Here is a 55,969-nt window from a genome sequence, read left to right on the forward strand (position 1 = left end):
GGCTTTTGCGGCGATTCAGGTACCGATTGATTACGCGCATGACGCGTTTTCCCCGCGCATATTTCCGAAGCACCAGTCAGGGTGAACTGGTTTCGATGGTCACATCCGAGGCGGAGCCGATGGGTGGGTTGATGGGGGACGCGGTCGCACAGCCAGTTTTCCAGGCAGGACAAATGTTGATCATCGTGGTGTTTCTTTTTGCCCAAAGCATCTGGTTTGGTCTTGCCGGTGTCGCCCTGATCCCGCTGCAGGCCTATATCATTCCGATCCTGCAGCGTCAGATCAACCAGTTGAACAAAAAACGTATCGTTGAAGTGCGGCGGTTTTCATCCGAGATTGGTGAAACGGCTGCCGGTATTGGCGACTTGCGTACAAATGGTGGTCTGCGTTTCCGACTGGCCGGTTTTACGGATCGTCTCGGGCGTCTTTTCGAAATACGTTTTCAGATTTACCAGAAAAAGTTCTTCATGAAGTTTCTAAACAACTTCATCACACAACTCACGCCGTTCTTTTTCTACTCGGCAGGGGGGTATCTGGCAATCAAGGGCGAAATCACTGTTGGGGCGCTTGTTGCGGCGCTGGCCGCTTACAAAGATCTGAGCTCTCCCTGGAAAGAGCTATTGGCTTACTACAACCAGGTGCAAGACATGTCGCTGCGCTGGGAGATCGTAACCGAGCGTTTTGCGCCCAAAGGCATGATTGATGAAAAACTGATGGAAGGTCAGCCGGATGAGATACCCCATCTGGAAGGCGCGATTTCGATCAAGAACGTGACCGTGCGCAATTCTGACGGGAACGCCGTTATTGAGAATATCAACCTGGAAATACCGGCTGGCGCGCGCGTTGCCATTCAGGCCGGTAGTCAGATTGAACGTACCGCACTGGCCGAAGTTCTGACGCGGGAGGTCATGCCCGCACGCGGCAGTGTCACGATCGCAGGGCGTGATCTGGCGGAATTGCATCAGTCGGTGATCGCTGCACGCATCGGATATGCTCATTCCAGACCCTATCTTTTTGACGGCACGTTGGGAGACAACCTCCTGATGCCACTAAAAACGAGCCCGAAAACAGTTTTGTGGGACCCAAATAAAAAGGATAGAAAAACCATCGAGGCCGAACGGTCCGGCAACAGTCATGACAGCATGCAGGCCGACTGGATTGACCCCGGATTGGCGGGGTTGAATACTGCCGAAGAAATCCGCGGCTGGTGGTTCCAATTGGTTGAAGCCATGGGACTTGATGAGTTCATGTTTCGCCGGATGCTCACAACACGGATAGACCCGGAAATACATGGCAAGCTTGCCGCCTCTGTGGTTGCGTTGCGCGAGGAAGTCTATGAAAAGCTTGTTGGGCGCGACCTTGACGGCTATGTGAACCGGTTCAACCCGGAGGAATTCAACCCTTCCATCCCGCTTGGCGGGAACTTGATGTTTGCCTCGCCTAAACGGGATATCTCCCAACGCGGCCTTGCGGCGGAACGCAGTTTTCTGGCGTTGATTTCCGAGCTTGGTCTTGCTGAACAAGGCATCGCTATTTCGCAAACACTGATCGAAACACTGCACCAGACTTTTGGCATGGACGGGACTAACCACCCGCTTTTCACGGCGCTTGGTATCGAAGAAGACCTTTATGAAAGGCTGGTGGATATTGCTACGCGCCGTCATGAAAAGGGCGATCAGGCCCTGACTGAGGAAGAATTCTCGCTCTTGCTTACCGTGCCCTTTGCCTTCACCGCTGAGCAGATCGGACCGGGTTTTCCGGAAAGCTTCAAACAGGAAATCCTGGAGATACGCCGGTCAAAAAGCAAGGAAATGCGCGAAGGAATGAAAGGGTTGTTTGTGCCTGTCGCCATGGAAAACTACCTGCCGCGTCTCACCTTGATGGAAAATGCGCTTTACGGTCGGATTTCGGCGATTGCTGGCGTACAGGGTGAATTGATCGAAGACTTAGTTGCAGAAGTGCTGGCAGAACACGATCTGAAGCGTCAGGTTTCAGAAACCATCCTTGACATCAGAACAGGTCTGGGCGGCACGAATTTGGCAAGTGTATTTCAGGAACGAGCCGCGTTCAGCCGCGCGGGTATCAAACGTCCGGATGTTCTTATACTGGATACGGTTTTGGCCAGTCATGATGCGAATAACCGAAAACAAACACGAGCCAAATTGCGAGATCTGCTGCCCAAAGCCACCATGGTTTTCCTCGAAGACAAATTTGAGAACCCAACAGCTTATGATATGTTCGTCGAGATCAAAAACGGTCGAATAGATGGTGTTGAACAGCCAGAATCGCACGATAACGAAGACAGCGGATCAGATGATCTGCGCCGCAAGATCAGGGTAATTTCACGTACAGATCTGTTTGCCAACCTGGATTCACGCAGTCAGCGACTACTGGCATTCTCGGCACAGTGGTACAAAGTCGAGAAAGACAAGCGGATCTTCAGCCGCGGAGAGCGTGCAGATGCCGCATATCTTTGTCTGTCTGGTTCCGCATTGATGGGGTATCACGATGAAGATGGCACATGGCATGACATAGGCACCGTTGAACCGGGTCGCCTGATAGGCGATTTGTCCATCATCCTTGAGGAGACCCGCCAACTCGATTTGGTCGCGCTGGAGGAAAGCAAGTTCTTGCGGATTGGAGCCGAAGAATTCAGGTCTGTTATCGAGACCGACCCGGCCGTTCTCATGCACCTCTTGCGCACTGTCGCGGGACATTTGACCGGTGCGGCAGAACTCTTGAGAGATGCGCGTGTGAGTGTGCCTCTGGAGAACCAGACCGATGCAAAGTCGGACGCGTAAGGGGAGCGGCCGATGTTTTCGCGCGACGCATACCGCCCGCATGAGCAGTTGCTGAACCCGGTCCGGGAAACCGCGCAGGTCTGGCGATTGATCATAGGTCTGATCATCGCATCAGGGGTTTACCTGATCTGCAACCAGACGATGTTTCGCACGCTTTACACGTGGCAGGGCAACAACGCGCCGGCCTTTTCGGAGGTTTTGGTCGCGGGTTCAACGCCCCTTGCCATGTTTATTTTGCTGGCAAGTTTTGGGTTCATGATACTCGGTGTGGCGATTGCTCTGAGGGTTGCGCACAAACGCGGATTTGCGGATGTCTTTGGTGATCGGGCAACCTGTTTTGCACAAATGCGGGCGGTGCTCGCCATTCTGCTGTTGATCAATCTCGTGGTTTGGATCCTGCCGCCCTGGGATATGGGTGCCCCGCTTGTATCCAATATGAACTTGGGCACATGGCTGATACTATTGCCGATCTCTTTGACTGCGGTGCTCATTCAAGTCAGCGCAGAGGAAGTTCTGTTTCGGGGCTACATTCAGCAGCAATTGGCGGCGCGGTTCAGTTCCCCGCTGATCTGGATGCTGGTGCCAGCGGTTTTGTTTGGGTTTGGCCACTATATGCCGGAAGAGGCCGGCCCGAATGCCACGGCAATTGCGATTTGGGCGGTTGTATTTGGGATTTTGATGGCGGATCTAACGGCGCGCGCCGGAACGCTCGGTCCTGCAATCATTGTGCATTTTATCAACAATGTTGTCGCGATTCTGATCATATCAATGCCTGACAATCTGTCGGGCCTCGCCCTCTATCTAAGTCCGTTTTCCATGGGTGACAGTGACGCAGTGCGCGCATGGTTACCTGTTGACTTCGGGTTCATGATCGTCAGCTGGCTCGCTGCGCGCCTGGCAATTCGGCGTTGATTGCACTTTGCCTGCGTCGGGACTAATTAGAGCGTAAGGGACCCCAAAGGATAGCCACATGAATTGGATCACCAACTACGTCCGGCCAAGGATCAATTCGATCTTCTCGCGTCGCGAGACGCCAGACAACCTTTGGACCAAATGCCCCGAATGTGGCACCATGCTGTTTCACCGCGAAGTGTCGGATAATCTTAATGTGTGCACCAATTGCAATCACCATATGCACATCACGGCGCGCGATCGCTTTATCGCGCTTTTTGATGGTGGCATTTTTACCGACGTCACAGTGGAAGCACCCAAACCCGACCCGTTGAACTTCCGGGATCAAAAGCGATATCCGGATCGATTGAAAGCGGCGCAAAAACAAACGGCCGAAGCTGAAGCGATGTTGGTCGTGACAGGCGAAATCGGACGAACGCCCATCGTTGCAGCAGCGCAGGATTTCGATTTCATGGCCGGGTCCATGGGGATGTATGTGGGCAATGCGATCATTGCGGCGGCACAGGAAGCCGTGAAACTGAAACGCCCGCTGATCCTGTTCTCCGCGGCTGGTGGTGCGCGCATGCAGGAAGGTATTTTGAGCCTGATGCAGATGCCACGTACAACCGTGGCCATTCAGATGCTGAAAGAGGCCGGGTTGCCCTATATCGTTGTGCTGACACATCCAACGACGGGGGGCGTGACCGCAAGCTATGCGATGTTGGGGGATGTGCACATTGCTGAACCTAATGCGTTGATCTGTTTTGCCGGGCCGCGGGTGATTGAACAAACGATCCGCGAAAAGCTGCCCGAAGGCTTTCAGCGTGCGGAGTATCTTCTGGACCATGGCATGCTGGACCGCGTGACCCCGCGCGGAAAGATGCGTGACGAGCTGATTTCCATCACCCGCATGTTGTTGGGTCTGCCGCCCGCGGTGCGGGGCGATCTGCCACCTCCGGCACCTGCGGAAGTATCGCCAGTCCCATCCAAAAGCAGCGCGCCGTCCGCCACCGACTCTGACCCAAAATGAGCGTCACGACATCGGACGTTATCTTGGAACGGATGATGGCTCTGCACCCAAAGATCATAGATCTTACTTTGGACCGTATGTGGCGTTTGCTGGATGCTCTGGGCAATCCGCAAGACGATTTGCCACCGGTGATCCATATCGCTGGAACCAATGGTAAGGGGTCGACCCAAGCCATGATCCGTGCAGGTTTGGAGACGGCAGGGCATAGTGTCCATGCTTACACCAGCCCGCATCTTGCCCGGTTTCATGAACGCATTCGGGTCGCGGGTAAATTGATCTCGGAGGCTGATCTAACGGCAGTGCTGGATGAGTGTTATGCCGCCAATGGTGGCGAGGATATTACCTACTTTGAGATTACAACCTGCGCTGCCTTGCTGGCGTTCTCGCGCGTGCCGGCGGATTTCACGCTGCTGGAAGTGGGCCTTGGCGGGCGGCTGGATGCAACCAATGTGATCGCGCGCCCAAAGATCACGGCCATCACACCGGTTTCCATCGACCACCAACAATTTCTGGGCGACACCATCGACAAAATCGCCTTTGAAAAGGCAGGCATTATCAAGCGTGGCGTGCCGTGTGTGGTGGCGCGACAGGAGGAGGAAGGTCTTGCTGTCATTGAAGACGTTGCGGAGCGGGCATCGGCACCTTTGGTGGCTTATGGTCAGCACTGGCATGTTGGACCGGATCGCGACCGCATGACCTATCAGGATGACACTGGCTTACTTGACCTGTCGCGCCCGAACCTGCCGGGGGAGCACCAGATGATGAATGCGGGAACAGCTATCGCCGTCCTGCGCCATTTGGGTTTTGGATCCGAAGTTTCCGAAGCGGCGGTGAGCAGGGCAGAGTGGCCCGCGCGCATGCAGCGGCTCGGAACCGGGTTCTGCACAAAAGCCGCGCCGCGGGCTGAAATCTGGCTCGATGGGGGACACAACCCTGCGGCGGGTCAGGCTCTTGCGGCGCATCTGCGTAGCCTGCCCAAACGTCCGACCTACCTGATTTGCGGGATGCTCAACACAAAGGACATAGACGGATATTTGCGACCAATGGCGGAGATATCCGATGGTCTGATCGCGATCTCCATTCCGGATGAGGTCAACACATTACCTGCCAATTTGACTGCAGAGGCCGCCCGCCGCGCGGGCTTTGACGCCCACACCGCATCGAACGTGCAAAACGCCTTATCCGACATTGCGACCCACACGCCAGAGGCGCGTATCCTGATTTGCGGATCGCTTTACCTTGCGGGGTCCGTTCTGCGCGCAGATTAGAGGCCCCAACCTTCAGATTGCATTTCGCGCAGGCGCGAGGCTGTGCGTTCAAATTCAAAGGTACCTTCGCCCTCCAGATAGAGCATCTCCGGCTTTGCTGCCGCGGAACAGATCAGCCGCACTTTGGCTTCATAGAGGGCATCAATCAAAGTCACAAAACGTTTTGCTTCATTGAAGTTATCGCGCGAAAGCGCCGGGATACCGTCGATCATCAAGACTTTGACCGCCTCAGCCACCGCCAGAAAATCTGCGGGACCCAGCGACTTGCCACAAAGGTCGTGAAACCCTGCCCGAGCCACGCTGTTTCGAAAGGCGGGCAGTTCAACCTCGCGCCCCTTTACCTTGAGTATCAAGGGCGTGCCCGGCCCACCCGCAAGATCGTCCCATACAGTATTCATGGCCACACGGGCTTCACCATTGATGGGCGTAAAATAGACCTGCTGTCCCTTCAGCCGGTCTTGCCGGTAATCTTTCGGGCTGGCCAGTTCGACCACATTCATTTTCTCTTTGATCAGTGCGATGAACGGCAAAAACAGATCACGGTTCAGCCCGTTTTTGTAGAGTTCGTCTGGCACACGGTTGGAGGTGGTGACCACAACGACGCCATCCGCAAACAACGCCTGGAACAGCCTGCCCACGATCATTGCGTCGGTGATGTCACTGATCTGCATTTCATCAAAGGCCAAAAGTCGCACGGAGGCAGCGACATCGGCTGCGACCGGCGCAATCGCGTCCTCGACACCGGTTTTACGGACCTCATGCATCGCTGAGTGGATTTCCTGCATGAAAGCGTGGAAATGCACGCGCCGGGCGGGGACGTTTCCAAGGTGCTCCACAAAAAAATCCATCAGCATGGATTTGCCACGCCCGACACCACCCCATAGATAAAGCCCCTGAGGCGGCTCAGGCGCTTTGCGAAAAAGCCCTTTTTTGACAGGCGCATTTAGAGCTGCACGGATGCGCTCGAATTCCGGTAAAACAGTCAGTTGCGCATCATCAGCGTGCAACGTGTCTGCCTCAACAAGGCTTTGATATATGTCGCCGAGCGTTTCCATGACCTTTCAATAGCTTGCAGATGGGGGCGGGGAAAGCCTGTAGATCCATCGGAATTGGTGACGTCGACATCACAACTGTTGGATTGACGCGCTCTGACCCCCGGTTAGTGTTGCCAAACCGGAGGATCGCAAATGCAAACCCGAACGCCCCTTATGACACCCGTGCTCATCGTCGGCTGCGTCATCATTGTTGTCAGTTTTGCGATCCGGTCAACGTTCGGGGTCTTTCAGATCCCGATTGCCGAGGAGTTTGGTTGGCTGCGCGCTGAGTTTTCGTTGGCGATTGCCATTCAGAATCTGGCCTGGGGTGTCGGCCAGCCGTTGTTTGGTGCTCTCGCAGAGAAAATCGGGGATCGAAAATCCATCGTACTAGGTGCCATCATATACGCCTTGGGGCTTATGCTGTCGGCGCAAGCGAGTACTCCGGTGGAACACCAGCTTTACGCTTGGCTGATCGGGTTTGGCATCGCGGGCACCGGTTTTGGCGTGATTCTGGCCGTTGTGGGGCGCGCGGCTTCCGATGAAAATCGTTCCATGTCGCTGGCAATCGTTTCTGCGGCAGGCAGTGGCGGACAGATATTCGGACCGCCGACCGCGGAATGGTTGCTGGGGTTCATGACATGGCAAAGCACATTTATGGTTTTCGCTGCTGCAATTATTCTGGTCTTGTTGACCTTGCCGATGATGCGCGCGCCGGCGATGGCAAGCAAATCGGAACTGGATGAAAGCCTCGGGCAGATTCTGGTAAAGGCGTTCCGCGACCCGTCCTATACGTTGATATACCTGGGGTTTTTCTCATGTGGGTATCAGATCGCGTTCATCACGGCGCATTTTCCGGCCTTTGTGACCGAGCTATGCGGTCCGATCACGCCGGGTGGCACCTTGGACAATATGGGAATCAGCACAACCTCCGCCCTCGGTGCGGTGTCGATTTCGCTGATCGGAATTGCCAACATCGCGGGGACCCTGCTGGCTGGTTGGGCGGGAAAACACTATTCAAAAAAATATCTGCTGGCGGGGATCTATACAGGCCGCACCATCATTGCGGCGCTGTTTATCATCTTCCCGATCACCCCGATGAGCGTCATTCTGTTTTCTTTCTCTATGGGCGCTTTGTGGCTCGCAACGATCCCGCTCACATCCGGACTTGTGGCGCATATTTATGGGCTGCGATATATGGGGACGCTTTATGGCATTGTCTTTCTGAGCCACCAGCTCGGTAGCTTTCTTGGTGTTTGGCTTGGCGGACGGATGTATGATGTCTATGGCGACTATACGTTTGTCTGGTGGGTGGGCGTAGGTGTTGGTGCTTTCAGCGCGATCATCCACCTGCCCATTCGTGAACGCAGATTGGAAGGGTTACGAACCGCTTAACCGTTCTGGTGCACGACACGGTCGATGTGTTCCAATACCTCGATCGTATGTGAATACGGCAGGCCGTGACCTGCACCCGCGATCACTTCGTTCTGAGCCCTTTCGTTCCATTCCTTAAGCGCGTCCGAGCACGTCAGAGGAATTATACTATCCTCTGCGCCCCATATCGCGAGCAGGGGGACGGCTTCCGTTTTCAGGGTGATCTGATCCTTTGACAGATCCTCGGACAATACACCCTTCAGACTTGACCTGACGGCGGAGATAAACCCACGTCTGTGCAGCTCTGCTTCCTGCATTGCGCTTATACCCTCAACGCTGGACGGCCCGCCTTGTTCTGCTGCAATCCCTTTTCGCAGAATAGACGGATAACGTTGCAGCATCAGCCATGCGCCGATGACAGGTGTAAGCGCAGCATATCCGGCGATGCCCTTGCCCAGTGGTTTCATGCCCGCCGGAGCCAGCAAAATAAGGTGGCGGATCCGGTCAGGCTGGCTGGCGGCAAATATGGCGGCAATGGCACCTCCCATCGAGTATCCGATAAGGGTGATGTTATCCTCAAGGTCCTGATCTGCGAGCAGATCTGCAAGTTGCTGCATGAAGAACGCGCGGTCCTGAACGCCGCGCACCCGATCAGAATACCCCCGCCCATAAAGGTCATAGACCAAAACGCGGTAGCCCATCAGGGCCAGACCATTGGCGAGCCCGCGCCACACAAAGCTCGGTGTAGTCAGGCCGTGTATACAAACCGCCACGGGCCCGTCCATTGGGCCGTACCATTGATAATGTGTGACGCCCTGAGACAATTTTGCAAAGCTGCCCGGTGCATCTGCGCGCGCCTTTTGATTCATCGGTTTGCGAATGGCTTCCTGCACCAACGGTTTTGCGATGATCGCGGCAACAATCAGGTAAAACCAGATCATGGCTTCGCGTTCCATTGATTCAGGATGTAACGGCTGGTCATCAGGTCGAGATGGGCACCACCGCCATTCTTGAACAGGGTGATTTCGTCATCGCCACCACGCTTGAAATCCTCAGGCGTGTAGTATTCTGCAACGATATCTGTCGCCTTGATCACGCCCGTTTCAATCGGGATCTTGATCTCACCGATGTGACCAACCGTCGTATCCAGACTATCCACAAAGACCCGTGCGCGCGTCATTGCGGTATTATCGACCTCGCGCATGTCAGGGCGATATGCTCCGATCAGATCAATGTGTTGCCCGGGTTGCAGCCAGTCTCCCCGGATCAAAGGCTGGGTTGACATGGTTGCACAGATGATGATGTCCGCATCGCGCACGGCGGTTTCAAGATCATCCATTGCCCGCAAGTTCGGGACCTTCGCGGCCAATGCCTGTGCGGTCCGGCCGGTCCTGTTCCAGATTGTGAAACTGGCCTGCGGAAAGGCGGCGCTATAGGCTGAGTGTAAACCCTGCGCCTGTGTTCCGGCCCCGACAATCAGGATGTTCTTGCTATCAGGGCGCGCAAGTCTTCTGGCGGCGAGCAGGCTGTCGCCTGCGGTCTTCCATTTGGTCACAAGATGGAAATCAATGATCGCCTGCAACGTGCCGTCATCGTCGGAAAAGAGCATGACGCCGCCGTTGATGGACGGGGTCGCAGTGCCGGTATTGCCCGGAAAAATCGTGGCGGTTTTCACCGCTGACCCCAGTCCGTTTATCCAGGCCGCGCGGTTCAACAAGGTATCTGGATCGCGGTAGAGAAACGTATCTGCAATCTCTGCCTTGGGCAGGAGATGCCCCGCCGCCAAAGCCTCTGTCAGGGCCAGCCAGTCGAGCTGGGCTTCGCCAGCCTCAAAGGGAATAACGGTGACGCTCATTGTGCTTCCTCGCGCAAAAGCAAGCCTGCATCGACAAGCCGGTCTGCCCAACCCTGCGGATCCGAAAAAAGATGCGTCTGCCAACCGTGCGATTTGGCCATATCGATGTTATCTGCGCGGTCATCTGCAAAAATCAGATCGCTCCCACTGAGGCCACATGTGGCTTCGACCTGACGGTAGATTTCCGGGTTGGGTTTGATCAATTGCATGTGGCCAGATATGAAATCACGGTCAAATTCTCGCAAGAACGGATAATGTGTCGCCGCGAAATCATGGCTGTCGATCCCAAAATTGGTCAGCGAAAATACCGGCACGCCCTTGGCTTTTAGCGCTTTCATCAAACGCACGGAATGTTCGATCACCGGGGTTGCCATTTCGATCCATCGATCATGCCACATGCGGATTTCATTACACCAATCAGGCGTTTTATCCGCCTGCGCATAAATGGTTTGCTTGAAGGGATGACCCAGATCGACCAGTTCATTCATGGCGTTCAAGTCCACCTCGCCAAACATCGCGCGGCGACGGGTCTCGCCGATCACGGCATCATAGAACCGCTCGGGTTGCCATTCGATCAGCACGTTACCGATGTCAAAAATGACCGCTTTGGGTCTCATTATGATCTCACTCAATGCATCAGGTTTTTGACTTGGCAGCGCGCAGGGACCGCTCTAATGCGTCCAGAAAACGGGAGCGGTCGGCCTTTGTAAAGCCTTTGCCGCCACCTTGTCGAAACGGATCAGCCGCGCGCAGATCGGACATCAGATCGCGCGTGGCCAGCACATTGCCGATGTTGGCCGACGTCAAAGGTTCGCCGTTGTGTTTGAGCACCTGCGCCCCAGCCTCCACGCATTTTGCGGCCAACGGAATATCCCCCGTTACCACCACATCGCCGGGTCCACAGCGCTCTGCGATCCACATGTCCGCTACATCTGGCCCATCCGGTACGATCACGGTTTCCACCAGCGGGTTTTGCGACGGGCGTAATCCTCCGTTTGAGACCACAAACATTTTGACGCGGTGTCGTGTGGCGACTTTTTCGGCCTCGGCTTTGACCGGGCAGGCGTCGGCATCAATGTAAAGCGCGCTCATGCGTAAAGCGCATCCGCGTGAAAGGCGACGTGCTCTTCCATGAAGGTCGACACAAAGAAATAGCTGTGATCATACCCGGGTTGCAAACGCAGCGTGGCTTGTTGACGGCGCGTGGCTATGGCCTCGGCCAGGGCTTCGGGTTTCAGCAGGTCGATGAATTGATCATTGGTCCCGGTATCAACGAGGATCGGTCCCTCAAAGCCTTTTTCCTGCATCAGGAGGGTCGCATCGTGACCGACCCATTTCGTTTCATCCGTGCCCAGATAAGCCGTCAGTTGTTTGCGACCCCAATCGCTGGCGGTGGGGTTGGAGATCGGCGCAAAAGCAGAGACCGACCGAAAGCGACCCGGCAAGGCCATGGCCATGGTGAGCGCGCCGTGCCCGCCCATGGAATGGCCCGTGATCGCCTGACGCGACATGTCGAGCGCGAAGTTGCGTTCCAGCAATGTGGGCAGTTCGGTGGTGACATAGTCCCACATCTGAAAGTGCGGAGCCCACGGGCTTTCGGTCGCGTTGATGTAAAAACCAGCGCCTTGTCCCAGATCATAAGCCTCGTCATCCGCAACGCCTTCGCCGCGCGGGGACGTATCGGGAAAGACCAGCGCGATGCCCTGTTCCGCCGCCCAGGCCTGCGCGCCCGCTTTGGACATCGCGTTCTCGTGGGTGCAGGTCAGGCCGGAGAGATACCACAGCAGGGGAACCGGGCCGTCATTGGCCTCTTGGGGCAGGAAAAGCCCGAAGGTCATATCGCAGGCGCAGCTTGTGGAGGGATGCGTGTAGACGCCCTGAGTCCCTGCAAAACAGGCATTTTCCGAAATGGTTTTCACGGCAGTCTCCTTGTGGTTGTTCCCTGATGGCTAACCTGTGTGACCCCGTGCGGCAAGCCCTTGTGGTTTATGTCGGTGCGAGCAATGCGATGATTCCACTGACTGTCAGGATGCTGACGGCTGTGGACACAAGGATTGCAGCCGAGACGCGGTGGGGGGCCACCCCGTAGTGCTGCGCCAGAATATAGACATTGCCCGCCACGGGCAGTGCCGCAGCAGCAATGATAACGGCAGCGAAATAGGGGTCTGCCGGAAAAAGATAGAGCACCCCAATGGCGACGAAAAGCGGGTGCAACCCGAGTTTGCAAAAGGTCAGCCAGCCCGCGATATGCAGGCGTTCTGCGGATTTTGTGGCAAGCGACGCGCCAATGGCAAAGAGCGCGCCGGGGGTGGCGGCGGCCCCCAAAATCGCTAGAAATTCATTGGCCGGTGCGGGGATGGGAATGTCGAAAAAGGACCATGTGAGGCCTGCAACAATGGCCATGATCATTGGGTTTTTGATTAGGCCAAGCCCAACCGTGCGTAGGATGCCCAGTTGCAATCGCCCATCGCGCGAGCCGGTGATGAGGATGACGATGAGGCTGGAAAAGACAATCAGATCAACGGCGAGCGCCATCATTACGGGCCCGATCGCGGCTTCGCCGAGCAGCAGGGTCAACATCGGCACACCCAGAAAACCGACATTGCCGATGGCTGCGCATTGAGCCTCAACGGCTGTGGTGGCAACATCCAGTTTGCGCAGATACCCCACCAGCGTGGCAATCAGATAGACCGCCATGGTGCCCGCCAGATAGCCCGCCACAAGGTTCGGATCCCAGACATCTGCAAGGGACAGGTTCGCGGAGAAGCGAAACAGCATCGCCGTGAGGGCGAAGTAAAACACGAACTTGGTGAGGTAAGCGGTGGCTTCTTCCGTGAAAAACCTTGTGTACCCTGCCCAATATCCCAAACCGATCAGGGCGAAAAAGGGAACAGTCTTGAAGAAGATTTCAATCATGCAGGGGTGTTAGAGCGAACCGCCCAGAGGCGCAAGTTACCCCGAACCGATCAGGACACCAGCCGCGAATACAAGAGCGCCGCCAACCACCACCTGCAACGTTGCACGCCAGAACGGCGTGTTCATGAAGCGGTTCTGGATCCATGCGATGGCCCAAAGCTCTACGAAGACGACGGCTATGGCGATGAGCGTGGCGGTCCAGAAATCAGTGATCAGATAGGGCAAAGCATGGCCAAGTCCGCCCACCGTTGTCATGATCCCAGAGGCAAAGCCGCGCTTGATCGGAGAGCCGCGCCCTGAGAGCTGCCCGTCATCCGAGGCGGCCTCCGTGAAGCCCATGGAAATGCCCGCGCCCACGGACGCGGCAAGCCCCACCAGGAACGTGGTCCATGTGTCCTGCGTGGCGAAAGCCACGGCAAAGATAGGCGCCAGTGTGGAGACCGACCCATCCATCAATCCGGCCAGCCCCGGTTGCACCCATGTCAGCAGGAATTGCCTGTGCGCGGCCTCTTCTTCGGTCTGGCGGGTGTCTGCATCAAGGTGTTCGGCCTCCAGATCGCCCGCCGTAACCTGATGCCCGGCCTCGGCTGCGGCGAGATCGCCAAGCAGTTTGCGCGTGGCGGCATCTGTGGCGTGGGCGGCAGCGTTGACATAGAAACGTTCGGCTTCCCGTTCCATGGCTTCGGCCTCAGCGCGGATGCGTTCCAGCCCAAGGTTTTCGATCAACCACACGGGGCGGCGCTGGTAATACCCTGCCACATGTTCGCGTCGGATCAAGGGAATGACATCGCCAAAACGCGCGCGGTGCATGTCAATCAAACGCTGGCGATGCTGGTCTTCTTCCTCCGCCATACCTTCGAAAACATGCGCTGAATCTGGATATTCAGCGCGCAGGGTCTCCGCGTAACCGCGATAAATGCGGGCATCATCTTCCTCGGAAGATATTGCCAGGGCCAGAACTTCTTGCTCGCTCAAATCGCGGAACCGCTTGCGGGAAAAGGAAAATCTCATAGATCACACCAATAACTTAGAATGGTTCTAATACAACTCACGTGATCGGGCAACCGCGTTTGTACACGTACCCCTGACAATTCGCTTGGAACTGAACGGTTCAGTTTATAGTGTGTTCGCGTACAGCCGGGGGCGCTATGACATCCACTGCCGAAATGATCCGCAAAGGGCGCAAGTTCGATCAGGTGCTGGAAGGCGCGCGGCGGGTTTTCATGGTCGATGGGTTTGAGGGCGCCAGTGTGGATGAGATCGCCCGCGCGGCCAGCGTATCCAAAGCGACGCTTTATAGCTACTTTCCCGATAAGCGGTTGTTGTTCATGGAAGTGGCGACGACGGAATGCCAGAAGCAGTCCCGTGACGCGCTCGACAGCATTGATATGGAGGCGGAACCGCGCGTGGTTCTGGTGCAGACAGGCAAGCATTTCCTGCGCTTTATCACCTCCAAATTCGGGCAACAGATTTTCCGGATGTGTGTGGCGGAATCCGATCGTTTTCCGGAGCTGGGACAGAAGTTTTATAACTCGGGTCCGGCTGTTTTTCGCGCCGAAATGGCTGCCTACTTCGAGCGGGCGGAGGCGCGCGGGCAACTGCGCATTGAGGACCGTATTCTGGCGGCGGATCAGTTTGGCGAGCTGTGCAAAGCAGACATCTGGCCGCGTTTGATTTTTGGGATGACCAAGAACGTCACGGCGGCTGAAATCGACCGCGTGGTGGCGAGTGCGGTGGAAACCTTCATGGCGCGTTACGGGGTCTAGCAACAGGACTCGACTCGCGACGATGCGCGTTCTATTTATTAGAACAAATAGTGAACAAACCTGCCCCTGCTTTATGAAAAATCGCCGTATTCTCTCGCTTTGGTTCCCGCATTTAGGGGCTGACCGGCTTTTGCGCCGGGAACCTCAGCTTGACGATGTGCCTTTAGGCGTGGTGCAGGAACAAAGTAACACGCAGGTGTTAACGTCTCTGAACCCCTGCGCGCTGGGCTTTGGGCTGCGGGTGGGCCAGCCTGTGCGCGACGCCCATGCCATGTGCGAAGGGCTGATCACGCGGACAAGATCGGTGCAGGGTGAGGCCGCTTTTCTGGCGTCAATCCAGCGCTGGGCGGGTAAATTCAGCCCCTGGGTCGCGGTTGAGGCGGAGGACGGTCTGGTGGTCGATCTGACGGGGTGTGCCCACCTGTTTGGTGGTGAGGAACCCCTGCTCGGCGTGGTGCAGCAGGACTGCAACGATCTGGGGCTTGCCGTGCGCATGGGTCTGGCGGATACGCGCGGGGCGGCCTGGGCGTTGGCGCGGTTTGCAGGGCAGGTGGCGGGCTCGCACCGCTCAGGCGATGCCATTGATCAGGAGGCCCGCGCCACAAGATCGCGCGCGGGCAAACGCCGCCATTGGACACGCGGTGGCACCGCGCCCGTGATCACAGTGGGCCGCGCGGAGGAAGCCCATCGCATCGCCGCCCCGGGACAGATGTATGGCGCGCTTGGTCCGCTGCCGGTGGCGGCGCTGCGGCTGGATGCGGAGCTGGTGGCGCAATTATCGCGGCTGGGTTTGCGCCGGATCAGTGACCTTCTGGGCCAGCCGCGCGCGGGTCTGGCGCGCCGGTTCGGACGGGGTCTGGTGATGCGCATGGATCAGGCGATGGGCTCTGCGCCCGAACCGGTTTCCCCGGCCAAACCGCCGGATCATTTCGCCGTGCGCCTGACCTTGCCGGACCCGATCGGGCTGGAAGAAGACATCCTCGCCGGATTGGATCGCCTGCTGCCGCGCCTGTGCGAAAGTCTTGAAAACAAGGGGCGTGGCGCGCGTCGTGTCCGGCTTCAGGCGTTTCGCAGCGACCACGGCATCGAAAGCATCGAGGTCGGTCTGGCGCGCCCATCGCGTGATCCGGACCGCATCCGCCCGCTGCTGGCGCTCAAGCTGGGCGAGATGGACGCGGGCTTTGGCATCGACATGCTGCGCCTTGAGGCGGTGCAATCCGAACCCATCCACACGCGCCGCGTCGTGGGGCATCTGGAGGCAGGTGCTGCGGTCAACAAACGCCTGACGCAGGACACCGCCCTTGAGGATCTGATCGGGCGCATCGGCGCGCGTGTCGGGCTGGAGGTGATCACACGGTATCACCCGGCCGCGAGCCACATCCCGGAAAAAACCAGCAAGGTTCTGGCCGCGGCATGGTCCGCCCCGCATGAGGGGGACTGGCCCGCCCCGAGCAACCCGCGCCCGCTGCTGATGTGGCACCCCGAACCGGTTGGCGCGCCCGATACACCCCGCATGCCGCAGACGTTTCGCTGGCGGGGTCAGACGCTGGAACGGGTGCGCGCGATTGGCCCCGAACGCCTTGCCCCGGAGTGGTGGCTGGAGGATCCAAACTGGCGCAGCGGCACGCGCGATTACTGGGTGACGGATACCACGGACGGCCAGCGGCTCTGGCTGTTTTATGCGCATGGCGGGGGGATGTCCTCTGGCTGGTTCTGTCAGGGGGCTTTCGCCTGAAGGTTAACGCCGCGCTCCCTGATGGGTACGAATCCTGGGTTAACGCCTGTGAAACAAGGGCTCTGAGCGCGGCACAACCCGTACACAACCTGTACACAAGCTGTACACCGAGTGTGCGCCGAAACCCCGATGAACAAGGCGCACGGTAAGGAGTATGACGCAGGGGTTAATGGCGGGAATGCGGGACTATGCGCCATTTAGCTGCAGCTGCGTCAATGACTGATACCAGCCCAAAGCAGACCCATGGTCTTAGACGCGAATTTACGATAGCCGACCTTCGCTGCGCACGCGTCAGGTGTCTCCCATTCAGATAAAGCCGCCTGTTGCCGATGCAGCTTTCGCTCACATAGAAAGCGTTCGCAGTTACAGCCGGGCAATCGCTTCGTCTTAGCCGCTTTCTCCAGAGCTGTCGTTCAACATGGTGATGAGACGTAAAACTCAAATTGCACCGTCACTATGCGGTACTAGAACAGTCGAGAGGTAGATATGGAAGACCTCAGAGAGACAGATTACACAATCTCGTTACAATAATCAACCGGATCAAGAAGAACATGAACACCTTTCATTTGTCTTCCGCGTGTCTGATAACTTGTATCAGATTAGACCTGAGAAGGTGTGTAGCTCCTGATTCCAAGTCCCTCAATAGGGTAAAATCGCCCACAGATCCGAAAATAAAATACTTCATGCTGTCATAGCTAGGATCATCCTTAACGCTCAGAACGTACAATCTTTGCTGCCCTCTACTTCTGCTCCAGTGGCTGAATTTTTCATTCCAACCGGCGTCAGACGCTACTGGAGTAACCGCAACTGACTTGAAAAATACAAAGATGGCACCCAAAACTGGAAGAGAAAGAAAGAACAGTATTTTTGGGGGAATGCTCCATATTGCCTTGTCCCAAAAAATGCGAAATTCTAGCTCAGCCAATTCGATGTTGCCCCTCGCTTCGCTTTCCTTGCTTGCGCGATACAAATTTCTAGCGTCCAGTGCTTCCCCATAGGTAAGAGCAGCAATAATAATAGACGAAAACAACATGCCAATAGACGCTGAACCAGAAATAATCATATCGCTCGGAGTAGCCAAGCTTAGATAATTATATCCTGAGAGATAAAACAGCATTGAGCTGTAAGCTACCCCCATAAATGTCAAATAAAACGTTAGCAAAGATACGCACACAAAGATCGCCTTAGTCGGATCAGCGAGTTCTTTTTTCAATGACTCCAACATGCATCAGTCTCCAATCCAATAAGTGGCCGAAAAATTGCGTTGTTGACGTGTCCGTAGAAGAGCACGCTGTAGCGTTTAATACCATGTTTAGCACATGTGGCAGCAGGATTTTGACGCTTCCACACTGCGCTCGCGCTCGGCTTTCGTCGAACGCTACACGAATGGCCGCTGTCGGGAAACGGGCCAAATTTTGCAAAGGTCGCTTTCTGCGCTGACTGCCGTCGATATAGCTGAAAACTATGGAACCTATGTGGCCATCCACGCCTATACCGACAGGTCGTATCAACAAGCGATTGATGCCGGTGTGCGCAGTTTTGAACACGGTTTTCTGGTGAGCGAAGACAGCGTGAAGCAACTGGCCGCCAAAGGCGAAGACGTCGTCTGGAGCTTCCAGTGCTATATGAGCGTCAATTCATTCGGTTCTTATGAAACCATGCCCGACTTCTTTACACATGAGCAAAAACTGAAAGGTGTTGCCGTTGGTGAAGGTGCGCGCAAAGCCGCGACGATGATGAGGGAGAACGGAGTTTTCATCATAGGCGGTGCTGATATGTTCGGCCAGGGCATTCAGGAAAAGGCCAAGGAAGATCTGGTCTGTCAAGTAGAGCAAGCTGGCTTCACGCCGGCAGAAGCATTGAAGCATTACACCGGAAATGCCGGCAAAGTGCTGAAATGGCACGGGCCGCTTGACCCTTATCCAACCTATGCTCTGGGCACCATCGCGCCAGACAGCTATGCCGACATCCTGTTGTGGGATGCCAATCCGCTGGAAGATATCCGCGTGATACTGGATGAGGACAATCTGCAACTGATTATGAAAGACGGTCGCGCGTTCAAAAACACGCTGGTCGATGCGGATAGCATTATGTATCGGCCTGTGCCTCGTAATCCGACAATCAATTCGTACCAGTGATCTAGGTGCAAACCTTTGCCACCGCGCAACACATTTGCGGTGGCAAAGGTTGATATCAAAGCAAATTCCGACGTGGTTCCTTTGATGCATTCGCCGCGCTTCGGATCCATGGCTGGTTTCAGATTGCCCGCCATTCGCTGTGACAGCCGCCAACTGGAAAGGTGCCGAGTTTGCCGACCTTCGTTTTCCGTCTTCGCCGATGCAGCGTGCATGTCACCGTGACACGCCCTGACGCGCGAAAGCAGTTATTGCGGAATGGTATTGGCGACACCGCTGTTTGACGCCGCCTGCGTTACATGGGCCTCAAGCTGGCTCTCCCTTATGGGCGCAACCTCTCGTCAGTGCCGATTAGATCTGTGCACAACGCCTGGTTTTGCCGACCCATGTTAAAGGCTGACGAGACGTCTGATGGCGCGCGCGCCTTGAACGGTTGGCGTAACGCCAGATGCCGCGGTGTTATACTTTGCCAGAGGGTGCGGTCTGGCAAAACAGCGCTTGCGCAAGCGCCTTTATGAGAAGGTCGACCCTGTGGTGTGGGACAACGCGCGAGGATCGACCGGTCTCAGGTTAAAAACTCATAACCGTTGTATTTGCGCCGACAATAGCCGCGCCCATCGCGTCAGGTGCCGCCGCAGTGACACCGTCGATAAGCGCAGTACCGTCCGTGGCTTTGCCTGGCAGATAGATGGCACAGACCTGAACTTTGAGACCCTTCTGCGCCATCAGCATTTTCATCAACCCCTGAGGGCTGGCGTCTTTGGGCGGCTGTCCCGCCGTCGCGGACACCGGCGCATCATTCAGCGCAATGTCACCTGCCGGACCACAAAGCAGGACTTCGGCTTCGGCTCCCGCACTCATCGCGTTCGCCGTCAGAACCATCGCCATCAATTGCGTCTGTGGCTCGGCTGAGGTCAATATGGTGATCAGCTTGTTTGGGTCCTCAGCCTGAGCAGCATTTGCGATGCCAAATGTAAGCGTGACGGCGGTGATTAGTTTCGAGATACACATATTTTTCTCCATTTCTGTGTTTGTAATCAGCTGTGAATGGCCAGCCGTATGGCGTAGGCAACGACCCCGAGCGCGGTGACGCTGATGATCCAGATTGCGATGAACCATCCAATTCTGTGCAAGGTGCTGGACCGCATCAGTGATACCCCTCTGCGGGATCAATTTTACCCCTGAACACCCAATAGGCATAAGCGGTGTAGGCAAGGATCATCGGCACCAGCACGACCGTGCCAACAAGTGCAAAGCGCAGGCTCTCGTCCGGCGCCGCAGCCTCAACAATGGTCAGGCTGGGTGGAACTATGTTGGGGTAAAAGCTGATACCGATCCCGACAAAGCACAGCACAAAGAGGGCGAGTGCAGCAAGAAAAGGTTGGCCGTCCTTACCCGCATTCAGCCCGGCAAACAGCGCCCAGGCTGCTGCCAAAACCGCACCCGGCAGGATGACACTGAAAACACTGCCCGGCAGAGTCAGCCAGCGTTGGAAATACTCAGGATCCTGAAACGGTGTCATGAGACTGACAACCGCGATGAACGTCAATGTGCCTGCTCCGAGATACCAAGCGTAAGCCTGCATCCGGCGTTGGAGCGCGTCCTCGGTCTTGAGAATAATCCAGGTCGCCCCCAGCAGTGCATAACCGACAACCACGGCGACACCGGTGAGGAGCGAGAACACACTCAGCCAGTCCCACCAGCCACCCGCATAGGCACGGTCTGCGACTTCGACGCCCTGAACCAATGCGCCGAGCGCGATGCCTTGCATGAATGCCGCAACGATAGAACCGCCAAAGAAGGCTGCGTCCCAAACTGGTTTCCAGCGTTCCGTCCGCCAGCGGTATTCAAAGGCCACGCCACGAAAAATCAGCGCCAGCAGCATCAGGATGATCGGAATATAAAGCGCGGGCATGATGACCGCGTAGGCCAGCGGGAATACCGCGAACAGACCCCCGCCGCCCAAGACCAACCATGTCTCATTCCCGTCCCAGATCGGCGCGATGGAGTTCATCATGGTCGCTTTTTCCCGCTCACCATCGGCGAAGGGAAACAGGATGCCCACACCAAGGTCGAACCCGTCGAGGATCACATAGGTCAGCACCGCAAAAGCGATGATGCTCGCCCAGATAAAGGATAGTTCAAACATCGAAGATACTCCTATGCGCCGGGGATTGCGTCTGGGTTGGTTTGGGCAACCGGTGTGATACCGGCGGTGCGAATGGGTCCGTCCTTGAGGCCCAGATGCGGTGTCGCGGCGGGATTGTTCATCATGCGCAGCAGGTAAAAAGTGCCCGCCCCGAAGACGAAGAAATAGACCAGGATGAAGGCGATCAGGGAGGCTGCGACCGCAGGGGCCGCGACGGGTGCCAGGCTGTCACTGGTGCGCAGAAGGCCATAGACGGTGAAAGGCTGACGACCGACTTCCGTGGTGATCCAGCCTGCAAGGACCGCAACAAATCCCATGGGTCCCATCACGATTGCTGCGCGGTGCAATAGGCGATCCTCGAACAGCCGCCCCCGCAATCGCCGCCACAGGCTCCATGCGCCCAACCCGAGCATTGCGAACCCAAGGCCCACCATGACACGGAAGCTCCAGAACACGATGGCGACGGGGGGTTCCGCATCATCAGGAATGGTGTCCAATCCGTCTAAGGGCGCATCCCATTGATGCTTCAAGATCAGGCTGGATAGGTGGGGAATTTGGACGGCATAATCCATGCGCTTTTCTTCCGCATTCGGGATACCAAACAGAATGAGAGGTGCGCCGTGGGGGTGACTGTCGTAATGCCCTTCCATCGCCATGACTTTGGCAGGCTGATGTTCCAGCGTGTTGATGCCATGCATGTCACCAGCAAGGATTTGTAGCGGCGCGACGACAACAAGCATCCACATCGCCATGGAGAACATGCGCCGCGCGGGCCTGTCTTCGCGGTTGCGCAGCAGATGCAATCCGCCGACACCGCCAACAACCAGGGCCGTCGTCAGATAGGCCGCAAGAACCATGTGGGTCAGGCGGTAGGGGAACGACGGATTAAACACGATTTGCCACCAGTCTTCGGGAACAAACTGTCCAAGTTCGTTGACGCTGTAGCCTGCTGGCGTTTGCATCCATGAGTTCACTGAGAGGATCCAGGTCGCGGACATCAGTGTGCCAAAGGCAACCATGGCCGTCGCGAACATATGGAGCTTGTCCCCCACACGCGCGCGTCCAAACAGCATGATGCCAAGAAAACCCGCCTCAAGGAAAAAGGCCGAGAGCACCTCATAGGCCATAAGCGGCCCCAGGATCGGCCCGGTTTTATCCGAGAACACCGACCAGTTCGTGCCAAACTGGTAGGACATGACAATGCCTGACACGACACCCATTCCGAACGCCACTGCAAAGATCTTCTTCCAGTAGGTGAACAGCGTCAGATACGTTTCATCCCGCGTTTTCAGCCACAGCCCGTTCAGCACCGCAAGGTAGCTGGCAAGGCCGATGGAAAAGGCGGGAAAGATGATGTGGAAGGAAACGGTGAACGCAAATTGTATGCGGGCCAGTGTCTCTGCGGTCATATCGTCGAACATGAGTTTTGCCTTTGTGGAAGTGCCGGGTGCCCTCGCAACACGCGAGGAACCCCAGAGTATCTTTAGTCTGTGCGCCGATCAAAACAGGCGGCTGTGAGTGCACTGTCTTCGTTATGGTCAACCAGTGTGATCCCTGTTTTGGACCGCTCAAGAAACGCCTCTTTTGAGACCTCGCCATCATTGAGGCCGAGGGTCAGGCTTTCTTGCATACGCCCTCCGCCTTTGCGCTGGCCCCGCGCGTCGTTTTCCATGTCAGCGGCGCGCGTTTCATCGAACAGCACATACTCTTGCGCGTCCGAAAGGTCGCTTGGGTTCCTGATCGAACAGAGTGAAAACATCACTGCGACGCTCGATGATCTTGGTAAACCTTACACTGCCCTTTTGATCCGGATCCCAGTTCTCGATGAAATGAGATCCGGGCGTGTTTTCAGCAAATGCCGCAAGGACGGTTACTGTGATCATTTTGGTTCCAGTCCGAGTTCGGGTTGATTAAATTCTGACGGTGCGCAGGTACGGACGAATTGTGTCAAACCCCTGTGGGAACGCATTGGTCGCATCCGTATCTGAGACGGACGGTGGAATGATCACTTTTTGACCCGGAACCCAGTCAGCAGGCGTCGCAACTTTGTATTTGTCACCCGTTTGAAGGGCGTCGATCACACGTAAGATTTCATCAAAGTTGCGCCCGACGCTCATGGGATACGTCATTGTAAGACGAATTTTCTTACTCGGATCAATGATGAAGACCGAACGTACTGCGGCGGTCTCGCTCTCGCTTGGGTGGATCATGTCGTATTGCTTGGCGATGGTCAGATCGGCATCGGCAACAATCGGAAATTGCAGATCAGTGTTTTGCGTGTCGTTAACATCATCAATCCATTTGATGTGCTCGCTCACCGTATCTGTAGAGAGGCCAATGGGCTTCACGCCGCGTTTGGTGAACTGAGCAGATAGCTGAGACGTGCGGCCCATTTCCGTCGTGCAAACAGGCGTGAAGTCAGCCGGGTGGCTAAAGAAGAACGCCCAATCATCCCCAAGCCAGTCATGAAAACGGATCGGGCCTGTTGTCGTATCTGCTGCAAAATCGGGGGCAGTGTCGCCAATTCTGAGTGTCATCGCGTATTTCCTATATTTGAAATAGTTCTTTTATACGATCTAACGCATGCTCTTTACAAAAGCAATACTTTGAATGTATCTTTTAGGTGCGACAACAGGATGCATCCATGAAACTGACCAGTTACACGAACTACGCCATGCGCTCTTTGCAGCTTGCGGCCCTCAAAGCACCGGAGCTTGTGCGGATTGATGACGTGGCAAAAATCCACAATCTGTCCCGCCCCCACATCATGAAAATCGTGCATGAACTGGGCAAGGCTGGATACCTGGAGACCGTTCGGGGTCGCAGCGGTGGGTTCCGCCTCGCCCGTCCCCCCGCGGAAATAAGTGTTGGGGATGTCGTGCGGATCACCGAAGGCCCGCTTGATGTGGTCGAGTGTTTCAATCCAGAGAAAAACACCTGCCCGCTGATGGGCATCTGCATCCTGTCCAAAAAGATCCAAGAAGCGACAGCTGCGTTCATGGCCGTGCTTGATGATTTGACGATTGCCGATATCGCGGCCAATCGCGGTCAGTTGATGGACCGCATCGCCCCGCTTGAAATCCCCCGTATCAAGAAAGCTGCGTCATGAGCGACACATCAGAATGGGTCGAACGTTTCCCTGGCTTGTCGCGTTTGGATCAGGCGACGAAACATCTGCTTGTGTCACAAAGCGGGGTTGTTACCGTTCCAAAAGGAGCCACGATCTTTGGTCCGGGAAATTCGCCGGAAAACATGCTGTTTCTTCTGGAGGGTACAGTACGTGTCAGTCAAATGTCCGACACAGGCCACGAGATTGTCCTTTACCGGATCGAGGCAGGTCAAAGCTGCGTCCTGACCACCGCCTGTTTGTTATCCTATGAGGATTACTCTGCCACGGGAATCTCCGAGACAGCTGTGCGTGCCGCCGCTGTACCCCGCGCTGTGTTTGATGATTTGGTGTCTCAGTCGAAACCGTTTCGCGACTTCGTTTTTGCCGCTTTTTCGAAACGTATCACAGACTTGTTCCTCATGATCGATGAAGTCGCTTTTCAACGGCTTGATGTTCGGCTCGCGGATAAGCTGATCAAGTTATCAGGTGGCGAAGATAGCGTTGCAACGACCCACCAGAGGCTGTCTGTCGAGTTAGGTACTGCCCGCGAAGTCGTCTCGCGTCAGCTACAGGAATTCCAGCGACGTGGATGGATTGAGCAGGCCCGTGGAAGCGTCAGCATCTTGAATCGCGTGCAGCTTCAACAGCTGGCGCAACACAACACGTAAAGAAAAATTAATACTTGGTGACATTGTCACCAAGAGTCCGGGGCCCAAAGGGCTATTCAGAATGTAGCTTTAGGAGGAGATAAAGAAATGACTGCGAATCTTGGCAATGTAGATCGAATTTTTCGCCTTGTTTTGGGGCTTGTCCTGCTGGCAGCCCCGTTCATCAGTGGGCTGGCGTTGTTCAATAGCAGTGCTGCCACCATCATCAGCATCATTGCTGGATTGGTCATGGTGGGCACATCGGCCATGAAGTTCTGCCCGCTTTACCGCATCTTCGGCATTCGGACCTGTAAACTGTGATGGAAACCGCATTTACACCTTTCCAGTCGCTCGGGGGTGGGGCCTTGATTGGTCTTGCCGCCGTGTTGCTGATGGCCACGTTGGGCCGGATCATGGGTGCGACAGGTATTTTGGCGGGCCTTTTACAGCCGACCAATATGTCAGACTGGTCATGGCGCGCAGCCGTCTTGGTCGGCATGATCTCTGGGCCTCTTGCTGTGATGGCGGTCACCGGCCAACTGCCCACAGTGCAGGTTCCCATCTCGACGCCAATGCTTGCGATCGGTGGCTTTATCGTTGGGATCGGCGTCACATTCGGCGCCGGGTGCACATCAGGCCACGGTGTCTGTGGCATGGCACGTGTGTCCCCACGATCTATCGTCGCTACGCTGACCTTCATGTTGACCACCGCGATCACTGTTTACGTGATCCGCCACGTTATCGGAGCCTGAACCCATGCGTCTGATCCTTTCCTACGTTGTTGGCCTGATTTTTGGTGTGGGTATTTCGATCTCCGGCATGGCAAACCCAGCCAAAGTTCTGAACTTCTTTGATATTGCAGGTACTTGGGATCCAAGCCTTGCGTTTGTCATGGGCGGTGCGTTGGCTGTTACCGCATTGGGCTACCATTTCATCTTGCAACGACCTGCACCGATTTTGGCCAATGGTTTCCACCTCCCAACGCGGCGCGACCTCGATCTGCCCTTGATCGGTGGTTCAGCTGTTTTCGGTGTTGGATGGGGTATCGCAGGTTTTTGCCCTGGCGGCGCTTTGCCAGCGATTGGCACTGGGCGAAGCGAAGTCCTGATCTTTGTCGCAGCCCTTATCGCAGGCATATTTGCGGCGAAGTTCATCCAGTCTCATCGCCCTGCGAGACGGACTGCATGATGGCCATCTTACGGCGAAATCCCAGCCGTGTTGCGCTGATGGCGATTGTCGCACTGACGGTTGGCGTCGGGGGCGCGTACTTTGCAATGCCCATGCATCACAGTGATACTGTCGCGCATAGGCACGGTGCCCATGGCGGTGGCCATGACGAAATCAATATGCCAGGCCTGCGCGGTGAAAACGCAAGCCCTGCGGAAAGCGAAGAGATCGCTGTGCTGTTTCGCGGTTTTGACACAATCACCCGCGAGGTTACGAATTTGCCGAATGGTATTCGGACACTCACCGCATCGACAGACCAAACCGTCATGGATGCATTGGTGAACCACTCGGTCGGTATGATTGATCGTGTAAGCCAGTTGAATGACCCCAAAATCATCATCCAAAGCCCGACCTTGGATATCTTTTTTCTGCGCGGCGATGGCATCTCCTCAAATGTGGAAATGACAGATGCAGGCCTTTTGGTGGTGCAGACATCCGATGATCCGGAATTGGTGGCTGCGCTACAAACCCACGCCGCCGAAGTAACCGCGATGGCTGATAAAGGCATGCAAGCTGTCCACGAAATGATGATCGCGCGCGCAGAGAGCCAATAGGCGCAAACTGCCCGTCCTGAACGAACGGAGAATGAAAATGACCTACCCTGTAAATATGTCCGTCAAGCCAGATGTTTCCGCCCATTTTGATCAGCAAACCAATACGATTACCTACATCGTCAAAGACCCGAACAGCGACCATTGCGCGATCATCGACAGCGTCATGGACATCGATTATGCCGCTGGCCGGATCACGTATGAGGCCGCTGATCGTCTGATCGCCGAGATCAAGGAACGCGGCCTTACGGTCGATTGGATCATCGAGACCCACGTCCATGCTGACCACCTGAGCGCGGCGCCTTATCTTCAGGACAAGCTGGGCGGCAAAATCGGCGTCGGCGAAAAAATCATGGTGATCCAAGAAACATTCGGCAAGGTTTTCAACGAAGGCACTGAATTCCAACGTGATGGATCGCAGTTTGACGCGCTGTTCAAAGATGGCGACACCTATATGGTTGGCGGTATGCAGGCGTTTGCCATGTACACCCCCGGTCACACGCCAGCCTGCATGGTCCATGTGTTTGGCAACGCTGCATTCGCAGGGGATACGCTGTTTATGCCTGATGGCGGCTCCGCGCGCTGTGATTTCCCCGGTGGCTCTGCGAGTGAGCTTTACGACAGCATCATGAAGGTTCTGTCCCTGCCCGATGAAACCCGTTTGTTCATGTGCCACGACTACGGCCCGAACGGGCGCGCAATACAGTGGGAAACGACAGTGGCCGAACAAAAGGCCGACAACATCCACGTCGGTGGCGATAAAACCCGCGATGATTTCATCAAGTTCCGCACCGAGCGTGACGCACAGTTGGATATGCCCAAGCTGATTATCCCATCGCTTCAGGTCAACATGCGCGCAGGCGAGGTGCCAAAAGATGACGACGGCAATCCGATGTTGAAAGTACCCGTTAACGCAATTTGAGCGCGGAGAGAGACCCATGGAAATCAAAACACTGACCGCTGGCCTTTCGGTGAGCGAACAAATCATGCCAAGCGACATGCAAGCGATCAAGGATGCTGGTTTTCGCGCGATCATCTGCAACCGTCCTGACGGTGAAGGGGCCGATCAGCCGACGTTTGAGGAAATCGCCAAGGCCGCAAAGAAGCTTGGAATTGAAGCGTCTTACCTGCCGATCGTTGCGGGAAAGGTGTCTGACGATGACGCTGCGGTCTTCGACAAAGGGCTGACAGAGCTGCCTGGTCCTGTTCTGGCATACTGCCGGACGGGCACCCGATCTGCCACCTTGTGGTCCTTGTCACAGGCCGGCAACCGCAACCTTGCCGATATTCTCGCAGCAACCAAAGCCGCGGGGTATGACATGGGCGGCGTTGTGAGACGCATTGTGAACGGTGGCAAGACGCCCACCGACATGGGTGACGCAAGCTACGAGGTGGTCATTGTTGGCGCAGGTGCTGGTGGTATTGCAGCGGCTGCAAGCCTCAAGGCGCGTAAACCGGGCCTGGAGATCGCGATCATCGATCCTGCCGACATCCATTACTATCAGCCGGGCTGGACGATGGTTGGTGGCGGTATTTTTGAACCAAAGCAGACCTCGCGCACCATGGGGTCGTTGATTCCGCAGGGTGTGCATTGGATTCAAGCGGCGGTGGCCGCATTTGAACCGGAAAACAACGCCATCATCCTCGATGGCTGTCGCGTTGTTAAATACACGCGGCTGATCGTCTGCCCCGGTCTCAAGCTGGATTGGAACAAGGTCGAAGGTCTGGTGGACACGCTTGGCCAGAACGGCGTGACGTCCAACTATCGCTATGATCTGGCCCCATACACATGGGAGTTGGTGCAAGGCATGACAGAAGGCCGCGCGATCTTTACGCAGCCCCCAATGCCAATCAAATGCGCAGGGGCGCCGCAAAAGGCGATGTATCTGTCAGGTGATGCCTGGCACCGGCGTGGTGTTCTGAAAAACATCGATATCCAGTTCAACAATGCGGGCGGGGTTCTGTTCGGGGTCAAAGACTATGTTCCGGCTTTGATGGAATATGTCAAAAAATACGATGCATCGCTAAATTTCTTCCACAATCTTGTGGCCGTAGACGGTCCTGCCAAAAAAGCGTGGTTTGATGTGGCCCGGCCAGATGCACCTGTTGAGCGGGTCGAGATGGAGTTCGACATGATGCATGTCTGTCCGCCCCAAACCGCGCCCGACTTTATCCGTGTGTCCCCTCTCGCGGATGCCGCAGGCTGGATTGACGTGGATCAGGCGACTTTGCGTCACAAGACCTATGACAATGTCTGGTCGCTTGGCGATGTTATGAACGCGCCCAACGCAAAAACTGCTGCTGCCGCGCGCATTCAGGCCCCGATCGTTGCCGAAAATATGGTGGCCGACATGCGGGGCGGATCCCCGGTTGCACAATACAACGGATACGGATCCTGCCCGTTGACCGTAGAGCGCGGCAAGATCGTTCTGGCTGAATTTGGCTATGGCGGTACAATCCTGCCAAGCTTTCCCAAGGCGCTTGTGGATGGCACCAAACCAACGCGCGCGGCGTGGTTCCTGAAAGAGAAAATGCTGCCACCTGTTTACTGGAAAGGCATGCTCAAAGGCCGTGAATGGATGGCAAAGCCTGAAAAAATCGCCGCTGAGTAGGCTCATGACTGTCCCTGTTGCGAACAACAGGGACAGTCAATTTATCTGGACAAGTCCCATGACATTTACACGCTTCCTGCCCATTCTGACGTGGGGTCGGGCCTACGACCGGTCCGCCTTGTCCAACGATCTGATCGCGGCTTTGATCGTCACGATCATGTTGATCCCGCAATCGCTGGCCTATGCGTTGTTGGCAGGTTTGCCAGCAGAGGCGGGGCTTTATGCCTCAATCGTGCCGATCCTGTTGTACACTGTTTTTGGCACCAGCAATGCCCTGGCGGTCGGTCCAGTAGCTGTCGTGTCGCTGATGACCGCAGCCGCCCTCAGCAACATCGTGGAGCAAGGCACGATGGGCTATGCCGTGGCCGCCCTGTCACTTGCCGGTCTGTCAGGTGTGATGCTGGTGGCAATGGGTCTCTTCCGCGTGGGGTTTGTTGCCAACTTCCTGTCGCATCCTGTCATCGCGGGTTTTATAACGGCGTCAGGTATTATCATCGCGGCCAGTCAACTCAAACACATCCTTGGCATTGAAGCGCACGGGCATAATTTGCTGGAACTGGTGACGTCACTGGCGCAGCATATGCACGAGGCGAACTGGATCACAGCGATTATCGGCATCACTGCGACAGGTTTTCTGTTCTGGGTGCGCAAGGGGTTGAAGCCGCTGTTGCAACGCATGATGCTTGGTGCCGGTCTGACAGGTGTGCTGGTCAAAACCGGACCAGTAGCGGTTGTGGTTCTGACCACGTTAGCAGTCTGGGGCTTTGGTCTGGCCGATCAAGGCGTTAAGATTGTGGGGGATGTGCCGCAAAGCCTGCCCCCGTTCACCCTGCCGTCCTTTTCTCCTGCACTGCTGAACCAACTCCTCCTGCCAGCCTTCCTGATCTCGATCATTGGCTTCGTTGAGTCGATCTCGGTGGCACAAACTCTGGCGGCCAAGAAACGTCAACGCATTGACCCCGATCAAGAACTGATCGGTTTGGGCGCTGCAAACATTGGCGCATCGCTCACAGGGGGCTTCCCGGTCACGGGTGGGTTTTCGCGCTCTGTCGTGAACTTCGATGCAGGTGCGCAAACGCCAGCAGCGGGCGCGTTCACGGCTGTTGGGCTGGCGATTGCCGCAGTTGCGCTGACCCCGCTGATTTACTTCTTACCGAAGGCAACACTTGCCGCGACCATCATCGTGGCCGTCCTCAGCCTCGTTGATTTCTCGATCCTCAAGCGCAGCTGGTCTTACTCCAAGGCGGACTTTGCCGCTGTTTTGGCCACGATCCTGACGACGCTCTTTCTTGGCGTCGAACTGGGTGTCTCTGCGGGTGTCGCTCTGTCTATCCTGCTTCACCTTTATGGATCGTCCAAACCGCATATCGCCGAAGTCGGTCAGGTGCCCGGCACAGAACACTTCCGCAATATCCTGCGCCATAATGTGATCACCGAACCCAGTGTCGTCACCCTGCGTGTTGACGAAAGCCTGTATTTTGCCAACGCGCGCTACCTTGAGGACAAGATCCAGACCCGCGTCGCGGGCGATACCCATGTGCGCCACGTGATCCTGCAATGTTCGGCCATCAACGAAATCGACCTCAGCGCGCTGGAATCTCTTGAGGCGATCAACGAACGCCTGCGCGAGATGAGTGTCCACCTGCACCTTTCCGAAGTTAAAGGCCCTGTCATGGATCGTTTGAAGGAACAGCATTTTTTGCAGGATATGACGGGCAAGGTATTTCTGTCACAATACGAAGCCGCACGATCATTGTCCGCCTCTTGTAGCGAACCCGCTTTATAAGAACGAACGGCTGGTTTTTTGCGCCACTTTAGCTTGTAAAAGCTGCGTGTTGCGGCAAGCGCGCAGCGGAAAAACGCAGTTTCTGCTCCGGGCTCAGGAAGGTCATCGCAAATATCAAACAATCACAACCGCTTCGGGACCATGAACGGCACCAGCCCTTCGTCACCGTTCCTAAACGTCGATCCGTTCTGCGATACTCAGCGCGTCTTCCAGTTCGACCCCCAATTATCGGATGGTGCTATCAACCTTGGTATGGCCAAGCAGAAGCTGAACGGCGGGCAGGTTACCTTTCTTGCGATAGATTGCCCCCCCCTGCGTTCGGCGCATCGAATGGGCGCGATAACCGCTGGGGTTCCAAGCCAATCGAGACAACCCACTCCCGAACCAGACGTCCTTACTGGCGTGTTGAAACGTGCGGGCAATCATGAAAACGGTTGGGAAACATGAATTGGCATCCGATCATTTCAGGACGACCGATCCAGTTAGCCACAGTTTCCCGCGTGTTTTCAGCCAGTTAAAATTGCACAGGCCTGTTCGTTTTGCTTTGAACGACGAAAACGCGTTCACGAACCCTGTCCTCGTTAAGAAGATCCGTGACCTTAAGCCCAACGAAGTCACACCCGCGCAGCTTGCTATCAATTGCAACATTGAACAAAGCGAGATCGCGGAGATTGCCAGCGGGTTCGAGGCGCGCACGGATCGCCATGACCTGTTTGGGAAGGAGCGGGTGCTTTTGCCCGACCAGACGGTATTTATTCGAGAGTCTGCGTTTCGGGGTGACGGCAGGAAGTTGGACTCTCGGTAAGGCTGCGCGAAGGCAAAACCGGTCATTAATGCGGGCCGCACAGAGAACAAGATACGCAAAGATCAAGTTGCGGACCTGGTTTTCCTTTGATGGGATTGGTTCAAGACTGGCTTTGCGGCGTCTTTGTCGTTTCAAGCAAAGCAACAATTTCCGAACAGTTCTCGATTTTTCCTCCACAACAATCTGCGATCAAGAATTGGACAAGGGCGTTCACACTGGCAAGATTTGCCGCGTAGTGGATTTCACGTTGGTGGCGGGTCGCCTGAAGCACACCTGCGCGTTTCAGAATGGATAGATGGCCGGAAAGCGTTGATGGTTTCGTTCCCAGCTGCCTTGAGATTTCTAAGGCTGGCAAGCCTTTGGGGCCAATCCTGACCAGCAGCCGGAAAGTCTCCAGCCTTGTGGGCTGCGCGAGTGCCGCAAATGCATCGATGGCATTGGATTGATCCATACTTCGGTATTGCCCGAAATGACGAACCTTGACAAGTGAATGTGTCTGGCCTCACCTAGCCAAGCGACATTTCGGCTTTTGCCGAATTAAATCCTGGGAGACCAACCTTGGCCGAAACATCCGTTATATGCGAAGTTGACTTTGACGCGAGCGGCAAACAAGCAGGCTTCCTGCGCGTCCCGCATTCAGTGCATCGGTCTGCCTATGGCTGGATTCCCGTTCCGATTACCTGCATCAGAAACGGTGATGGCCCGACACTTGTGATCATGGCCGGAAACCATGGTGACGAATATGAGGGACAGATCGCAGTCTCGAACCTTGCGCGTTCGCTGGAAGCAGCGGACATTCGTGGACGTCTGATCTTGTTGCCAATGGTGAATGCCCCCGCCGCCGAGGCGGGTTTGCGCAGCTCACCGATTGACGATGGCAATCTCAACCGCTTGTTTCCCGGCAACCCCAGCGGCACCCCGACTGAAATGATCGCCCATTACGTCGAAGAGGTCCTGATGCCTCTCGCGGACTATTCGGTGGACTTGCATTCTGGCGGCAGCTCACTTTTCTACCCGCCAACTCTGCTGCGTGGACAAGGGCATAGCCCTGAAGAGGCCAAAGCGCTGATCGGCCTGCAAGAGGCGTTTGATCTGCCTTATACATGGGTCTTTACCAGCGGTGGCGGACGCAACAGCACTGCGCGTACGGCCATGGGGGCGGCGAACCGCAAGGGCATTATCAACGTGATGGCAGAACTCGGTGGCGGTGGCGAGGTCACGCCGGAAATCCTGCACCGTACCGAACGGGGGCTGCGCCGCGTTCTCCACAGTTTGGGTATGTTGCCGGGCTATGTACCTGATGTAGCCCTCGGCACCCGCGAGTTGAACGCCAAAGGGTCGGTCTATGCCTATGCGTCAGGGCTGTTTGAGCCGCTCAGATCCATCGGAGACGACGTTACGGGCGGGGAAACTGTCGGCCTTGTTCATCACCCTGAAACACCGGAGTCCGAGCCGACTGAGATCATATCCCCCTATGAAGGGATCGTGTTATGCAGACGCGCGATGGCGCAGGTTGTGCGCGGTGATGCAGTGTTTCAAATCGCGTCAGATGCTGCACCGAAAGCCAGCAAGACATGAGCCTGCACCCTGTCACGCTTGACGACATTCGGGAGGCACAAACCGCGCTGGCGAATGTTGTCGTTCGAACACCCCTGCTTGAGAACGCAGATGTGAACGCCATGTTGGCCGGGCGCGTTTTGCTCAAGGCAGAGAATTTCCAGCGCACAGGCGCCTTCAAAATACGTGGCGCTTATTATCGGATATTGAATCTGACACCTGATGAACGGGCTTGCGGGGTGGTGAGCTATTCGTCGGGAAACCACGCACTTGGTCTGGCGCAAGCGGCGGCCATGCTGGGCACTTCTGCCGTTATCGTCATGCCCTCTGATGTGCCTGCGGCCAAGATGGCAGCGACACGCGATCTGGGTGCACAGATTGTCACCTTTGATCGTGATACGGAAAACAGCACCGATGTGGTCGCCGGGATCATTCGGGAAACGGGCCGCATAGAAGTCCCGCCAAGCGCCCATGGTCAGGTCCTTGCCGGGGCTGGTACTGTGGCGTTGGAATTGCTGGAGGACGCTCCGGTTTTGGACGCTGTCCTGATCCCCTGTGGTGGGGGTGGTTTGACGGCCTCGACGGCTGTTGTCATGGCGCAGGGCGCACCGAAAACGCAGGTTTATGCGGCGGAACCTGACCTGTTTGATGATACGCGCCGGTCTTTGATCTCCGGCAAGCGCATCGGCAATCCCGTGGGCCTGCGCACCATCTGCGACGCGATCATGACGCCGATCCCCAATGACGTGACCTTCCCGATCAACCTTGATTTACTCGCCGGCGGAGTGACTGCCAGCGACAAGGATGTCCGCACAGCGATGCGCTTTGCCTTTGACCATTTCAAGATTGTCACCGAACCGGGTGCGGTTGTTGGCCTTGCGGCGATCCTCAACGGACAGGTCGAGATCAAGAGCAAAACCGTGGCTACAGTCATTACCGGAGGCAATATCGACGCCGCGCGATTTGCATCACTCATAGGAGACAGCGATGACACTTGAACGACGACTTGTGGCGGAATGGTTGGGGACGTTTTCGCTTTTGGCTACCGTCATTGGTTCGGGCATCATGGCGGAGCGCTTGGCGGATGGAAACGTCGCGGTCGCACTGCTCGGCAATACAATTCCGACCGGTGCGATCCTTGTGGTGCTGATCACCATTTTCGGCCCCATTTCGGGCGCGCATTTCAATCCAGCGGTGACGCTCAGTTTTGCATTGCGAGGCGAGATCGAAAGGCGCGACGCTCTGCTTTACGCGGGTGCGCAGGTGTTTGGCGGGGTCATCGGCGTGCTGGCCGCGCATGTGATGTTCGAACATCCGCTGATCGACCCTTCCACCACCACACGAAGCGGCATCGGTCAGTGGGCGGGAGAGTTTGTCGCAACCTTTGGTCTGGTGGGCACGATCCTTGCCTGTATCAAGGCACGCCCGTCTGCGGTGCCGATGGCTGTCGGCCTCTATATCACCGCCGCCTATTGGTTCACCTCTTCCACATCCTTTGCAAACCCCGCCGTTACGATTGCACGCGGGTTTTCGGACACTTTTGCCGGGATTGCGCCCGTCGATGTGGCGGCCTTTGTTGCCGTTCAGTTGGTCGCAGCGGTATTGGCGACATGGTTCTTTGGCTGGCTTCTACGCGAGGCAAAGGATGACTGAGGAATTCGATTTTGATCAGGTCATCAACCGGCGTGACGTGCCCGCGCTGAAGGTCCACCGCATGGTGCTGGGCGAAGACGGTATGGATCTGTTTCCAGCCGGTGTCGCAGATATGGACTTCCGCGCACCGCAGCCCGTTCTGGACGCGATGGCGCAGCGTTTGGCCCATGGAGTCTTTGGCTATGAGACTGTGCCGGATGGCCTGATGCCTGCATTCACTGGATGGATGAAGCACAGACATGGTTGGGACATTGATCCCGACCACATTCTGCGCGCACCGAACGTGCTGAACAGCCTGTCAATGGCACTGAACCTCTATACCGAGCCAGGCGACGGTATCATCATCGAGCCGCCCGTGTTCTTTGACTTCGCTGATATCATTGTCGAGAACGGACGCCAGTTGGTTGAAAATCCGTTGGTCGTGCTGGGTGGCCGCTATCAAATGGACTTTGAGGGTCTAGAGGTCTGCGCTGCCGATCCCCGTACCAAAATGATGTTCCTATGCAATCCGCATAATCCGGTGGGACGGGTGTGGACCAAGGCGGAGCTTGCGCAAGTGGGCGCCATTTGCAGAAAGCATGGTGTGCTTGTCGTATCCGATGAAATCCACGGCGATATCACCTTTGCAGGTCACACCTACACGCCATTTGCCACTGTCTCTAAGGAAGATGCACAGAATTCCATCACCTGCCTGTCACCCGCCAAAAGCTTCAACATAGCGGCCTGCTGCGGCGCTTTCACGGTGGTGCCTTATGAGACGCGTAGGGAGGCCTTCAAAGCCGAGAACAGCCGACTGACGGTGAACAAGAACAACGCCTTTGCCAGCGTGGCGATGGGTGCAGCATACCAACACGGGGGCGCGTGGCTGGACGCTGCACTCGGCTACATCGAGGAAAATCTTTCCTTGGTGCGCGATCGCCTTGAAGTCATGCCGCACGTTTCCTTGATCGAACCCGAAGGCACGTTCCTTGTGTGGCTGGACTTTCGCGACATGGGATTGGCGCAAGACGCGCTCACGCAATTTCTGCGCACCAAAGCCGGATGGGCCATCACCCGCGGTATATCCTTTGGCACCAGCGGCGAAGGGTTCGGGCGTTTGAACATTGCATGCCCCCGCGCACAGCTTGTACGCGCGTTGGGCAAACTGGAACACGCGCTATCAACACACCGAGGCATGACAAAATGACCGACACACCCAACATCGAAGATGACCACTTTCGCCAGATCGACAGCGCGCGCCTTTTTTGCCCGGACACCGCAGATCATCCGCCCCGCATCTTGCTGCTCTATGGATCATTGCGCAAACGATCCTTCAGCCGTTTGATGAGCGAAGAAGCGGCCCGCGTTTTGGTGCGTTTCGGGGCAGAAACCAAAACCTTCAACCCCAGCGGTTTGCCTTTGCATGATGACACCGTTGCAGACCACCACAAAGTTCAGGAACTACGCGACTTAGTGGCATGGAGCGAAGGCATGGTCTGGTGTTCGCCAGAACAACACGGTGCCATGACTGGCATCATGAAGTCTCAAATCGACTGGATCCCGCTCTCGCTTGGAGCTGTCCGGCCCACCCAAGGCAAGACGTTGGCAGTGATGCAGGTCAACGGTGGCTCGCAAAGCTTCAATGCCGTCAATCAACTGCGTATACTTGGCCGCTGGATGCGGCTTTTGACCATTCCCAACCAGTCTTCCACGCCCAAGGCCTTTCTGGAGTTTGACGACAATGACCGGATGAAGCCGTCGCCGAACTACGACCGGATGGTCGATGTCATGGAAGAACTGGTCAAATTCACACTCCTGACCCGAGGGCGTGCTGAATTTCTTGTTGAACGGTATAGCGAGCGTAAAGAAACAGGTGAGGCCTTGATCAATCGCGTGAACCAGACGGCACTCTGATCCCTTCGCAGAAAGGCCCCCCGCACCGTTCGGGCCAACCATTCATGAGCGCGCAGCATCAAACACTTCGGGCTCTTAAATGAGGATTGCATGCGGTGCAGGTGCGGGCCAATCCAGATGCGAACCGTGGAGTTATACGCCTCGGGTCTGGCTTTAAACTTGGCGCTGCGCAGATGCCTGGGGTTGCTATTTTGCGGCGTCGATGATGCTTTGATGGATCGTCACTCTGCTTGTGTCGTCAGCAGGTGGGCTTTGATCCGCTGGTAACCGTACCCGATGTGCGTGCGTTGAATATATCCGATGGCAGCGGTATCACGGCGCTCTAGTGCCGTATTGATATCGTTCAGTTCCGCCACCAACGCCAGCGCCATTTCTGCCCCGCGTTGATTGCTGGTGCGATACCAGGTGCTGGCCGCCTGACAGTAGGTCTGCCACCAGAATGATTTGAGCGTACCATTTCCGATCAGGCTGGTGATAAGCACGTGCAAGGCGTGATTGATCTCGATGTATCGCCGTGGATCAAAGGTATCCTGCAGCGCTTTTGCCTGCCTCAGCAATGTCTGCCCGGTATCGCAATCGGTCTCGGTGATGGCGCGGGGTGACATTGTTCCGATGAGCGCTGCGAGCTCCAGCCGCATGTCATAGACATGGCGGATTTTCGTGGCTGAGAGTGCGACCACGACCGTACCCACACCATTCCGGGTTTCCACCAGGCCCAGGTGACTGATCCTGCTAATCGCATCGCGTACAGGGGTGCGGCTCACGCCAAATTCAGCGGCCAGCTCAGCTTCTTTCAATTGATCGCCGGGGATGTAATCCAGAAAGCAGATCCGTTGCACAATCTCGGTTTGAATGGTTTCGACTGTACTCATGGTATCTGTATTGTGGCGTTTTTGGATTTGGGCACATAAACCTCTGACTGCTCAAGGTGCATACATCAATATGATAATTTGGGCAGTATTGCCGCATCTCAGAGCGATTGACTCCTTAGGTGTATACAGCATACGGATAAAACATAAAGAGATGCTCGCCGATTAAGGACCCACACATGCTCGAAGAAGCCAAAATACGCACCCTCGCTCTTCAGGCCAGAATGAAAGATCTGGGCATCCAGCGCGCCGTTTTCACGGACGAAAGCTCCATCGCGTATCTCGCAGGTTTCTGGGGCTATCTGGGTATCGAATTTGGCCGTCCCTCCATGCTGGTGGTGCATGCCCAAGAGGCTCCGGTCGTGATCACACCGTTGATGGAATCTGAGATGGTCGGGGCCATGACATGGGTCGAAGATGTGCGCACTTGGGAAGACATGGGCCAACGCACATGGGGCCGCGCCCTTGCCAGTGCTTTGGGCGAACGGCCAGATGAAATCTGGGTCGAACGCAGCAGTATCCCCGCAATTGTGCGCAACCATCTGGACGAAACCTACCCGGATGTGCCGATCAAAGACATTTCACCGGTGCTGGGTGCCCTGCGGATGATCAAAACCCCTTTTGAAATTCAGGTGATGAAAGAAGCGGGGCAGATCGCTGGTGCGATGATGAAGGCAGCACATGGTAGTCTGAAGGAAGGTGCGCAGGAATACGAAAGCGCGCTGGCGGTGATTGAAGCGGGGTCGCGCAAGGCGGCGACATTTCTGACGGACAAAGGCTGGGACAGGTTCGTTTCGCCGATGATTCACAACCTGCAGATCCTGCAAAGCGGCAAGGATACTTCGATGGTACATCGCCGTGCTTCGGTGCGTCAGTATCAGCGCGCAGACCCGGTCTATTTCTGCTTCTGCAACATGGCGCAATTCAAACAATACAAGCTGGGCTTTGACCGGATGTTCCATATTGGCGAGGTGCGTGACGACGCCGCGCGGGTGCAAGAGGCGGCTATTGATGCTCAACAAGCTGCGATCGCCGCCATTCGACCCGGCATAGAAGCGCAGGAAGTTGCCGCCGCTGCCAACGCAGTTTATGCTGAACGCGGGTACAAGACCGGCTATCGCACCGGGCGTTCAATTGGTGTGGCCTATCTTGAAGCACCAGAGCTCAAGAAGGGCGACACTACCACTCTTCAACCGGGTATGACGTTTGCGGTTGATGGGGGTATCTCGATCGATGGTGTGACCGCCGGGCGGATTGGCGATTCCGTTGTCGTGACTGAAACGGGATATGAGTATATCACCAACTATCCACGGACATTGCTGGTCACGGACAGTTAGAAATGGGTCACACGTTCCGCCTTTCTGTGGCGCAACCGCCTGCCGAGATGGCCACGACACAAGAGCGGTTGAATTGGCTATCCGAACAGTTGCCCGCTGTTGCTGCGGCGCATTCTGATCTTCTGGTGTTGCCCGAGCTTTTTGCCACGGGATATAACATCGGCGATCAAGTCGTGGCGCGTGCCGAACCGGCTGATGGTCCCATTGCGCAAGCTGTTGCGGCGCTTGCAAGTGCCCACGGCGTCGCCATTCACTACGGCTTCGCGGAAATCGACGGGGATAAAATCTACAACACGGCACAATGCATAGGGCCGGATGGCACGCGTCTTGGCCGCCACCGTAAATTGGCCATTCCGCCGGGATTTGAACGCGATCATTTCACACCGGGTCAAGGGTGCGGGCTCTTCACTTACCGCAATGTGCGGATCGCGACACTGATTTGCTATGACGCCGAATTTCCGGAAACTGCGCGGCACGTGGCCTCTATGGGAGCGGAGCTCGTTTTGGTTCCCACCGCGCTTGGTGCCCAGTGGGAGTGGGTCGCGCAACGCATGATCCCAACCCGAGCGTATGAAAACGGGGTTTACCTGGCTTACGCCAACAGTGCTGGCCTCGAACACGGTATGACGTTTTTGGGTCAAAGCGTTATCGCGACCCCAGACGGGCAGGAAATCGCGCGCGCAAGCGCGGGGCCCGTGATCCTCCATGCTACATTGCAACTAGACAAAGTTTCAGCCGCCCAAGCACGGCTTCCTTATCTAAAGGATCGCGAACTACTAAGTGCGAGCATTCTTTAGCGCGTTCCGAACGGCAGTTTCCTACGTAGTCTGCCAGTTTAATCTCCTCGCCGCGCAAAGATAGTGCGCGTTTAGAACCTGATGGCGGAATTCTATGGCCGCCCTGATGAAGTTCTCTGCGCTGAAAAACGAATGCTACCGCAACCGTGAAGAAATACAGCGTCAGAGCAGATTGAAAACCCTCAAGTCGAGTCCGTCCGGCAACTTGATCCTTTCCATTGCCCGGCAGTTGATTGCGTAGCAATCAATGAGAGGGACATTGTTCCAGAATGGTTTGGTCACGCCCGAAGTAGACATCAGCGGGCGTGATGTTGTTAAGGGTCTCGTGGTAGCGCTGGTGATTGCAGTGCTCGACGAGAGCCTCGATCTGAGCTTCGAGATCACCCGGTAGGAAGTAGTATTCCAAGAAGACCCGGTTCTTGAGAGTTTATTGCAAACGCTCGACATTACCTTGTATTTGAGGAGGATACGGCCCTTGTCCCGCAGCTATTCAGCGAGGTCGCCAGAGACAGAGCTGGACCCGTTGTCCACTGCCCGGCTGTTGATACGCGGTATCAATGAGAAGGGCTCAGCAGGCACGGCTTGCGGATGTCATGCACCAGATCTCAGCCGGTTGCCTGCAAGGCCAGATCAAGGGTGCCCGGCAATAGATACCTCATTCCTGACTGCCCCATCGCCCGGCAGTTGATTGCAAAGCACTCAATGAGAGGGGCCCGCCAGACTTTTTTGAGCAACCGAAGTTCAAGCGTTTGCTCTGCCGCAACTTCCTTCAGGTCACTTGTTTCATGAGGCATTTCTTTGACTTCGTCAGTCATTGCAGCACGGGCCGTGTCGCCAGCCAGCCACTTCTTACCGGCCTCCATAAAGCCCTTGGACCACGTGTAATAGATGCCCTGCGATATCCCCTCTGCCCTCTCATCAAAACGGCGTTTCGACTGCCGGGCAGTGGGACGGCACAACTCCGCAATGCTGTCCTCACCGCGCAGGCCATCCCGCACGATCCTGATCTTCTCCTCAGAAGAATAGTGCATGCGGGTTGTCCGCTTGAGGTCCTTAACCATCTTCTCGCCAAGGCTCTTCGTTGTCTTTCTCATCCCCCACTCCTCGGTGATCAGGTGACATCAGGCGATGCGACATCCCGGCGATTGCACCAAACGCCACATGGCCGCTGTGGCGCGCGCTCGGGTGCATCTTTGGCACAGCGTCCATCATCTTCGACGTTCAAAATCTGTCAGATGGTTTGAGATGACTTGGCGCGGCGTGCTCAGGCCGAATGCCCATTGCGGGTAATCAAGGCATGGCGCGCTATCGTCGCCTTGCTAATGAACAACGTCTTGTGCAGCAGGCATGTCCAAGCGATTGAAAGCCCTTTCCTCGATCGCCATGAGCAGGTCGGTGATGCGATTGGCGTAAGCTTCGAAAACAACTGCACGAAACTCTTTGCACGCCGTCATCATGTCATCAAATGCGTGGCGTTGAACAAGGATCGCTTCAATCTCCGTTTCGGCAATGCCTTCGGCCGCGACGTCCGAAAATGCCAAAAGGCAGGCCATGGTCAGAGCACAGCTTTCACCCGAGCAGATGCGGTACAAAACGATCTCTCCGCCGGTGTCGGAAAACCGTCGCACCCGCACAACACCTGAAACAAGCAGCAAAAGGTTTTCAGCCGGTTTCCCGGGGCCGAATACCTGTGTATCCTTGGCGATGGAAATTCTTTGGGACCGTTTCTCCAGAAGATCAGAAACAACAGGCGACAGGTTGGATAAATCCGGGCAGCCGTGCCTCCATATCGATTGTTCTAACATCGGTCGCCATCCCTTTTTTTGTCAGGCTAGCGCTGCCCGCTACGCGACGCGTTGATTTTTATCAACACGTGAAGCGCATGGTTTTGACAAAAGGGAGATCTGAGAAAGGATGATACAGATGGGAAAACTTCTATGACAGGCGTCGTTTTTTATTCTCTCTCGGGGCATTCGCGGCGGTTGGCGCAACGTTTGAGCGATGCGGTGCATGGCAAGCTTATGGAACTGGACGCCCCGCCGTATCAAAACAGGTTTTTTGGATATGCCCGCGCAGGCTATGACAGTCTGATGCAGCGCGATATGCGTGGTGCGCATCAATTTCCATCTGTTGCCGAATATGACCGCGTTATCCTGTGCGGTCCGGTGTGGACGTCCTATCCAGCCGTTCCACTGCGCAGTTTTTTGCGGTCGCACCCTCAGGTCCCGAAATTGACAGGATTAATCCTGACGTGTGGGAATGATTCATCTGGGCAGAAGGCTCTAAGAGTTGCCGAAACCGATCTGGGCCGGCCTTTTCACGCCGCACAATGCCTGACCAATTCCGTCGAGGGTACCGAGGCGGAGGACCAGGTGATCGCGGCGTTTTTGACCGCGATGCGAGACACTGAAGTCAAGTCACAATTGAATTGAGAGCATTCAGTCGGTTCGTGTGCCGATGGAGGATAACAAGTTTCTAATGGAGGAAGTATTGGCCGTCACGGGATGCAAAACCGACAGGAGAACCCCGGTCGCTGCGACAGAGCCGACCCGATCTGACGTCATGCTGACAGGTATCGGCGCGGCGGATCAGCGCGATTTGTCCAAGTACCTCTTGTCCAGATCCTCTGTCTGGCTGTGGCCTTGGGGCGCGACCATTGCTGAACACAGATGGCGTTCCCAAGGGCGAGAAGGCCGACCGGTCCAGAACGTGTCGATAGCCGCTGCCAAAAGGCCCATACAAGCCCATGAAAAACAGTGCTGCGATCGGTGTGTGGTGGCGATTGGGGACTCCGAAACGCTGAAGGGCCTGCGCACCGGTGATGACAAAATCGCAGGTTCAGGTACCGCCGCCGATGTGACCGCTCCCTTGGTGCAGAGGATTTTACAATGACGCGGTCACAGCCACAGGCAAAGGGCTTGGATACACAATGGCATGCCGCCATCGCACAGTTGACCGGTGGCATTTCACCAACCGCCGTCGCGACGGCCTATCTCGATTGGTCGTTGCATTTGCTAGGGTCTCCGCAAAAGCAGTCTGAACTCGTGCAGACTGCTTTAAATGAAGCTTTTGCTCCGCAAGTACGTCATGACCCGCGATTTCAAGCCCCTGCCTGGTCAGCCTATCCTTACAATGTTCTGGCCCAAAACTTTTTGGCGGCGCAGAACTGGTGGGACATTGCCACCAAGGACATGCCGGGAGTGGACCCCAAGCATGCCCAGATCGTCAGTTTCGCAGCCCGCCAGTGGCTGGACATGTTCTGCCCGGCAAACTTTGCCGTGACCAACCCTTTGGTGCAGGATCGCACACAAAAAGAGCAAGGCCAGAACCTCGTCCGGGGAACGCGGTACTGGATTGACGATTTTAACCGGCTGTTGACAAAGCAGCCCCGCAGATCCGAAAGGTTCACGGTCGGTAAAGAGCTGGCAACCACCGCAGGTGATGTCGTTCTGCGCAATGAACTGGTGGAGCTTATCCGTTACCATCCGACAACCGCCAGAGTGCGCCCCGAACCCATACTGATCGTACCCGCCTGGATCATGAAGTATTACATTCTGGATCTGACCGCGGAACGGTCACTGGTCGCTTACCTGCGCGATCAGGGGTTTGAAGTCTTTATCCTGTCCTGGAAAAACCCCGGCGCTGAGGACGCGAACCTGACCATGCAGGATTACGTCGATCTGGGCGTCCGTGCAGCGATCAGCAAGATACAATCGATGGGACACGTCCGTCTGCATGCGGCGGGCTATTGCCTTGGTGGGACGCTGCTCGCAATTGTAGCGGCGGCCATGGCGCGAGATGGCGATGCCTGTTTGGCAAGTGTCAGCCTGCTTGCGGCACAAGTTGATTTCTCGGAACCCGGTGAACTCAGTCTCTTTATTAACGAAAGCCAGGTGGCATTTCTTGAAGATATCATGGCGACTAACGGGTATCTGAAATCCGATCAGATGGCAGGTGCGTTTCAGTCGCTGCGGTCCAATGATCTAATCTGGAGCCGCGTCATACGCCATTATCTGCTGGGTGAACGCACGCATGATAATCCGCTTCTGGCATGGAACGCGGACGCCACGCGGATGCCGGCACAGATGCACAGCGAATATTTGCGCCGCCTGTTCCTCAAGAACGACCTGGCGAAAGGTCGGTTTCAGGTTGACGGTTCAGCCATAGCTCTGAGTGACATCAGGAGTGATATCTATTGCGTCGCAACCGAAACCGATCACGTATCCCCCTGGAATTCGGTTTTCCGCCTGTCGTTGCTTACAGACACAGACGTTACGTTCATACTTACAAACGGCGGGCACAACGGCGGTATCCTGTCAGAGCCGGGCCACAAAGACCGGCACTTTCGCTGCGCGCATAAAAAAGAGGGGGATGCACATATCACGGCAGCCGATTGGTTTGATCTTCATGATCCGAAACCGGGCTCCTGGTGGCCGAACTGGTCAGCCTGGCTCAAGAAAAGGAGCGGGCATCCGCAGAATGCCCGCCCATCACTCGTTACGTCACTGGCCGCAGCGCCGGGACGCTACGTATTGGAATAACTCTATTTGGCTTTTTCCACGGCTGGCGCGGCAAAAGCTTCTGTGCCGATCTTGAGCAATTTTCCAGTTTCCTCCTGATACTGATCCATTGCTTTTTGGATGAACGCCGCTTGAATGCTCTGCATGTCTCCCACATTCTTGCAGTGCAGAATTTCATGTTGCGTCTTCACATCTTCCTTGATGCGTTCCGCGAGGAAACCTGCGACTTCCGCACCCATGTCGCTGATCGCCTCCAGCCAGACGGTGCTCATATTCATCATGTTTCCCAAACCCGCCTCTTGCAGGTGGGTAAGTGTATTCAGCATTTCGCGGCTTTCTGGGCCGTTTGTTCCTTGTTTTTCTGGGGTCTTGGCCATTTCCAGTCCTCCGGTTTTGCGCAATTGCATGACCAGTTTATAGAGGTCCGGTTGCGCCGAGTTGATATTGCTCAATGCGCGATGCTGTTTGCATCAGATACCAGCATCATTGAGATCAATGTGAGGCCGCGGTTGTGCCAAAAGAACTGCAAAAAGGATTGAGCGCGCGCGACGTTCTTTTGGCCCGCGAGACATACGGCTGGAATGAACTGCCGACCGTCAAAAAAGCCGGGCCGTGGCGCGTTCTTTTGCGGCAGTTTTCAAGCTTCCTGGTTTTGATCCTCATCCTCGCTGCAGCGGTCGCATTGGCTTTGGGCGAGCGCATGGATGCGGTAACCATCGGATTGGTGGTCTTCCTGAACGCGGGTCTGGGGTTTGTTCAGGAATGGAAGGCTGAAACCGCGCTGACAGCCCTGCGCGAGCTGCTGTCACCGCAAGCCATGGTCTTGCGAGACGGCCAGGAACAGAGCGTTCCCGCGAGGGACATTGTGCCGGGAGACCTGTTGGTGCTCGCACCCGGAGCCAAAATCGCGGCGGATGCCACTGTTGTGCAGTCAACCCAATTGAGTGTCGATGAAAGCATTCTGACCGGCGAGTCGGTGGCCGTAAGCAAGGACCCGGATACGGATGAAAGCCAGGTTTTCGCGGGCACGTCGGTGACCGGCGGACGTGCAGAGGCACTGGTCGTCTCAACGGGGACTGCAACAGAATTCGGAAAGATCGCATTACTGACCGGATCCGTTGGTGCCAAAACCACCAATTTGCAGAAAAAACTGGGGGGCCTTGCCTATCAACTCGGTATCGCCGCCCTTGTGGTGGCAGGTGGTGTGACACTGCTTGGTCTGCTCTTGGGCAGAGACCTTGCGGAAATGGTTATGACCGGGCTGTCCTTGTCAGTGGCCATGGTTCCCGAAGGATTGCCGGCCGTTGTAACCATTACCCTCGCCCTGGGCGCTACTGCCATGGTGCGGCAAAAAGCCTTGGCCCGCCGCTTGCAGGCCGTTGAGACGCTCGGGGCCGCGTCTGTGATCTGTACCGACAAGACCGGCACATTGACCGAAAACAAGATGACGGCAACCTGTATCTGGACAGTGGATCGCAGCTATGGCGTTACCGGAACAGGATATGACCCGGCTGGACATATCGCATTGGAAGGCAGACGCATTCGCGCGGCGGATGACGCTGTTCTGAAGGCTGTTTTGCGGACAGGTCTGCACTGTAGCCACGCGCGATTGCGGCAAGAAGGCCCCACGTGGCATATGATTGGTGCGCCAACGGAAGGTGCGCTGATTACGCTGGGCTACAAGGGGTGGTGTGAACTGCCGGATGAGCGTGGGCTACTGGCGGAAATTCCATTCAGCAGTGACCGCAAAAGAATGAGCGTTTTGTACCAGACAGACACGGCATGCACGATCTTGACCAAGGGAGCACCGGAAAATGTGCTTGAGATCTGTACGGCTGTGATGAGCCAAGACGGGGTCCGCTCGATAACGCCATCGGACATAGATGAAATAACAAAGGCGTATGCCCAGCTTGCGCAACAGGGCCTGCGTGTCATCGCCCTTGCCAGTCGGGATGCGCCCGACCAGAACATCTCCGAATGTGACATGACGTTTCTTGGTCTGGTCGGGCTGATTGACCCGCCTCGTTCGGAGGTTCGAAACGCCATCGCCCTGGCGCGCACAGCCGGGATCCGGGTGATCATGATCACAGGTGACAGCCCCGTGACAGCCGAGGCCATTGCTGCGCAACTGTCTCTGGTTGTAACAGAAAAGCTTACAGGCGACGATCTCGACAAGCTGGATGATCTGGCCCTGAACACGGTCTTGGCAGGCGACGTTCTTTTTGCGCGGACCAGACCCGAGCAAAAAATGCGGATCGTCTCGGCTTTGCAGAGGCAAGGTCAGATCGTGGCCATGACGGGGGATGGTGTGAATGACGCGCCTGCTCTCCGACAGGCCGATATTGGCGTTTCGATGGGCATCAGGGGCACGGATGTCGCACGAGACGCTTCTGATCTGGTTCTTCTGGACGACAATTTCGCGACGATCGTACGGGCGATCCGCGAAGGCCGGCGTCAATTCGCGAACGTGCAGAAATTTGTGCGTTACCTGCTGTCATCCAATGCAGGTGAAGTGATTGCGCTCGTTGTTAATATTGCGATTGGCGGCCCATTGATATTTCTCGCCACTCAAATTCTATGGATGAATCTGGTAACTGATGGGGTCACGGCCGTGGCGTTGGGCCTGGAGAAATCCGAGCCAGATCAGATGCGCCAGGCCCCACGTCGCAAAGACACGGCAATTCTGGGGCTCAGCGGGCTCACAACGATTGTCCTGCTGGGTACCTACACCGGACTGTCCAGCCTGTGGATTTTCTTTCACCTGATGGATCAGGGCGTCGAGTTGGCGCGCACCACCGCATTCACGGCCATGGTTGTTTTCGAAAAGGTCAGCGTTTTCGCCTTCAGGTCACTGCATTTGCCCGGATGGCGCATTGGCTGGCTTACCAACCCGTTTCTTCTGGGCGCGCTTGTCCTAACGCTTGGCGCTCAGATCGCAGCTGTGTACTGGAGCCCTTTGCAGGCGATGTTGCAAACGGTGCCAATGAGTTTGAATGAATGGGTCTGGATTGGCATCTTTGCGCTTCCGATTGTCATTGTGCCCGAAGCCCTGAAAACGCTTCGGCTCATCACTCATCGTACATGATAATAGGCAAGCAGACTGGCCACAAAGGTGGCGAGTACCAACAGTGAATCCAGTCCAAATGCGCCAATTCTGGGTTTGCGGCGCACGATCAGTCCAATGAGATAGATCGCCGTTACGACCAGACCAAACGCCAGGGCCAGGCTGACTGTCCGGGATGTCTGCTGCAGGATGGGTCCACCGCGAAACAGGATGTCGGCGGGAAAAACCAACACAAGCATTATCAGATTGCTCCCGAATATGTTGGAAATTGCCATGGTATATGCGCCAATGCGGACGGCGGCGATGCTGGTTGTGAGTTCTGGCAAGGAGGTGGCGGCCGCCAGTAGCGTGACCCCGATGAAGCCGGTGCCAAGACCCGATTGATCCGCGATGCGTTCGGCAAACAAGACCAGGAAAAGGCCAAAAAAAAGAATCGCAAGACAAGCCCCAACAGTCTGCCAGAATAGTGATTTGTCTGACGCCTGCGTCAAGCCGGTGGGCGCGGGGAAAGCCAGCGGATCAGGGTCGGGCAGATCAACAGGAACCCAGTCGCTGCTGTTGTCATATTGCCTCAGTAGCCAGATCGCGCCGATGTAGAACACCGCGATGCAAACGCTGCCGAGGCCAACGCCAGCGATCACAAATGTTTCCCCGAGATTTGTGATGATCAGGGCCACCGAAAGCAATAGGACCAGCAAGGTGGCTTCAAGCGCGTGATTGGCCTTGCGAGGATAGTTGGTTATGGGTCCCCGGGCCCAGAAATCGGACATGGCCAGGATGGCCGTTTGCAGTGCAATACCGCCAAAAAGATTGTTCAGAACAAGGTCTCGGGCCTGACTGATGGCAGCTGTCAGTGTCGTGGCAATCTCGGGCAGGGACGTTGCCAGCGAGAGCAGCAACAGACCGACAAGCGATTTGGCCAGTTTGAAACGGTCGGCCAATGCATCCGCCAAATATGCCAGTCTCGCTCCGGCAATCCAGACCGCGGTCGCGCAACAGGCGAAGAACACAAGACTTTGCAAGAGCGTGGTCACAGGAATTTGCATGATGTCGAGATAGCAAGGATGTTCCCGGTCCCTTTGATTTCGCTCAATCCGGGAGAGATTACCATGTGCAGGATAGAGGCATGACGAGCGAGCATGGACACAGTCCCAGGGAAATCGCACGGCGCCTTTCGGAAAAGCAGCGCGCCGGGCATCTCAAGGACATGATTTACGGCGGAATCGACGGGGCAGTCACGACTTTTGCAATCGTTGCCGGTGTTGAAGGGGCAGGGTTGTCGCATGGGATCATCGTGACCCTTGGCCTGGCCAACATCATCGCCGATGGGTTCTCCATGGCGGCCAGCAACTACTCGGGCACAAAAGCAGAACTGGACGACCGCAGGCGGATCATTCAGACCGAAGAACGGCATATCGCGGATTACCCCGAGGGAGAGATGGAGGAACTCAGGCAAATCTTGCAAAGACGCGGCTTGACAGGTGACCTGTTGGATCAGGCAACCGCAGCGATTGCCCGGAACAAGGAAAACTGGATCGGACTCATGCTGACCGATGAGTATGGACTCGCGAGCGTTGAACCCGAACCGACGCGCGCGGCTGTTGCAACCTTTGTGGCCTTTCTCGTCGCGGGTTCGATACCTCTGATACCCTTTGTTCTGGGGCTTGATGACGCATTCATAAGTTCGGTTCTTGTAACGCTTCTGACGTTCTTCCTGATCGGAAGCGGCAAGAGCCGCTGGTCACTTTCAAGCTGGTGGCGATCGGGCAGTGAAACGCTTCTGATTGGCGGGGTCGCAGCCCTCCTCGCCTATGCGGTTGGAGGTCTTTTCCATCCCGGTTGACGTTGCTTGAGTTATGTCAATTGGTCCAGCGCGCGGACCTTTAATGTCACTGCAAAGGCGAGGCGATCATGTTTGCAAATTCGGTAAAGCTTTTCTCTCTCAACAACTTCGATATCAAGGTTGATCCGAGTTGGCTGCTTATTGCCGCGCTTGTGACCTGGAGCCTGTCTCGCCAGTATTTTCCAGAGGTTCTGCCCGGTGCGGAAACGTCGGTTTACCTGATGTTGGCTGTGACTGCGATGCTGGGCCTGTTCGCTTCGCTCTTGTTGCACGAGTTGGCACATTCCGTTGTGGCGCGCCATCTTGGCGTCCCCATCAAGAGCATCACTCTTTTCCTTTTTGGCGGCGTGGCTGAACTGGAGGCTGAACCGAACTCTGCGCGCGCGGAATTCTGGATCGCCGTTGCAGGGCCGGTGATGTCGTTCTGCCTGGCATTGGGGTTCTGGGTATTGGATGTCGTCGCGATATGGTCCGGCCTGCCAGAAACCATATCCGCGGTTCTCTACTATCTGGCTCTGATCAACCTGATCCTCGCGGTTTTCAATCTGCTGCCGGCTTTCCCGCTGGATGGCGGTCGCGTACTGCGCGCCGTGCTGTGGCACCAGACGGGCGATCTGCTGTCCGCAACCCGCCACGCAGCGCGATCAGGAACCTATCTTGCCTATGTCCTTATGGGAATTGGCGTGATCGCCCTGTTCCAAGGATTGGTCGTGTCCGGGATGTGGCAAATCATGATTGGTGGTTTCCTGCTGCTGGCCGCGCGCGCCAGCTACACGCAACAGCTCTCAAAGGTCGCTTTTGAAGGTCGGACTGTTGGATCACTGATGACCAAAGGCCCGATTGTGGTCGGCCCTGACATGACTTTGGCTGAGTTCGTGAACCACATCATGTTGGAAAAGCACGTCAGTTTTGCGCCGGTTATCGAAGACGGCATTTTGCTTGGCCACATAGACGCGTCTGTCTTGTCCGGAATTGATCGTGAGAATTGGGCCAACACGCGGGTTTGCGATGTTTTCGTAGGCCTGGATTCAGAAGCAATAACACAAGCCGATGTTCCGATCCCCGACCTGCTTGAAACAATCTCAAGAACCGGCCGCAGAAAATTCATGGTCGTCTCTGACCATGACTTGTTGGGGATCGTCACCCTATCCGACTTAACCCGCTATCTGAAGGCCGGTATCCCGTCTCAAAACGGAAATGAAAACCTAAGCGCACCACCGATCTCAAGACACTGAACAATTCCAGGAGAAGGTTTTGAACAAAGGGTTTTGGATTGAGAAAGCGATGTCTGTCTAGTTCGCAAGTGGCCTTTTTTGATGTGGTCACATGAGATCAAACCATGGAGAGACAAGCACATTTGGCCAGATGATTGATACGTTGAGTCGTGCTCCCCAAAACGACGCTCGAAATGCCACTCAAGCCGCGTCGCCCCGTGACAATCAAATCAGCTTCAATCTCATCAGCGTGCAAAAGGATCTCGGTTGCTGCGTCACCGTGTGGCATGTGCGTTTTGACCGCCTCAAAGCCGACATCTGCCGCGATCTTGAGGGCATCATCCAGAACCTTTTGCCCCGCTCTTTCAATCTCGTCAAAACTTGGCATGGTGATCGCCGCATGATATCCGGCGAGGGCACCAAGAACAAAGGCTGCGGTCTCTGCATGCGGAACATGCACCAGCGTCACGGTGCCGCTGTAATGTCTGGCAAGATCGAAGGCAAAGCGCGCGCCCTTCTTCGCTTTTTCTGACCCGTCGAGGCCGACAATGATCTGTCTGAACAATGGTTTTCCTTTCTGTAAAATACCGAGTGGCGCTCAAATCGGAACCAAGTCACCAAGGTGGAATTCAACGGCCTCGATTGGTTGATTAGACAGATCCTTTGGTATTTCCCCCAATAGAACCGCTTGCAGGCAGGCATCCAGTTCCGCCCGAAGCAAGCCCAACATGTGTGGGCCCGCAATCAATATGAGCCTGTCAAACCGCTTTTGTATTCGGGCTTTTCTGATCTGTTCCATCGCTGTTTTTGCAAAGCGTACGTCCGTCTTTTCCTGCGGATCGATTTGCGCCACCGCTGCCCTTCCCGGACCGGCAATACTATGCCCAACACCGGCTCTTTCATTTCGCGCCTTTGTGTCAGGCGCGATCATGGTCTGCCCCTTGACCGGGCTCAACCCGTTACCGGGCCCACGATGCGCAAAAACGTTGACTGACCGTGCATTCGCCAACACCACCCATGTGACAATTGGTTTCATTTTTGTCTCCGCGTTGTTTTTTGGGAGCATCGCAAATCAACCAAGGCCTCGCTTGATGCAAATCAATTCGGGCTTGCGCCTTGCGCACAGGGTTTGGCAGGCTGAAAGCAGAGGTGATGCATATGGTCAACAGTTTGGAAGACAGTGCAGTTTTAAATGCCATAATGGAGGCAGCTGTTGATGCGATGGTCGTGTCGGATCAATCGGGTACACTGCTGCGGGTAAATACGGCAGCCGCCAGAATGTTTCAACTGTCTCCCAAGGACATGGTGGGGCAAAGCGTCAACATATTGATGCCTGAAGCTCTGGCGAAACTGCATGACGGGTTCATGTCTCATCACCTGAAGACAGGCGAAAAACGCATCATTGACCTCGGACGCGATGTGGAGGGCAAGCGCCAAGACGGCACGGTGTTCCCGCTTCACCTCTCGGTCGGTCATGCAACGGTCGGTGCGCGACGCTTGTTTGTCGCAATACTGCATGATTTGACCCACAGAAAAGCGACCGAGGCGGCGTTGGCACGATCACAGAGGTTGGATGCCATTGGTCAAATGACGGGTGGTATCTCGCATGACTTCAACAATCTTTTGACGCTGATCATCGGAAATCTGGAGTTGCTTGAGTTGCGCGGGGCAGATGCGCGCCAGCTTCCCTTGGTCAAAGATGCGCTTGAAGCTGCAGAGTTGGGGTCTGATCTGACAACACGCTTGATGGTTTTTGCGCGGCGCTCAACCCTGCATCCTGTCAAGTCGGATCTGCGTGAACTTTGCAGAGATACTTTGAAAATCCTCAAGCGAACGCTCGGGGTTCCTTTCAAGATAAAAACCGACTTTGCGGATGATCTGCATCCAGTGATGATCGACCCTGTGCAACTCCAATCCACGCTCATGAATCTATCACTCAATGCGCGGGATGCCATGCAGGCGGGAGGCGAATTGTTGTTTTCAATTGCAAACGTTACCATCGATGACAGCTACATGGCACAGGAAACCGATATGGAACCGGGTGACTATGTCCGGCTGTCGGTTAGCGACGACGGCGCGGGAATGAGCCTTGAAGCGCAAAGGCGCGCATTTGAGCCGTTTTTCACAACCAAATCCGAGCACGGCGGCACCGGTTTGGGCCTTGCAATGGTTTATGGGTTTGTACGGCAATCGGGGGGGCATATCACCCTTTATAGCGAAATCGGGCATGGGACGAGCTTTGGTCTGTATTTCCCGGCTGTGCACGCTTCAGACACCCATGTTGGCGCAGCTCTGGCCCCTGATAGCAAGACCGGAATACCACGCGGTCGCGGCGAAAAAATACTTATCGTTGAGGACAACATTCGCGTGCGCAAGCTGTCCATTGAGCGGATTCGTGATCTGGGATTTGAGACGGTGGAGGCTGAAAGTGGAGATCAGGCCTATCGAATGCTGAAAAACGGCTTGCAGGTTGATCTGGTTTTTTCAGACCTTGTCATGCCCGGCGCGTTGAATGGCTATGATCTTGCGTCCAAAATTGCCACGGAGTTTCCGAAACTCAAGGTTTTGCTTACTTCCGGGTACGCAAGTGACGTCGTGACCGGGTCTATGACAAGCGATACGCCCAAAGATATTCTTCACAAACCCTATCGTCAGTCAGACCTCGCAGAACGCCTTCACGCGCTTTTGGCTGAAGCCTCTGAAGACTGAATCTTCTGTACGTCGCAGGCCATTGTGTAGCCAACACCGCGTACCGTCTTGATCACTTTTGGCGATGAAGGGTCGCGCTCGATTTTCTTGCGCAAACGAGCAATCTGATTATCAATTGTTCGATCCAGCGGACTCCATTCGATGCCCCCGGTAAGATCCATAAGCTGATCTCGCGACAGTACGCGCTTGGGGCGTTCGAGAAAGACCGAGAGCAATTTGAAATCACCGCTGGTCAGGCCGCAATCTGAGTTCTTGCGGTCCAATAACTCAAGCCGGTCAGGGATTGCGGTCATCCCGTCAAAGCAGAAGGCCGAACTGGCCTGCAGGTCCGGTTCTGGCTTGGCCGCTGCGTGCAGCAGCTCGCTTTCTATACGCCCTGTCCGCCGCAATACGCTGCGTATACGCGCTGTTACTTCGCGCACATGGAACGGTTTCGTGATGTAGTCGTCTGCGCCAACCTCAAGGCCCACAACACGGTCAATCACATCATCTTTTCCGGTCACCATCACAATAGGTACCTGAGAGGTGCGTCTGATGTCGCGGGCCAGATCAACGCCATTGTCTCTGCCCAGATGTATGTCCAGTGTTATCAGGCTGATAGGCGTCTGAGCCAGAATTTCGAGCGCTTCGCCTGCGGTCTCTGCTTCGCGCACGACAAATCCATCATCCTCAAGCACATTGCACAAAAGAGTCCGGATCTTGGGGTCATCATCGACGATCAGGATGGTTTGGTCACTCACACCGCCGTCTCCCCGTGGTTTTTGAATGTCACCCGTCGGATCTGTGCAACCGGTTTACGCAATTCCAGGTCCTGAGCGTTACAATTTGATACAAAACACTTTCGACAAAGGTTAACGCAAAATACATTCACTGTCCAAGGTGGGCTCAAATCAAACAAGGGGTCCGCCTGATGTATGTCACAATTCCCGAACAAGAAGCCACATCAACACCAATTCCACCCCTACCTGGCACATTGCCCAAAACCGCAGAAACACGCCTGAAACCAGGCAGTTTTCTCTATTTTGAGGGTGATGAGGTTGAATGGCTGTATCAAGTCACCAGCGGCGTCGTGCGACTGTCCCGTCTGCTTGCAGATGGTCGACGACAAGTCATCGCCTTCGGGTATCCCGGTGATATCATCGGGTTTCCGACAGACGGTTTGCACCACACTGATTGTGAGAGTCTCAATGCTGCGCGGCTTCAACCCTTTCGCAGATCACATCTGGAAAGCGGTGAAGGCGATCCAAAATTGCACCACGCGCTTTTGCAGGCCGCGTTGCGAGAGATCAGCGCCATGCAGGATCATTTCATGATGCTCGGGCGGAAATCAGCAACGGAGAAGCTTGCCTCCTTTTTATGTGTCCTCATGGAACGGGTTGGTGAGGATCTTGGCGCGTATTGCCAATTCACCTTGCCGATGAGCCGATCCGACATTGCGGATTTTCTGGGCCTGACAACCGAGACAGTGAGCCGGACCTTCACCCAATTGCGCAAAAGCAAGATCATCGCGATTGATAACAACTACACCATTATCATACAAAAACCGACGGCCTTGCTGAGCCTGTCGCTGGGAGACCGGGATTGACCGGCTGCTGATGTTCGTCACGTGAAATGACGCGCTCTGGCCGCGCGGCCGCTAGCCTGATTATGGCGCTGCCCATATTTGGCGAAGATCACTTGGTAGGCTGGCACGAATATCCTCGATCTCACCGGCGCTCACGCGCGCGTTGAGGAGATCGAAGACACATTTGATATCTTCGCGCCCGCGATATTCTGCGCTGTTTTCCATTTCAGCGTCGATCACGGCGATAAACTCATGGGCGTGCCGCTCTCTGACAGGTGTGTTTTTCGGCACCCACCCTTCAAAAAAGAAGCCCCGGATGAGAAGTGGCAATTGTGCTGACAACTGCGCAAGCTCGTCGACAAGAAGGTGGTCGCGTATGCGGTGCAATGTGACGCGCATCAGTCGTAAAGCGCTGCGTTTGGAAGACCAGCCCAGTCGTCCGGCCAGTTCGTTGGTCCATTCATGGGTCAGATGCACGCTATGATCGATCACTTCTAATCCGTGGGCTGTCATCTTGATTATCCTCTTCAGTCTCAGTCTTTGACGGGTTTCAGATCAACATCGAAGGCGACGTCAGGATTGCCCATCAGCCACTGGAACAACGCACGGCTCATAGCCCCGACACCAAGCAAAACCAGCGTATAGTTGGTGACCCACCCCACAAAGGGAATGAAGTTCAACAGGGCCACCAGAAGGATCGCTGCCGCAAATACCATCAGTCGTGTAGCGCTGTTTGGCCGCTCCACGCCGCCGAAACCTGACCACACTCGCATCGCAACCCCATAAGCGCCCAATGCGTATCCAAATGTCCAAACGACAATAATACCCAGCAAAATAATTGGCACAAACGGCAACCCGACGATTGTCAGAGCGGTTATTGGCACCAACCCAAACAATATGGACAGGCCGATCACCCCAAGCAGGATCGTTTGGCCGGGCGCTTGCGCGATGCTGCGGCGCAATCTTGCCAGCCGCTTGGGCATGAAACCCAGCATCAGCGCGCCCAACATAAGAAAGAACAGCAGTGAAATCACAAAGCCGAACAGTATTGACGCAAAGGAGGGCAAAACCGGCATGTCTTTTGCAACCGCGTCCCAATTGTTTGAAAACCGGGCGGCGGACGCAGTTTCGATTTTCACACGCTCAGCCGGGGCAACGCGCTCAGGGACCGCAATCTGGTCTTTGGTGGCATAGGTGAGTGTGCCGTTGATCCGCGCATCCGGGCCGAACGAAAGGGATCGCGCCAAAACACGGGCAT

58 protein-coding genes and 3 pseudogenes (2 of these 61 running past the window's edge) are annotated in these 55,969 nt (G+C 55.8%); 33 read left to right on the forward strand and 28 right to left on the reverse strand.

Annotated features, from left to right (window positions below):
* The 4 genes in view from R8G34_13085 to R8G34_13100 are tightly spaced (at most 58 nt apart) and all read left to right on the forward strand, a layout consistent with a single transcriptional unit that may run on beyond the window.
* Positions 1-2,801: the 3' portion of an ABC transporter transmembrane domain-containing protein gene (locus R8G34_13085; protein MDW3223800.1), read on the forward strand. The gene continues 289 nt to the left of window position 1, outside the view; only the last 2,801 of its 3,090 coding nucleotides appear in the window; its start codon lies off the left edge, out of view; the stop codon is at positions 2,799-2,801.
* A 12-nt stretch (positions 2,802-2,813) separates the two neighbouring features.
* Complete coding sequence (locus R8G34_13090; protein MDW3223801.1) at positions 2,814-3,713, forward strand: type II CAAX endopeptidase family protein; 900 nt, start codon at positions 2,814-2,816, stop codon at positions 3,711-3,713.
* 58 nt (positions 3,714-3,771) lie between these two features.
* Positions 3,772-4,722, forward strand: coding sequence for an acetyl-CoA carboxylase, carboxyltransferase subunit beta (gene accD, locus R8G34_13095; protein ID MDW3223802.1), 951 nt, complete (start codon positions 3,772-3,774; stop codon positions 4,720-4,722).
* Positions 4,719-5,990: a folylpolyglutamate synthase/dihydrofolate synthase family protein gene (locus R8G34_13100; protein MDW3223803.1), complete on the forward strand. Its 1,272-nt coding sequence runs from the start codon at positions 4,719-4,721 to the stop codon at positions 5,988-5,990. Before accD ends, R8G34_13100 begins: the two co-directional genes overlap by 4 nt.
* Here the strand turns inward: R8G34_13100 and zapE are convergent.
* Complete coding sequence (gene zapE, locus R8G34_13105; GenBank protein ID MDW3223804.1) at positions 5,987-7,045, reverse strand: cell division protein ZapE; 1,059 nt, start codon at positions 7,043-7,045, stop codon at positions 5,987-5,989. The two genes, R8G34_13100 and zapE, sit on opposite strands and share 4 nt — an antisense overlap.
* Before the next feature lie 132 nt (positions 7,046-7,177).
* Between zapE and R8G34_13110 the strand changes: the two genes are divergently transcribed.
* A complete protein-coding gene (locus tag R8G34_13110; protein ID MDW3223805.1) occupies positions 7,178-8,419 on the forward strand; it encodes an MFS transporter in 1,242 nt (413 codons plus the stop codon).
* Here R8G34_13110 and R8G34_13115 read toward each other — a convergent pair.
* From R8G34_13115 to R8G34_13145, 7 genes are all read right to left on the reverse strand, one after another.
* Positions 8,416-9,354, reverse strand: a complete 939-nt coding sequence (locus tag R8G34_13115; protein MDW3223806.1) for an alpha/beta hydrolase — start codon at positions 9,352-9,354, stop codon at positions 8,416-8,418. The two genes, R8G34_13110 and R8G34_13115, sit on opposite strands and share 4 nt — an antisense overlap.
* A complete protein-coding gene (locus tag R8G34_13120; GenBank protein ID MDW3223807.1) occupies positions 9,336-10,253 on the reverse strand; it encodes an ornithine cyclodeaminase in 918 nt (305 codons plus the stop codon). The genes R8G34_13115 and R8G34_13120 overlap by 19 nt, the downstream gene beginning before the upstream one ends.
* Positions 10,250-10,870 carry an HAD family phosphatase gene (locus R8G34_13125; protein MDW3223808.1) on the reverse strand — a complete coding sequence of 207 codons (621 nt, stop codon included), beginning with the start codon at positions 10,868-10,870 and terminating at the stop codon, positions 10,250-10,252. The genes R8G34_13120 and R8G34_13125 overlap by 4 nt, the downstream gene beginning before the upstream one ends.
* Before the next feature lie 19 nt (positions 10,871-10,889).
* On the reverse strand, positions 10,890-11,345 hold the full coding sequence (locus R8G34_13130; protein ID MDW3223809.1) for a YaiI/YqxD family protein: 456 nt from the start codon (positions 11,343-11,345) through the stop codon (positions 10,890-10,892).
* Complete coding sequence (gene fghA, locus R8G34_13135) at positions 11,342-12,172, reverse strand: S-formylglutathione hydrolase (protein ID MDW3223810.1); 831 nt, start codon at positions 12,170-12,172, stop codon at positions 11,342-11,344. The genes R8G34_13130 and fghA overlap by 4 nt, the downstream gene beginning before the upstream one ends.
* Positions 12,173-12,239: 67 nt before the next feature.
* Positions 12,240-13,169 carry an AEC family transporter gene (locus tag R8G34_13140; protein ID MDW3223811.1) on the reverse strand — a complete coding sequence of 310 codons (930 nt, stop codon included), beginning with the start codon at positions 13,167-13,169 and terminating at the stop codon, positions 12,240-12,242.
* A gap of 36 nt (positions 13,170-13,205) precedes the next feature.
* A complete protein-coding gene (locus R8G34_13145; protein MDW3223812.1) occupies positions 13,206-14,180 on the reverse strand; it encodes a ferritin family protein in 975 nt (324 codons plus the stop codon).
* Positions 14,181-14,317: 137 nt separating this feature from the next.
* Between R8G34_13145 and R8G34_13150 the strand changes: the two genes are divergently transcribed.
* Positions 14,318-14,935 (forward strand): TetR/AcrR family transcriptional regulator, encoded by a 618-nt coding sequence (locus R8G34_13150; GenBank protein MDW3223813.1) that lies wholly within the window; start codon positions 14,318-14,320, stop codon positions 14,933-14,935.
* A gap of 73 nt (positions 14,936-15,008) precedes the next feature.
* Positions 15,009-16,670 carry a DNA polymerase Y family protein gene (locus tag R8G34_13155; GenBank protein ID MDW3223814.1) on the forward strand — a complete coding sequence of 554 codons (1,662 nt, stop codon included), beginning with the start codon at positions 15,009-15,011 and terminating at the stop codon, positions 16,668-16,670.
* Positions 16,671-17,232: 562 nt separating this feature from the next.
* Here R8G34_13155 and R8G34_13160 read toward each other — a convergent pair.
* Positions 17,233-17,895 carry a hypothetical protein gene (locus R8G34_13160; GenBank protein ID MDW3223815.1) on the reverse strand — a complete coding sequence of 221 codons (663 nt, stop codon included), beginning with the start codon at positions 17,893-17,895 and terminating at the stop codon, positions 17,233-17,235.
* Positions 17,896-17,989: 94 nt separating this feature from the next.
* On the opposite strand from R8G34_13160, the gene R8G34_13165 reads away from it, so the two are divergent.
* Entirely contained in the window at positions 17,990-18,808 is an 819-nt protein-coding gene (locus tag R8G34_13165) for an amidohydrolase family protein (protein ID MDW3223816.1), read from the forward strand.
* A 567-nt stretch (positions 18,809-19,375) separates the two neighbouring features.
* Here the strand turns inward: R8G34_13165 and R8G34_13170 are convergent.
* The 6 genes from R8G34_13170 to R8G34_13195 all read right to left on the reverse strand — a co-directional run bounded on the left by R8G34_13170 (position 19,376) and on the right by R8G34_13195 (position 23,491).
* Positions 19,376-19,816: a hypothetical protein gene (locus R8G34_13170; GenBank protein MDW3223817.1), complete on the reverse strand. Its 441-nt coding sequence runs from the start codon at positions 19,814-19,816 to the stop codon at positions 19,376-19,378.
* Positions 19,817-19,842: 26 nt separating this feature from the next.
* The gene (locus tag R8G34_13175; protein MDW3223818.1) at positions 19,843-19,953 is read right to left on the reverse strand and encodes a DUF2474 family protein; all 111 of its coding nucleotides are present in this window, start codon (positions 19,951-19,953) and stop codon (positions 19,843-19,845) included.
* The gene (gene cydB, locus R8G34_13180) at positions 19,953-20,954 is read right to left on the reverse strand and encodes a cytochrome d ubiquinol oxidase subunit II (protein MDW3223819.1); all 1,002 of its coding nucleotides are present in this window, start codon (positions 20,952-20,954) and stop codon (positions 19,953-19,955) included. Before cydB ends, R8G34_13175 begins: the two co-directional genes overlap by 1 nt.
* Positions 20,955-20,965: 11 nt before the next feature.
* A complete protein-coding gene (locus R8G34_13185) occupies positions 20,966-22,375 on the reverse strand; it encodes a cytochrome ubiquinol oxidase subunit I (protein MDW3223820.1) in 1,410 nt (469 codons plus the stop codon).
* A gap of 62 nt (positions 22,376-22,437) precedes the next feature.
* On the reverse strand, positions 22,438-22,713 hold the full coding sequence (locus tag R8G34_13190; protein MDW3223821.1) for a hypothetical protein: 276 nt from the start codon (positions 22,711-22,713) through the stop codon (positions 22,438-22,440).
* Positions 22,714-22,864: 151 nt separating this feature from the next.
* Positions 22,865-23,491, reverse strand: coding sequence for a peroxiredoxin (locus R8G34_13195; GenBank protein ID MDW3223822.1), 627 nt, complete (start codon positions 23,489-23,491; stop codon positions 22,865-22,867).
* Positions 23,492-23,598: 107 nt separating this feature from the next.
* Between R8G34_13195 and R8G34_13200 the strand changes: the two genes are divergently transcribed.
* The 9 genes from R8G34_13200 to sulP all read left to right on the forward strand — a co-directional run bounded on the left by R8G34_13200 (position 23,599) and on the right by sulP (position 30,886).
* Complete coding sequence (locus R8G34_13200) at positions 23,599-24,063, forward strand: Rrf2 family transcriptional regulator (GenBank protein MDW3223823.1); 465 nt, start codon at positions 23,599-23,601, stop codon at positions 24,061-24,063.
* Positions 24,060-24,731: a Crp/Fnr family transcriptional regulator gene (locus R8G34_13205; GenBank protein ID MDW3223824.1), complete on the forward strand. Its 672-nt coding sequence runs from the start codon at positions 24,060-24,062 to the stop codon at positions 24,729-24,731. Before R8G34_13200 ends, R8G34_13205 begins: the two co-directional genes overlap by 4 nt.
* 87 nt (positions 24,732-24,818) lie before the next feature.
* The gene (locus tag R8G34_13210; GenBank protein ID MDW3223825.1) at positions 24,819-25,031 is read left to right on the forward strand and encodes a DUF2892 domain-containing protein; all 213 of its coding nucleotides are present in this window, start codon (positions 24,819-24,821) and stop codon (positions 25,029-25,031) included.
* Positions 25,031-25,462: a YeeE/YedE thiosulfate transporter family protein gene (locus tag R8G34_13215; GenBank protein ID MDW3223826.1), complete on the forward strand. Its 432-nt coding sequence runs from the start codon at positions 25,031-25,033 to the stop codon at positions 25,460-25,462. Before R8G34_13210 ends, R8G34_13215 begins: the two co-directional genes overlap by 1 nt.
* Positions 25,463-25,466: 4 nt before the next feature.
* Positions 25,467-25,898 (forward strand): DUF6691 family protein, encoded by a 432-nt coding sequence (locus tag R8G34_13220; protein ID MDW3223827.1) that lies wholly within the window; start codon positions 25,467-25,469, stop codon positions 25,896-25,898.
* Positions 25,898-26,491 carry a hypothetical protein gene (locus R8G34_13225; protein ID MDW3223828.1) on the forward strand — a complete coding sequence of 198 codons (594 nt, stop codon included), beginning with the start codon at positions 25,898-25,900 and terminating at the stop codon, positions 26,489-26,491. The genes R8G34_13220 and R8G34_13225 overlap by 1 nt, the downstream gene beginning before the upstream one ends.
* 37 nt (positions 26,492-26,528) lie before the next feature.
* Positions 26,529-27,410, forward strand: a complete 882-nt coding sequence (locus R8G34_13230) for an MBL fold metallo-hydrolase (GenBank protein MDW3223829.1) — start codon at positions 26,529-26,531, stop codon at positions 27,408-27,410.
* Between the two features lie 16 nt (positions 27,411-27,426).
* Positions 27,427-29,100: a TIGR01244 family sulfur transferase gene (locus tag R8G34_13235; protein ID MDW3223830.1), complete on the forward strand. Its 1,674-nt coding sequence runs from the start codon at positions 27,427-27,429 to the stop codon at positions 29,098-29,100.
* A gap of 58 nt (positions 29,101-29,158) precedes the next feature.
* Positions 29,159-30,886: a sulfate permease gene (gene sulP, locus R8G34_13240; GenBank protein ID MDW3223831.1), complete on the forward strand. Its 1,728-nt coding sequence runs from the start codon at positions 29,159-29,161 to the stop codon at positions 30,884-30,886.
* Between the two features lie 225 nt (positions 30,887-31,111).
* On the opposite strand, the pseudogene R8G34_13245 reads toward sulP, so the two are convergent.
* A pseudogene (locus R8G34_13245) lies at positions 31,112-31,592 on the reverse strand (tyrosine-type recombinase/integrase).
* A gap of 199 nt (positions 31,593-31,791) precedes the next feature.
* Positions 31,792-32,142, reverse strand: coding sequence for a metalloregulator ArsR/SmtB family transcription factor (locus tag R8G34_13250; GenBank protein MDW3223832.1), 351 nt, complete (start codon positions 32,140-32,142; stop codon positions 31,792-31,794).
* A 107-nt stretch (positions 32,143-32,249) separates the two neighbouring features.
* On the opposite strand from R8G34_13250, the gene R8G34_13255 reads away from it, so the two are divergent.
* Genes R8G34_13255 through arsH form a run of 5 tightly spaced genes read left to right on the forward strand, consistent with a single transcriptional unit; the run spans position 32,250 to position 36,794 of the window.
* Positions 32,250-33,269 (forward strand): succinylglutamate desuccinylase/aspartoacylase family protein, encoded by a 1,020-nt coding sequence (locus tag R8G34_13255; protein MDW3223833.1) that lies wholly within the window; start codon positions 32,250-32,252, stop codon positions 33,267-33,269.
* Entirely contained in the window at positions 33,266-34,246 is a 981-nt protein-coding gene (locus R8G34_13260) for a threonine/serine dehydratase (protein MDW3223834.1), read from the forward strand. Before R8G34_13255 ends, R8G34_13260 begins: the two co-directional genes overlap by 4 nt.
* Positions 34,236-34,901 carry an MIP/aquaporin family protein gene (locus R8G34_13265; GenBank protein ID MDW3223835.1) on the forward strand — a complete coding sequence of 222 codons (666 nt, stop codon included), beginning with the start codon at positions 34,236-34,238 and terminating at the stop codon, positions 34,899-34,901. The genes R8G34_13260 and R8G34_13265 overlap by 11 nt, the downstream gene beginning before the upstream one ends.
* Complete coding sequence (locus tag R8G34_13270; protein MDW3223836.1) at positions 34,894-36,087, forward strand: MalY/PatB family protein; 1,194 nt, start codon at positions 34,894-34,896, stop codon at positions 36,085-36,087. Before R8G34_13265 ends, R8G34_13270 begins: the two co-directional genes overlap by 8 nt.
* A complete protein-coding gene (arsH, locus tag R8G34_13275) occupies positions 36,084-36,794 on the forward strand; it encodes an arsenical resistance protein ArsH (protein MDW3223837.1) in 711 nt (236 codons plus the stop codon). Before R8G34_13270 ends, arsH begins: the two co-directional genes overlap by 4 nt.
* A gap of 221 nt (positions 36,795-37,015) precedes the next feature.
* Here arsH and R8G34_13280 read toward each other — a convergent pair whose 3' ends face one another.
* Entirely contained in the window at positions 37,016-37,666 is a 651-nt protein-coding gene (locus tag R8G34_13280; protein MDW3223838.1) for a GntR family transcriptional regulator, read from the reverse strand.
* A gap of 176 nt (positions 37,667-37,842) precedes the next feature.
* Between R8G34_13280 and R8G34_13285 the strand changes: the two genes are divergently transcribed.
* The 3 genes from R8G34_13285 to R8G34_13295 all read left to right on the forward strand — a co-directional run bounded on the left by R8G34_13285 (position 37,843) and on the right by R8G34_13295 (position 40,038).
* On the forward strand, positions 37,843-39,000 hold the full coding sequence (locus R8G34_13285) for a Xaa-Pro peptidase family protein (GenBank protein ID MDW3223839.1): 1,158 nt from the start codon (positions 37,843-37,845) through the stop codon (positions 38,998-39,000).
* Positions 39,001-39,002: 2 nt separating this feature from the next.
* Positions 39,003-39,797 (forward strand): carbon-nitrogen hydrolase family protein, encoded by a 795-nt coding sequence (locus R8G34_13290; protein ID MDW3223840.1) that lies wholly within the window; start codon positions 39,003-39,005, stop codon positions 39,795-39,797.
* Positions 39,798-39,891: 94 nt separating this feature from the next.
* A complete protein-coding gene (locus R8G34_13295) occupies positions 39,892-40,038 on the forward strand; it encodes a hypothetical protein (protein ID MDW3223841.1) in 147 nt (48 codons plus the stop codon).
* Between the two features lie 24 nt (positions 40,039-40,062).
* Here the strand turns inward: R8G34_13295 and R8G34_13300 are convergent.
* The 3 genes and pseudogenes from R8G34_13300 to R8G34_13310 all read right to left on the reverse strand — a co-directional run bounded on the left by R8G34_13300 (position 40,063) and on the right by R8G34_13310 (position 41,602).
* Positions 40,063-40,349, reverse strand: a pseudogene (locus R8G34_13300) (integrase core domain-containing protein).
* Positions 40,350-40,519: 170 nt separating this feature from the next.
* Positions 40,520-40,891 (reverse strand): annotated as a pseudogene (locus R8G34_13305) (hypothetical protein).
* Positions 40,892-41,116: 225 nt separating this feature from the next.
* Complete coding sequence (locus R8G34_13310) at positions 41,117-41,602, reverse strand: cyclic nucleotide-binding domain-containing protein (GenBank protein MDW3223842.1); 486 nt, start codon at positions 41,600-41,602, stop codon at positions 41,117-41,119.
* A 132-nt stretch (positions 41,603-41,734) separates the two neighbouring features.
* Here R8G34_13310 and R8G34_13315 point away from each other — a divergent pair, with 132 nt between their 5' ends.
* Genes R8G34_13315 through R8G34_13325 form a run of 3 tightly spaced genes read left to right on the forward strand, consistent with a single transcriptional unit; the run spans position 41,735 to position 44,338 of the window.
* Complete coding sequence (locus R8G34_13315; protein ID MDW3223843.1) at positions 41,735-42,229, forward strand: hypothetical protein; 495 nt, start codon at positions 41,735-41,737, stop codon at positions 42,227-42,229.
* Between the two features lie 25 nt (positions 42,230-42,254).
* Entirely contained in the window at positions 42,255-42,689 is a 435-nt protein-coding gene (locus tag R8G34_13320; GenBank protein MDW3223844.1) for a hypothetical protein, read from the forward strand.
* Complete coding sequence (locus tag R8G34_13325) at positions 42,686-44,338, forward strand: alpha/beta fold hydrolase (GenBank protein ID MDW3223845.1); 1,653 nt, start codon at positions 42,686-42,688, stop codon at positions 44,336-44,338. The genes R8G34_13320 and R8G34_13325 overlap by 4 nt, the downstream gene beginning before the upstream one ends.
* 2 nt (positions 44,339-44,340) lie before the next feature.
* Here the strand turns inward: R8G34_13325 and R8G34_13330 are convergent, their stop codons facing one another.
* Entirely contained in the window at positions 44,341-44,769 is a 429-nt protein-coding gene (locus tag R8G34_13330; GenBank protein MDW3223846.1) for a phasin family protein, read from the reverse strand.
* A gap of 59 nt (positions 44,770-44,828) precedes the next feature.
* Here R8G34_13330 and R8G34_13335 point away from each other — a divergent pair, with 59 nt between their 5' ends.
* Positions 44,829-47,402, forward strand: a complete 2,574-nt coding sequence (locus R8G34_13335; protein ID MDW3223847.1) for a cation-transporting P-type ATPase — start codon at positions 44,829-44,831, stop codon at positions 47,400-47,402.
* On the opposite strand, the gene R8G34_13340 is transcribed toward R8G34_13335, so the two are convergent.
* The gene (locus R8G34_13340; GenBank protein ID MDW3223848.1) at positions 47,390-48,427 is read right to left on the reverse strand and encodes a hypothetical protein; all 1,038 of its coding nucleotides are present in this window, start codon (positions 48,425-48,427) and stop codon (positions 47,390-47,392) included. The genes R8G34_13335 and R8G34_13340 overlap by 13 nt on opposite strands.
* A gap of 80 nt (positions 48,428-48,507) precedes the next feature.
* On the opposite strand from R8G34_13340, the gene R8G34_13345 reads away from it, so the two are divergent.
* Complete coding sequence (locus R8G34_13345; protein MDW3223849.1) at positions 48,508-49,224, forward strand: VIT1/CCC1 transporter family protein; 717 nt, start codon at positions 48,508-48,510, stop codon at positions 49,222-49,224.
* Between the two features lie 68 nt (positions 49,225-49,292).
* A complete protein-coding gene (locus R8G34_13350) occupies positions 49,293-50,459 on the forward strand; it encodes a site-2 protease family protein (protein ID MDW3223850.1) in 1,167 nt (388 codons plus the stop codon).
* Positions 50,460-50,556: 97 nt separating this feature from the next.
* On the opposite strand, the gene R8G34_13355 is transcribed toward R8G34_13350, so the two are convergent.
* Both R8G34_13355 and R8G34_13360 read right to left on the reverse strand, forming a co-directional pair.
* Positions 50,557-51,003: a universal stress protein gene (locus R8G34_13355; protein MDW3223851.1), complete on the reverse strand. Its 447-nt coding sequence runs from the start codon at positions 51,001-51,003 to the stop codon at positions 50,557-50,559.
* A 33-nt stretch (positions 51,004-51,036) separates the two neighbouring features.
* On the reverse strand, positions 51,037-51,474 hold the full coding sequence (locus R8G34_13360) for a host attachment protein (protein MDW3223852.1): 438 nt from the start codon (positions 51,472-51,474) through the stop codon (positions 51,037-51,039).
* 122 nt (positions 51,475-51,596) lie between these two features.
* Here R8G34_13360 and R8G34_13365 point away from each other — a divergent pair, with 122 nt between their 5' ends.
* The gene (locus tag R8G34_13365; protein MDW3223853.1) at positions 51,597-53,147 is read left to right on the forward strand and encodes a PAS domain S-box protein; all 1,551 of its coding nucleotides are present in this window, start codon (positions 51,597-51,599) and stop codon (positions 53,145-53,147) included.
* On the opposite strand, the gene R8G34_13370 is transcribed toward R8G34_13365, so the two are convergent.
* Positions 53,114-53,887, reverse strand: a complete 774-nt coding sequence (locus tag R8G34_13370; GenBank protein MDW3223854.1) for a response regulator transcription factor — start codon at positions 53,885-53,887, stop codon at positions 53,114-53,116. The genes R8G34_13365 and R8G34_13370 overlap by 34 nt on opposite strands.
* A 170-nt stretch (positions 53,888-54,057) precedes the next feature.
* Here R8G34_13370 and R8G34_13375 point away from each other — a divergent pair, with 170 nt between their 5' ends.
* Complete coding sequence (locus R8G34_13375) at positions 54,058-54,732, forward strand: helix-turn-helix domain-containing protein (GenBank protein MDW3223855.1); 675 nt, start codon at positions 54,058-54,060, stop codon at positions 54,730-54,732.
* A gap of 60 nt (positions 54,733-54,792) precedes the next feature.
* On the opposite strand, the gene R8G34_13380 is transcribed toward R8G34_13375, so the two are convergent.
* Positions 54,793-55,224 (reverse strand): DUF2267 domain-containing protein, encoded by a 432-nt coding sequence (locus R8G34_13380; GenBank protein ID MDW3223856.1) that lies wholly within the window; start codon positions 55,222-55,224, stop codon positions 54,793-54,795.
* Between the two features lie 20 nt (positions 55,225-55,244).
* A protein-coding gene (locus tag R8G34_13385) for a hypothetical protein (GenBank protein ID MDW3223857.1) crosses the window boundary here: on the reverse strand, positions 55,245-55,969 show its 3' portion. It continues 457 nt past the right edge of the window; 725 of the gene's 1,182 nt are visible here — the last part of the coding sequence; its start codon lies off the right edge, out of view; the stop codon is at positions 55,245-55,247.

The organism is Paracoccaceae bacterium (genome assembly GCA_033344815.1).
In the GTDB taxonomy this organism is placed as follows: domain Bacteria; phylum Pseudomonadota; class Alphaproteobacteria; order Rhodobacterales; family Rhodobacteraceae; genus Roseobacter.

What these genes read in the sequence shown, in the direction of transcription:
- R8G34_13125 (MDW3223808.1), bottom strand. Translation starts at nt 10,870, where the DNA reads ATGAGACCCAAAGCGGTCATTTTTGACATCGGTAACGTGCTGATCGAA.
- R8G34_13090 (MDW3223801.1), top strand. Translation starts at nt 2,814, where the DNA reads ATGTTTTCGCGCGACGCATACCGCCCGCATGAGCAGTTGCTGAACCCG.
- accD (MDW3223802.1), top strand. Translation starts at nt 3,772, where the DNA reads ATGAATTGGATCACCAACTACGTCCGGCCAAGGATCAATTCGATCTTC.
- R8G34_13295 (MDW3223841.1), top strand. Translation starts at nt 39,892, where the DNA reads ATGGCCGCCCTGATGAAGTTCTCTGCGCTGAAAAACGAATGCTACCGC.
- R8G34_13380 (MDW3223856.1), bottom strand. Translation starts at nt 55,224, where the DNA reads ATGACAGCCCACGGATTAGAAGTGATCGATCATAGCGTGCATCTGACC.
- R8G34_13320 (MDW3223844.1), top strand. Translation starts at nt 42,255, where the DNA reads ATGGAGGATAACAAGTTTCTAATGGAGGAAGTATTGGCCGTCACGGGA.
- R8G34_13190 (MDW3223821.1), bottom strand. Translation starts at nt 22,713, where the DNA reads ATGTTTTCACTCTGTTCGATCAGGAACCCAAGCGACCTTTCGGACGCG.
- sulP (MDW3223831.1), top strand. Translation starts at nt 29,159, where the DNA reads ATGACATTTACACGCTTCCTGCCCATTCTGACGTGGGGTCGGGCCTAC.
- R8G34_13285 (MDW3223839.1), top strand. Translation starts at nt 37,843, where the DNA reads ATGCTCGAAGAAGCCAAAATACGCACCCTCGCTCTTCAGGCCAGAATG.
- R8G34_13325 (MDW3223845.1), top strand. Translation starts at nt 42,686, where the DNA reads ATGACGCGGTCACAGCCACAGGCAAAGGGCTTGGATACACAATGGCAT.
- R8G34_13375 (MDW3223855.1), top strand. Translation starts at nt 54,058, where the DNA reads ATGTATGTCACAATTCCCGAACAAGAAGCCACATCAACACCAATTCCA.
- R8G34_13115 (MDW3223806.1), bottom strand. Translation starts at nt 9,354, where the DNA reads ATGGAACGCGAAGCCATGATCTGGTTTTACCTGATTGTTGCCGCGATC.
- R8G34_13120 (MDW3223807.1), bottom strand. Translation starts at nt 10,253, where the DNA reads ATGAGCGTCACCGTTATTCCCTTTGAGGCTGGCGAAGCCCAGCTCGAC.
- R8G34_13195 (MDW3223822.1), bottom strand. Translation starts at nt 23,491, where the DNA reads ATGACACTCAGAATTGGCGACACTGCCCCCGATTTTGCAGCAGATACG.
- R8G34_13365 (MDW3223853.1), top strand. Translation starts at nt 51,597, where the DNA reads ATGGTCAACAGTTTGGAAGACAGTGCAGTTTTAAATGCCATAATGGAG.
- R8G34_13175 (MDW3223818.1), bottom strand. Translation starts at nt 19,953, where the DNA reads ATGCGGTCCAGCACCTTGCACAGAATTGGATGGTTCATCGCAATCTGG.
- arsH (MDW3223837.1), top strand. Translation starts at nt 36,084, where the DNA reads ATGACCGACACACCCAACATCGAAGATGACCACTTTCGCCAGATCGAC.
- R8G34_13145 (MDW3223812.1), bottom strand. Translation starts at nt 14,180, where the DNA reads ATGAGATTTTCCTTTTCCCGCAAGCGGTTCCGCGATTTGAGCGAGCAA.
- R8G34_13215 (MDW3223826.1), top strand. Translation starts at nt 25,031, where the DNA reads ATGGAAACCGCATTTACACCTTTCCAGTCGCTCGGGGGTGGGGCCTTG.
- R8G34_13280 (MDW3223838.1), bottom strand. Translation starts at nt 37,666, where the DNA reads ATGAGTACAGTCGAAACCATTCAAACCGAGATTGTGCAACGGATCTGC.
- R8G34_13315 (MDW3223843.1), top strand. Translation starts at nt 41,735, where the DNA reads ATGACAGGCGTCGTTTTTTATTCTCTCTCGGGGCATTCGCGGCGGTTG.
- R8G34_13225 (MDW3223828.1), top strand. Translation starts at nt 25,898, where the DNA reads ATGGCCATCTTACGGCGAAATCCCAGCCGTGTTGCGCTGATGGCGATT.
- R8G34_13270 (MDW3223836.1), top strand. Translation starts at nt 34,894, where the DNA reads ATGACTGAGGAATTCGATTTTGATCAGGTCATCAACCGGCGTGACGTG.
- R8G34_13210 (MDW3223825.1), top strand. Translation starts at nt 24,819, where the DNA reads ATGACTGCGAATCTTGGCAATGTAGATCGAATTTTTCGCCTTGTTTTG.
- R8G34_13140 (MDW3223811.1), bottom strand. Translation starts at nt 13,169, where the DNA reads ATGATTGAAATCTTCTTCAAGACTGTTCCCTTTTTCGCCCTGATCGGT.
- zapE (MDW3223804.1), bottom strand. Translation starts at nt 7,045, where the DNA reads ATGGAAACGCTCGGCGACATATATCAAAGCCTTGTTGAGGCAGACACG.
- R8G34_13290 (MDW3223840.1), top strand. Translation starts at nt 39,003, where the DNA reads ATGGGTCACACGTTCCGCCTTTCTGTGGCGCAACCGCCTGCCGAGATG.
- R8G34_13345 (MDW3223849.1), top strand. Translation starts at nt 48,508, where the DNA reads ATGACGAGCGAGCATGGACACAGTCCCAGGGAAATCGCACGGCGCCTT.
- R8G34_13160 (MDW3223815.1), bottom strand. Translation starts at nt 17,895, where the DNA reads ATGTTGGAGTCATTGAAAAAAGAACTCGCTGATCCGACTAAGGCGATC.
- R8G34_13360 (MDW3223852.1), bottom strand. Translation starts at nt 51,474, where the DNA reads ATGAAACCAATTGTCACATGGGTGGTGTTGGCGAATGCACGGTCAGTC.
- R8G34_13110 (MDW3223805.1), top strand. Translation starts at nt 7,178, where the DNA reads ATGCAAACCCGAACGCCCCTTATGACACCCGTGCTCATCGTCGGCTGC.
- R8G34_13130 (MDW3223809.1), bottom strand. Translation starts at nt 11,345, where the DNA reads ATGAGCGCGCTTTACATTGATGCCGACGCCTGCCCGGTCAAAGCCGAG.
- R8G34_13260 (MDW3223834.1), top strand. Translation starts at nt 33,266, where the DNA reads ATGAGCCTGCACCCTGTCACGCTTGACGACATTCGGGAGGCACAAACC.
- R8G34_13200 (MDW3223823.1), top strand. Translation starts at nt 23,599, where the DNA reads ATGAAACTGACCAGTTACACGAACTACGCCATGCGCTCTTTGCAGCTT.
- R8G34_13100 (MDW3223803.1), top strand. Translation starts at nt 4,719, where the DNA reads ATGAGCGTCACGACATCGGACGTTATCTTGGAACGGATGATGGCTCTG.
- cydB (MDW3223819.1), bottom strand. Translation starts at nt 20,954, where the DNA reads ATGTTTGAACTATCCTTTATCTGGGCGAGCATCATCGCTTTTGCGGTG.
- R8G34_13185 (MDW3223820.1), bottom strand. Translation starts at nt 22,375, where the DNA reads ATGTTCGACGATATGACCGCAGAGACACTGGCCCGCATACAATTTGCG.
- R8G34_13220 (MDW3223827.1), top strand. Translation starts at nt 25,467, where the DNA reads ATGCGTCTGATCCTTTCCTACGTTGTTGGCCTGATTTTTGGTGTGGGT.
- R8G34_13250 (MDW3223832.1), bottom strand. Translation starts at nt 32,142, where the DNA reads ATGGATCAATCCAATGCCATCGATGCATTTGCGGCACTCGCGCAGCCC.
- R8G34_13155 (MDW3223814.1), top strand. Translation starts at nt 15,009, where the DNA reads ATGAAAAATCGCCGTATTCTCTCGCTTTGGTTCCCGCATTTAGGGGCT.
- R8G34_13310 (MDW3223842.1), bottom strand. Translation starts at nt 41,602, where the DNA reads ATGTTAGAACAATCGATATGGAGGCACGGCTGCCCGGATTTATCCAAC.
- R8G34_13170 (MDW3223817.1), bottom strand. Translation starts at nt 19,816, where the DNA reads ATGTGTATCTCGAAACTAATCACCGCCGTCACGCTTACATTTGGCATC.
- R8G34_13230 (MDW3223829.1), top strand. Translation starts at nt 26,529, where the DNA reads ATGACCTACCCTGTAAATATGTCCGTCAAGCCAGATGTTTCCGCCCAT.
- R8G34_13205 (MDW3223824.1), top strand. Translation starts at nt 24,060, where the DNA reads ATGAGCGACACATCAGAATGGGTCGAACGTTTCCCTGGCTTGTCGCGT.
- R8G34_13165 (MDW3223816.1), top strand. Translation starts at nt 17,990, where the DNA reads ATGTGGCAGCAGGATTTTGACGCTTCCACACTGCGCTCGCGCTCGGCT.
- R8G34_13350 (MDW3223850.1), top strand. Translation starts at nt 49,293, where the DNA reads ATGTTTGCAAATTCGGTAAAGCTTTTCTCTCTCAACAACTTCGATATC.
- R8G34_13150 (MDW3223813.1), top strand. Translation starts at nt 14,318, where the DNA reads ATGACATCCACTGCCGAAATGATCCGCAAAGGGCGCAAGTTCGATCAG.
- R8G34_13340 (MDW3223848.1), bottom strand. Translation starts at nt 48,427, where the DNA reads ATGCAAATTCCTGTGACCACGCTCTTGCAAAGTCTTGTGTTCTTCGCC.
- R8G34_13265 (MDW3223835.1), top strand. Translation starts at nt 34,236, where the DNA reads ATGACACTTGAACGACGACTTGTGGCGGAATGGTTGGGGACGTTTTCG.
- R8G34_13235 (MDW3223830.1), top strand. Translation starts at nt 27,427, where the DNA reads ATGGAAATCAAAACACTGACCGCTGGCCTTTCGGTGAGCGAACAAATC.